The following is a 57671-nucleotide window of genomic DNA, read 5'->3' as shown; positions in this document are numbered from 1 at the left end:
TGGATGTTGGCGAGTTCTGCAACTTCCCCAACGACTTCTGCGCAGAGATTGGAATTTGCAGCGAGAACGGAATCAGAAGGCAACCCAGCATGGCGACGCATGCCAACGCCGTCGCTTGCGATCCGTAGAGCATCGCTACGCCCGCGAGCAGAGGTCCGGCAATGCGTCCGATATTGGCAACTAGCCGGTGTCGCCGGAACGCTTGCAACGTCGCCGATTTGCCAACTGTTTCAGCCGGATAGATTGTCATCAGCGGTTGCACCGCCGCGAATGCGGCCACGGCAATAATGTCATTCACAATCCACCATGACACGTCGCGCGAAAAGCACATCGCAGCCAAGCGTGCAAAACCTGACACGACAATCGTGGCGCAGGCGGCGCGTGTGACCCAACCACGGGCCTTTCCCTCGACCCATGCCGCCGCCACTGGCAAAGCGACGATCGCAGTTGTTGCCAGTGCTATTTCATAGATCACAACGCCCGACGCACCAAATCTTGTAAGAAGCACGAATGGAACCGTTGCGTTCCACATGCCCAGATAGGCGGCCAGCACGAGGTCAAGCAGCAAATACGCGTGGAATGATGTCACGGAGAAGGGGCTTGGCATGCAACGAATTGAGTCGAGACTATAGACGCCACGCGTCACGAGCCGCAGACCGCGTTGCCCGCCTCACCCAAACTGCTTGAAGTCCTTCTCGTCTTCTTTGTCTTCTTTGTAGCGACGTTGGAACTCGTGCAAGCGAGCGTCGATGGTCGACATTTCGTAGAAGTCGGCGTCACCCGCATCGCGGGCGAGTTTCAGTTGGCTGACCGCCGCCATCCATTGACCTTGCAGCGCGTATTGCTCTGCCAACGCTTCGTGCTGCTTCGCGCGCTTGCCACCCGCCGCCCACGCGCCAGCCAACGCCCGCCACCAGATCGGCTCGCTGCGATAGCGCTCGACCTGATCCTTCAGAAACTTCGTTGCTTCCGGAATTCGTTGGCTTGCCACAAGCGCGTCGGCGTACGCCATATCCGACGCCTGCGACAACGGAAACGCTGCACGCGCCTCCGTCGCGATTCGCAACGCTTCCGCCGACTTGCCCTGCATGCGCGCGATATCGGACGCCAGCACGGCCAAGCTCGGTGTGCCCACGCCCGTGCCACCAAACGCCGCGCGCGATTTCTCCAACGCCTCACGCGCCGGTTCCCAGCGACGCTGCTTGTACTCCGCCAACGCCACCGCATACCAAGCCGCCGAAACACTCGGCGCGGTCTGCGTCCGAATCGCCGTGCGTTGCGCTTCTGCAATCAGCGCAAAATCGCTCGCCGATTTCTGCTGTAACACCAGCGAACGCGCGCGCACAAACGCATATTCAGGCGACTGCTCCGGCTGACGATAACCCGCATTGCGCGAACGATTGAGCATGTCGGCAATACGGTCCACCGTCAGCGGGTGAGTGCGCACATATTCCGGCACACCCGCTTCGTTGATGGCATCCGCGCGTTGCAGCCGCTCGAAAAACGTCGGCATCGCATACGTATCGAAGCCAGCCGCTTGCAGCAACTGGAAACCGACGCGATCCGCCTCACGCTCAGCATCGCGCGAGAAGCGCAATTGACGATCGACCGCGAGCCCCTGCCCGCCCATCGCAATGCCCATGCCGAGATCGGAACTACGCGCACCAATCCCCGCGAGCAAACCAAGCAACAAGCCGCCCAGCGCAATCCAAGAGTTCTGCGCCTGCTGGCCGAGCATTCGTGCGATGTGATGTTGCAGGACGTGCCCCGTCTCGTGCCCCACTACCGACGCCAATTCCGACTCGGTGCGCGTCGTCACGATCAGCCCGGTATTGATACCGATGAATCCCCCGGGGAGCGAAAACGCATTGATCGCCGCATCGCGCACCACGAAAAACTCGAAGCTCTGACTCGCGTCGAGTCCAACCTTGCGCGTCGCAGCAACGAGTTTTCCGCCGAGCGTATTGATGTAATCGGAGAGGAGCAGATCGGAGAGATAGTCGGGGTCGGCGCGAATCTCGCGCATGACGCGCTCGCCGAGCTTGCGCTCCATGGCGGGCGATAAGTCGGCAGCCGAACTTTGTCCGAGCGTGGGAAGCGATTGCGCCGCCACGCGCGTGGGCACGATGGCAGCAGAGAAGGTCATCGCTGTCATCACGGGCAGCAGTGTCCAGGCGACAGCGCGCCGCCAGAGAGGACGGAATGAACGTGATGAACGCGTCATGAAAATGGGCGCGGCATGGCGCGGGTCATTCGAGGCTGCTGCTATGATAGCAGCCAAGTGCGTACGTTCCCTGCGTGTTTCCCGACAGGCTCCGCACATCACATTTGGCACCTATCCATGGCAGAACTTACCCATTTCGACACCGCTGGTCAGGCCCATATGGTCGACGTCGGCGGCAAGGACAGCACCCATCGCATTGCCGTAGCACGCGGCACCATCGTGATGAAACCGGAAACGCTGGCGCTCATTCGCACGGGCACAGCCAAGAAGGGGGATGTGCTGGGCATCGCGCGCATCGCCGCCATTCAGGGTGCCAAGCGCACCGCCGATTTGATTCCGCTCTGCCATCCGCTGGCCCTTACGCGCGTCACCGTCGAGTTTCTCGTCGACGATGGCGCGAACGCCGTCCATTGCCGCACGCAAGTTGAAACCATCGGCCGCACCGGCGTGGAGATGGAAGCACTCACCGCCGTGCAAGTCGGCCTGCTGACGATTTACGACATGTGCAAGGCTGTCGATCGCGGCATGACCATCACCGATGTGCGCGTGCTGGAAAAGCACGGCGGCAAGTCGGGCGATTGGGTGGCGGCGTAACACGCACGACGTGCGGAACTGCGGGGGACGTCACTTCCCCCGCGACGCCGTCCACTGCACCGCGAGAATGCTCGCGAACACCATCGCCAGCCCGACGAACGCAAAACCGGTGATCGCCTGACCTAGCAACACCCATCCCAATACCACCGCCGTCAACGGGCTCAACAACCCGAGCGACGACACCGCCACCGGCGCCAAACGCGCAATGCCGCGAAACCACAGTGCATACGCGAGCAATGCGCCCGCCAGCGACAGATATAAATACCCCGCCGTTTGAAGCGCCGTGAGCGACGGTAGCGGCGCATCGACCCACAACGCCAGCGGCGCCAGCATCATCCCGCCCAGCGCCAATTGCCAGCCGGTCAACGCAAGCACGGGCATATCGATACGCCAGCGACGCGTCAGATACGTCCCCGTCGCCATGCTTGCCGCCCCGGCGAGCGCCGCCACAATCCCCACAGGCTCGAAGACCGTCGTCGGCGACAGCAACAAGATCGCCATACCGACCACTCCCGCCACCGCCGCCCACACCGTGGGCGCCAACGGACGCTTGCGCTCCACACCCCACGCCAGTCCCATCACCAACAGCGGCTGAATCGCACCGACGACTGCGGCCAACCCGCCGGGCAACCGATACGCCGCCACAAACAACAACGCTTGAAACGCGCCGATATTGAGCGCTGAGAGCACGAGCAAACGCCCCCAATCGCGCGTGGCTGGCCATCGGCGTGCGTAAATCAACAACAACAGCCCCGATGGCAACACACGGATCAGCGCCGCAATAAACGGCCGATCCGGCGGCAAAAGCTGCGTCGTCACGATATAGGTCGAGCCCCAGATCATCGGCGCGAAAGCAGTTAGCAACGCGTCGATCCAGTTCAACCGTGCGGGTGAAGCGATGGCAGAGGACGTCATGATTATTTATCTTCAATTCAAGATAAATTGCAGTTTGGTATCATTTTGTCTTGATGTCAAGACAAGTGAGGTCACGCATGGTGAGCCGTCAGACGCGCAAGGCCGATGCCAGCGAGGGGATGCAGAAGGAAAACACGGGAGGCGAGAGCGCCACACACGACGCAGGCGATGCCGTCGACGCGATTCTTGCGCAGTGGAATCGGGAGCGTCCCGATCTGGACGTCACGCCGATGGCTGTCATCGGTCGGCTAAAACGCTGCGCGGCGCTGGTTCAGCAGCAACTCGACGCGACATTCGCCGAATTCGACATGAGCGGTTGGGAATTCGACATGCTGGCGACCTTGCGTCGCTCAGGCGCGCCGTATCGGCTAGCACCGACGGCGTTGTTTTCCACCTTGATGGTGACGTCCGGCACGATGACACACCGGCTGCAACGTCTGGAAGCCCGCGGCTGGATTACGCGTGTTGCAAACCCGGAGGATGCACGCAGTACGCTCGTGCAATTGACCGACACCGGCTTCGCGCAGATCGAGCGCGCCGTCGACGCGCACGTGGCCAACGAACATCGCATGCTCGCGCCGCTCTCCAAAGCGGCGCTCGCGCAGATCGACAGCGGCCTGATCGCTTGGCTCAAGGCGCTGGAAGCAGAGCGCTAATCGATGCGCAATGCGACCGGAGCCCAATCTAGCGGGCACCGGTTTTTGTCTCAAGCCGCGACCGGGCGTCCAGCGCGCTGCCGCGCAGGCCAGAAGTACCACACCGCTCCCAGCAATTGCAGCACCACCAGCGCCACCCAGGCGGTGAAGTGCGCATGCGCGCTATGTGCCGGAAACGCGCCGAGCACCGCCCCCACGCCCACCTGACACAGAAAGATCAGCACGAAGATCACGAGCGTGAGCGATGTGTTCACGCGTCCGATCAGCGTGCCGTGGAAATGCTCGGCCAAGACGGCGTACGACAGGATCCCCGTGCCGCCAAAAACGCCGTAGGCCGCCCAGAGCCACACCGGCGGAATCGGTGCACCCGACATCAGCAGCAGTTGCACGGCGACAAAGATCACCATGCCGATGCCCGAGAACGCAAACAAGCTCACCCCACGACGTTCCAACGAACGCGCCGCCGCGCCGAACACCACGCTGCCCGCCATCATCGCGAGACCGACGACCGACACGAGCGACGCGGCTTCTGCTGCCGACAAGCCCTCCACGTCCCGCATGTACGGCGCCATCCACAGCGACTGCATCGCATAGAACACACCCTGCGTGATACCCGAGAGCGACGTCACCTTCCAGAACATCGCGCTGCCGAGCACTTGCTTCACGCCTTGCAGCGCCTCCGACAAGCCACCCTGCGCATGCGCCCCCGGCTTCTCCGGTGCGCCGAACCACAGAGCCACCGACATGAACACCGTCAGTCCAGCCAGCCCGAACGACACCATGCGCCAGTCGGTCATGCCGAGCAGCCAGTTCAGCGGCGAGCCGACGACCACGCCGCCCATGCCGCCCACCGCCATCACCAGCCCGTTGAGCAACGGCAGACGCGCCACCGGAAACCATTGCGCGAGCGCCTTGAACGCGCTGCCCAGACACACCGACACGCCCACACCGATGAGCAGGCGGCCCACCATCAATGTGCCCACGCCTTGCGCGAGACCAAACAGGGCCGCCCCAGCCGCGGCCAGCAGCAACACGAGCGACGCCACGCGGCGCGGCCCGAACTTGTCTAGCAGGACGCCCGCAGGCAACTGCGCACCGGCGAAGCCGAGGAAATACAGACTCGTAAGCAAGCCCAGATCGGCCGACGAGAGCCCAAGTTCGTGCGTCATAAATGGCGCAAACCCAATGTTCACGCCGCGGTAAACGTAAGAAACGAAGTACCCGCAGGCGAACAGCACAAAGACGCGAAGTGCTTTCGACATGAAGCTAAACCTTAGGATCTATTCACATGGATTTCGAGCTCGTGTTGCCCGGCCAAAGGGGCGAGCGCAAGGAATGAGCCGAAGTGAATATCGGGAATATTCGCGAGGGTCATGACGCAGCGATCGCCCCTTTGGGTGGGCAACCCGGAGGGAACGTGCCCTACCGGCCGACTGGCGGCGTTGCCCGCAGCTTGCTTGGGGCCGCCAAGCGGCGCTGCAGGCGCCTTGCCAGCCAGCCGGTAGAACACGTTCACGAGCTCGAAATCCATGTGAATAGATCCTAATGATTGCTTGGGTATGAATTGTCGGTGGTAGCAGGATGTCAGGCCAACGAAACCTTTGCGCTCGCATTGTGAGTAGAATTTGACATCATGTTCCGACACCTCCCTCCCCTCCAATCGCTGCGCGCCCTTGAAGCGGCTGCCCGTCACAGGAGTTTCACGCGGGCTGCCGAGGAATTGAATTTGACGCACAGTGCGGTGAGCCACCACATGCGCTCGCTGGAACAGCAACTCGGCACGCCACTATTCCGCCGCGTCGGCGCCCGCATGGTGCCGACCAGTGTCGGGGCGCGGCTGGCTGAACGCATTCGCATCGGCATGTCCGAACTCGACGAGGCATTCACCGAGGCGCGCGCAGGCACGGCGGCGGGCGCATCGCCCAGCACAGTACGGTTAGAAGTCAGCGTGATGACCGATCTTGCTGCGCAGTGGCTGATCCCCCGGTTGGATCGCTTCAGCGCACAACATCCCGGCATCGATCTGATGATCCGGCTGCACGCCGATATTGCGGCCCCCGATCCCTATTCGGTGGACGTCGGCGTCTGGCATCAGCGCGTGGAAGAAACCGGCTTCGTGACGCGCAAGCTGCTCGACGATTACGTGATCGCCGTTTGCCGTCCCGAGTTGATCGACCGAATTCCGAATTTCACGATTGCCGACGCCGCCAAGCTGCCGATGCTGCGCTTTGCTCATCGGTCGTGGCGTGACTGGTTGGTCGCTGCGGGACTGCCGCCACGCGAACCCACACGCGGACCGATCTTCGACGATGCGGGTTTGCTGTTGCGCGCGTCAGTCGCCGGACAAGGCCTCGCGACCACACGCAGCCTGCTGGTCCGCGACGCCATCGCAGCGGGCGAATTGGTGCAGGTAGGTGACGTGTGTATCGCGCCGAGCCTCGAGTATTACGTGAGCTGGCGCGAGCATCATCCTCGCGAGCGTGCCATCTATGCGTTCTGGCAGTGGATGCAGGACGAGATTGCTGCGACGGTGCCGCTGGCCAAAGGGATTGGGCGCGGCGGCAAACCGGCGCTCCCCGAGGCGCAGAACGACGCCAATTGCGAGCGATGACCCGCGGCATCAGAGCCGTGCAGGCATAAAAAAACGGCAACGAATTCGTAAGAACTCGTTGCCGCTTTTCTTTGGCGCGGACATCGACGGCAAGCCGCGATGTCCAACGACCGGGCAATCGAAGCGCCTCGCGGCGCCCCGGACATGCCGTCTCTTGCGAGACTTACATGCCCATGCCCATGCCGCCCATACCGCCCATGTCGCCCATACCGCCGGCCATCGGAGCATCTTCCTTCGGCAGTTCAGCAACGGCGCAGTCGGTCGTCAGCAGCAGGCCCGACACCGAAGCGGCGTTTTGCAGTGCGGTGCGGGTGACCTTCGTCGGGTCCACAACGCCCATTTCCACCAGGTCGCCGTACTCGCCGGTCGAGGCGTTGTAGCCGTAGTTGCCCTTACCGGCAATCACGTTAGCCACAACAACGCTGGCTTCTTCGCCGCCGTTCGTGACGATCTGGCGCAGCGGTTCTTCCATCGCGCGCAGAACGATCTTGATACCGGCGTCTTGGTCGGCGTTAGCACCCTTGATGTCGGCCACAGCCACGCGAGCGCGCAGCAGAGCAACACCGCCGCCCGGGACGATGCCTTCTTCCACGGCAGCGCGGGTAGCGTGCAGCGCGTCTTCAACGCGTGCCTTCTTTTCCTTCATTTCGACTTCGGTGGCAGCACCGACCTTGATCACGGCAACACCGCCGGCCAGCTTGGCCACGCGTTCTTGCAGCTTTTCACGGTCGTAGTCGCTCGAGGCTTCTTCGATCTGGGCACGGATTTGCTTCACGCGTGCTTCGATGTTCACAGCTTCGCCGGCACCGTCGATGATGATGGTGTTTTCCTTGCCGATTTCGATGCGCTTGGCTTGGCCCAGTTCATTGAGCGTTGCCTTTTCCAGCGTCAGGCCGATTTCTTCAGCGATGACTTGGCCGCCCGTGAGGATGGCGATGTCTTCGAGCATGGCCTTGCGGCGGTCGCCGAAGCCCGGGGCCTTGACGGCGCAGGTCTTCAGGATGCCACGGATGTTGTTGACCACCAGCGTTGCGAGGGCTTCGCCTTCGACGTCTTCGGCGATGATCAGCAGCGGACGGCCAGCCTTGGCGACTTGCTCGAGCACCGGCAGCAGGTCACGGATGTTCGAGACCTTCTTGTCGAACAGCAGGACAAACGGGTTCTCCAGGATCGCGACTTGCTTTTCCGGGGTGTTGATGAAGTACGGCGAGAGGTAGCCGCGGTCGAATTGCATACCTTCGACAACGTCCAGCTCGTCTTGCAGCGACTTGCCGTCTTCGACGGTGATCACGCCTTCCTTGCCGACCTTGTCCATCGCCTTGGCGATGTAGTCACCGATCGAGGTATCGCTGTTGGCCGAGATCGAGCCGACTTGTGCGATTTCCTTGTTCGTCGTGCAGGGCTTGCTGATCTTGCGCAGTTCTTCGATGGCGGCAGCAACGGCCTTGTCGATACCGCGCTTCAGGTCCATCGGGTTCATGCCCGAAGCCACGAACTTCATGCCTTCGCGAACGATCGACTGAGCCAGCACCGTTGCGGTGGTGGTACCGTCGCCGGCGTTATCGCTGGTCTTGGAAGCGACTTCCTTGACCATTTGCGCGCCCATGTTCTGGAGCTTGTCTTTGAGTTCGATTTCCTTGGCGACCGACACACCGTCCTTGGTCACGGTCGGGCCGCCGAAGCTGCGCTCGAGCACCACGTTACGGCCTTTCGGGCCCAGGGTCACCTTGACGGCGTTTGCGAGGATGTTGACGCCCTCGACCATCTTGGCACGAGCGGAATCGCCAAAAACGACTTCTTTAGCTGCCATTGCAATAACTCCTTGAATTCTTTACGAAAGATGTCTGGGGGAGACAGTCTTACTTGACCAGAACGGCCATGATGTCTTCTTCGCGCATGACCAGCAGTTCCTGGCCATCGACCTTCACGCTTTGACCGGCGTACTTGCCGAACAGAACGCGGTCGCCCACTTTGACGTCGAGTTCGATCGACTTGCCTTGATCGTCTTTCTTGCCCGGGCCGACTGCCAGGATCTCGCCCTGATCCGGCTTTTCAGCGGCGGCTTCAGGGATAACGATGCCCGATGCGGTCTTCGTTTCGTTGTCCAGGCGCTTGACAATAACGCGGTCATGCAAGGGACGAAGGTTCATTACAAGCTCCTCTTTTCTCTCAGTGAGATCGTCAAAACGGTATATGCAAAATTTTGCATATTTGGTGAATTCATGACGTTAGCACTCTACGCCAACGAGTGCTAATTATAGGGACGGGGTTTTACGATTTCAAGACGCGGGGTTTTCCCGGAGGTGAATATTCTTTGGCTTGAACCTGATTGGAACCCTAATCTGAACCCTAATCTGAACCCACTCAACCAGTGCTCTGCACCGGCTGACGCCCGCCCAGCAAGGGCCACGCGGGGAGAAACCGAAACAACCCATTCGCATCGACCCACTTGGCATAGGCCACATACACCGGGTCGCGCGACAGATGCCGTTCTTCGGTCCATGCCCGCATCGCATAGAGTCCGTTGACCCCGAGCAATAGCAGGCAGTGCCGTAGTGCCTCACCGGCAGAGCCTTGCGCGATGAACGGGATGAAGATCAGCCACCACGACAGATTCTTCGCCACGTACGCCGGGTGCTTCGTCCAGCGATAGGGACCATTGGTGATGATGCCGCGATGGGTCAAGTTGGAGAAACGCGCGCCGAAGCTGATCGTGGCCCAGACGTAGATCATCGTCAGGGCCAGAATCGCGCAACCCCAGAGAACATACAGCGGCGGCGAGCCCCACAGCCACTGCCCCCACGCGAAGCCGGTCTCGTAGTGCAGGTACTGACGCCCGATCAGCGACCAGAACGGCTCGTAGCAAACCAGCGCCACGGCCCAGCCCAGCATCGTCGGTTCGGTGGAACGCAAGTGCGTATCGGCCACGCGCAGCGTCAGCAGGTAGCCCATCGCCACCAGCCCCACGTCGATGAAATAGCACAGCCCGTACAGCAGGTCGTACCAAGCCTGAAAACCGGTGAGTTGTGTGAAGTCCGCGTTCATGAAGCGGTTGAGGTCATCGCACAGATAACCGAACATCAACGGCAGAAAGAACCCTTTGACCACCCAGCCCAGCAGATGCTGGCCCACGATACGGCCGTCCACACAGCTCCACTGCAATGTCACCACCTGACCGAGGTGCCAATAGCCGTCGAGCGGTTGCGGCATCCGGCGATCGACGAAACGCAGGTACGGCACCGCCAGTAGCACCCACGGCGGCAAAATCCAACTGAGCATCCGGTAATAGCGATCGTAGAAGTCGCCGTGATACTCGGGAAACAGCCAATAGAGCAGCGCGACGAACCCGAGACTGCCCAGCAATCCGGCGAACTTGAACAGCGTGCGCGACCACGACGGCGTGTTGCGCTCGAAGCTCATGCCGGTCGAGGTTCGGCGGTACGGCTTCTGCCAGAGAAAATCGACCACCAGCAGCACCGCCGCAGTCATGCCGATCATGAACAGCGCCGAGGCCACCACATCGTTGCCGAAGGGGCGGTAGAGGCGCAGGAGCGTCAGGGATAAGAGAAAGGCCAGCAAGCCGCTGAGGGCAACCAAGCCGTGCGTCGCCGAGCGCGGAAGCGCTGCCACCGGTCCATTCGGGCCTCCAGGTGCAGTGCCTAATGGGGTGCCTAATGCGGTGCCTAATGCGGTGTCTTTCGCAGCGCCGGTCAAAGCGTCCTTCGTGTCGTCCGCCATATCGTCCGTTCGGTGAGCCTACGGGGATTCGATGTTGCCCGTTCCATCCACCCAAACTTACTAGGGGCTGCTCCCCCTAGGCCTGCTCGACAACTACGAGCGACGCGTGCCCGCCGCCCAGCGCCATCATAGCTTGGCACGGGTGAAATCCGCTACGGCCCTTATCGGCAGCGTCGCACCCGCGCTACTCAAAAGAGGGGATCGTCAAGGCCGGGGCCGCATGCTAACGTCAGCCTCGACTTCGCCGCAGTGCTTCAGGGGCTTCACGGGCTTCAACATGCGGCACTCACGCTTCATGTTCATCCTCACGCTCAGGAGACATTTGCAATGACGTCCTTCCGCCCGACCCGACGGCAAGCCCTGCAACTCGCCGCCGTCTCGCTGGCTCCACCAGCCCTGCTCGCCTCTGCCACCAACGCCACCGCAGCCGGTCGCGCAGATCTCGATGCTGCCGTACGCCGCTTCGGTGCCCTCGCCCCGCAAACGACGGGTTGCCTCGTGCTGGCAGACATTCCCACGGGCGGTTGGAAAGCGGCCTACGAACCCGACCGGGCGCTGTTCGTCGGCAGCGCGGTCAAGACCTACATCCTCGGGCAGTTTCTGCTCGACGTGGAATCAGGCCGCAATCAGCTCAAGGCCACCCAGCTTTGCGACGTGAACGACAGCGTGCGCACGCCGGGCAGTCCCGTACTGATCGGACTGACCGGGCAAACCCAATATCGCACTGCGCTCGAAGCCATGATTTCGCACAGCGATAACCTCGGCACCGATATCTCGCTCGCCGCCGTTGGTCCGGATCGCGTGCGCGAACTGGTCCGCCGCCAAGGGCTGACGACGGCACGCATTCCGGACTCCACGCGCAAACTGTTCTCGTATCTCGCTGGTGCAGAACCGGGCACCGATCTCGGCTGGGCTGGCATGCAGAAGCTCGAACGCAACGAAGACCTCGGCCTGAAACCTCGCACCGATGTCATCAACGACCACGAAACGATGACGAGCTCCGCCACCGATCTCGTGCGCTGGTATCGGCAGGTGCTGCGCGGGAAGTTGTTCAAGCAGCCGTCGTCGCTCGTCGAGTTCAAACGCATTTCGGCCATGGCCGACGCCATATGGATGGCCGTACCCGACGGCCTGCTCGCTTACGGCAAGGGCGGCAGTCTGGATTGGGAGAACTTCCACGCGCTGTGCTTCGCGGGCGAAATGCTCGTCGGCAAGACCCCGGTGACGTTCTGCTTTACCTCCAACTGGCTCGACGGCAAAACGAGCGTGGAACGCACGGGCGAATTCATCACAGCAGCGAGTGACGTTTTGAAGGCCGCTGCGAAAGCCGTCGGCTGATCGCGCAACACACCCGAAACGACAAAGGCCTGCCCCTCGCGACTCGCGAGGGCAGGCCTTTGTCATTGCATCACGTCAGAAGTGCTTGGCAAGCCGCAACGCCGCGCTCTGCACCGTCTGCGAGGGTGCCGTGCGCAAGCTGTACTCGGCACGCATCTCCAACCCCTTGCCGGAAAGTAACTCCACGCCCACGGCAAAATTCCCGTAGGCGCGCGGCTGCGACGACGAGATGACAAACGGCGCACTGGGCAACTGCACCAGCGACACCTCGGTACTCACATCGCCCCGCGACGCGAAGCTCATCCCGAGCGACAGATAGGGCCGCAGCGTCACACCGCGATAATCGAAGCGGCCGCCGACTTCGATCGCAGGACTGAGTACCGCCGTCGTACGTCCCTGACTTTGCACCGCAAGATCGAGCACACCGGCCCCCGTCTCTTGGTACGCGCCGCTACGGTCGTACACGACGTCGAGATCGGCGTACGGTTTCACATACCAGTCGGCGAAATTCAGTTGATACGACAAGCGCGAACGTGCACCGACAAAGAACGCGTCGGGCTGGCTCGTCGCACGTGCATTCGCCTCCGGATAATCGATCGTCCGATTCTGCGTGCCGCTTTCATAACCGCCCAGCACCGCCAACGCGATTTGCCACGGTCCCATTTGATGCTTGAGCGTCATACCGCCGCGAAAGCCGTCGCTCGACACATCGAGCGAGCGATCGGAGGAGCGCGCATGGGTCACGACATAACTGGCCGAGCCACCGAAGAACCAATCAGGGGCGATCTCCTTCTGCACACCGAACTGATACGTCACCTGTTGGCTGCGAAAGCCGACATCGTCGGCCGTATCGAACCGGTCGGCACGCGTGCCGATCACCCGGCCCCAGACGCAACTGCCTTCAGTCAGTCGCGTACCCGTGCCTTCGAACTGCGGGCAACTCATCAGCCGGTTCAGGAAGTCGTAGTTCTCGTGCCCGCGCGATCCGGCGCGCATGAGCGTTGCGGCGCCCGAGAGCACGTCGAGCGCCTTGCGGTATGACGCCGCGTCGGCCACGTTCGCGAACGGCTGAAAGAGCGGCCCGGCGTCCACCCGGCCCATGTCCCAGCCGGTTTGCAGAAAGTTGGCAAACGCCGTCTGGTTCGCGTTGAGTGTCACGCCTTGTGGCCGGAAATTCGCATCGACGGAAATCAGCGGATCTTGCGTGCCGCCGCCGTTGTTTTTCATCTGATAGCTGAAGACGAGTGCGGTGCTCTTGGCGACTGCCACTTCTCCGGTCGGTGCCTGATCGAAGTGACCAATGCCGAGCCAGATGTCCTTCACCGGGTTATGCAGAATCGGCACAACGCTGCCGCCGAACGTCACGGGGCCGGACACATCCAGAAAGTCGCTGTTGTGATGCGTGAAATCGAGATCGGGGGCGTAGACGCCCGTGCCGGTCTGCGAGAACCCGCCGTAGAGATGCGATGCCTGAAACACGCCAGCACCACCGGGGCTGACCGTGCCGTAGTTCTGGAGTTGCCCAGCGGAAAAACTCTGCGCCGTGCGCAACTCGCCTCCGACTTGATTGACGAAGGTGCTGTCCGTCGTCAGCTGCACATTGCCTTGCACGATGCCTGTGTTCGTCACGCTCGCTTTGCCCAGCGATGCAATGGCTGTTGCCGCCGACACGGTACCCGCATTGTCGATGTTCACACCGTCGGTATTGATGGCGAGAATGCCGGTGCCCGAGGTCGCGTTTGCCACAACGGTCGCGCCTTTGCCAACCGTGATGCTGATTGGCTTGCCCTCCATCGTGATGCCGCTGCCTGCACCGTTCCCCGCGCTGATCGCAGCAATCGCAGGAGACCCTGCCCCCATGGCCGCCACGGTCGCACCGGCTTGCACGTTCACATCGATCTCGCCCCCGGCATTCCCGCTCGCGCTCGGCGGGTTCTTCAGCATCACGCCGCCATCCGTGAACACGGCACCACCGCCCAGACTCATCGCGAGAATGGCGGGCGCATTCACACCGTATGTCACGACGCTGCCCGACGCATCGACGCGAACCGTGTTGCCCGCCCCCACCGCGCCGGATACGTTGGCGGCGCGAATCATATCGAGGCCATAGGTCACGGCGGCCGCATCGCCCGCCAGACCACCGCCGCCGCCGACACTTTGTGCGAGCACGCCCGCTGCACCATTGCCCGTAGTACGAACGCTGCCATCCACGGTCACTTCGACGGTGCCGCCGTCGTTAGCCCCCGCGACGCTGAACGTGTTGTTCACCGACGCCAGCGTCACGAGTCCCGGCGCCGTCGTAAGACCGGCGATACCGCCGCCCCCGCCCACGCTTTGCGCAACGATGCCGTGCGCATTCTGTCCCTGCGTTTGCACCGCGACGTTCTTGCCCACTGTCACGGCCACGTCCGACCCGGTGCCCCCGGTATCGTTCTGGGCGCCGAGTGTCAGGTGCGTGATGGGCAGCGCGGACGGTGCACCACCGCTCGTGAGCGCGACATAGCCGCCGCCCCCGCCGACGCTTTGCGCAAGCACACCGAACGACAGCGCGCCCTGCGTGGCAATCACCGTGGGTGAATTGGCCGTCCCTGTGGCGCTAGACAGATCGACTGACACGCTCCCGGCGTTGGCGAGCAGACTGTTAGTCCCCGACTGCGACGCGCCCAATGTGATAGCAGCCCCCGCGAGCAAGGCGCTCATCGACGTATCCGCGCTCAACCCGGCGACACCGCCACCGCCCGAGACGGACTGCGCAAGAATGCCGTGCGAAAGCGCGCCGCTGGTGTAGATGCTGCCCGCGCTGGCCACGTCGACGCTCGCGCCGCGCATCAGCGTGGGCGACATGAAACCGCTCAAGGTGCTGCCTAATGTGATGACCGGTGCGGCAGTTTGCTGACCGTCCGCCAGCCGGGTGCTCGCGTTGCCGTTAAGGCCAACGGACGCGGCGCCGCCACCGCCGATGATCGACTGCGCGACGATGCCGCTCGCGTCGGCCCCCTGCGTAGCGATTACGCCGCCACTTTTCACGATGACGGGATACGGCGCAGTATTCAGGCTCGCCAGATTGCCTGCGTAGGTGGCGCCGAGCGACAACGACAATGCGGGGGCCGATGTGCCAGCAGCCGCACTAAAGGCGCTTGGCCCGAACGTGTAATTGGTAGCACCGGCCATGCCGCCACCGCCTGAAATGCCTTGCGCGAGAATGCCGGGCGAGCTGTCGCCGCTGGTCTGAATATTGCTGGCGGGATCGCTCACATCCACGTTGACCTGACCGGCAACGCCAGCGCTGCCGCCTTGCGACCCAACGCTGACGTTGACGTTGTGTTGTGCGCTCGCGAGATTGGATCCCAGCAGATCGACGATGCGCGTCACTTCGTTGACGATGCCCGGGGCGTCGCTTGGCGACCAATTGGCGAGAAACGCTTCGAGATTCTGTGCAGTCGCGATACCGGCACCGCCGCCACCGCCGACGCTTTGCGCGACGATGGCCGGGGAGGCGAAACCCTTCGTGCTCAGCAAGCCCGAATTGGCAATGCTCACTGGGCCACCATTGCCGCCGCTGCCACCGGATCCACCAACGGCCACATTCGTGCCGACGTTGGGCGACAGATCGAAGTACGAGCCGACCTTTCCCGCCGCAACAGCGAATAAGTTGTCGATGCTGGACATCAGACTCGACACGCTCGTCGAGGCCGCCGAGCCGCCCTGTCCGCCCCCGCCGCCGATGCTCTGCGCGACGATGGCGGCAGCGCCGTCGCCCGCCGTCGTCACCTGCCCTTTGTTGAAGACGCTCGCACCGCCGCCGTCGCCGCCGTTCCCGCCCGAGCCGCCGACACGGACATCGACGCCCACCGTCAGCGAACCGAACGACACCTTGAGTCCCTTGCTGCCGCTCTCCAGCCAATTGGTCAGCGACTTCAAACTACCCAGTGCCGCGCTCGGCCCCCCGAGCGTTGCAGAAAACGACTGTGCCGTTTCCTGCTGCACGATGCCACCGCTTCCCCCGCCTCCGCCGACGCTTTGCGCAACGATGCCCGACGCGTGATCGCCCAGCGTCGCGACGCTGCCGGAGATCTCGTTGGTGACGGTCGCGACACCCCCGTAACCGCCGTCGCCGCCCGAGCCACCGAGCGAGACGCCCACACTGACATTGAACCGGCTGCCTGCGGCGGCTATCGTCTGCGAGCGCAACGCTGCGGCAGCACTGCCGCCCGCGCCACCGCCGCCGCCGATGCTCTGCGCCAGAATGCCGACGCTCTTGTCGCCTTGCGTCCACACGCCGCCCGAGTTGTCGACCTGCGCAAACCCACCGATGCCGCCGTTTCCGCCACTGCCGCCTGCTGTGTAGTGAGGGCTCAAGGTCGCCGTGGGAATTTCCGGCCCGAGATCGGGCGCGATGGTGATGGCCGCCGAACTCGCCATACCGCCATAACCGCCACCGCCGCCGATACTTTGCACCACAGCCCCGTCACTGGCGGCGCCTTGCGTGGTGATACTGCTGCTGTCGTCCAGCGTGAGGCGAGCGAGGCCACCCGCGCCCCCGCCGCCGCCAGCGCCGCCATGGCTCACCGACACGCCCAGCCCAACCCCGACCGTGATCGCGCTCGACGAACCACCCGCGCCACCACCCCCGCCAATGCTTTGCAGGACGACGCCCGCCGAACCTGCGCCAGTCGTCGAAATCGCTCCGCCCACGCCCATCGTGGCATTGCCGCCCGCGCCCCCCTCACCGCCACGCCCACCCGTCGCGATACCCACGATGATGCCGGTGGTGTCGGCATCGCCACCATGGCCGCCGCCGCCACCGATGCTCTGAATCAGCGCCGCCGGGCTCTGGTCGCCCGTGGTGAAGATCGAGCCGTCGCTCTCGGCCTGAATATTGCCGCCCTGCCCGCCGTTGCCGCCCGCCCCGCCACCGATATTCATCAGGCCCTGACTGACGTCGGCCGACCCCGCGCCACCGCCTACGGCATGCGCAAGCATGCCGACCGCATCTTTCCCCGAGGTCATGATCGAGCCGTCGTTGCTGATAGTGACGGCCAAGTTCCCGGTATTGCCCCCACCGCCGCCGTTGCCGCCATGGCCTGACCATGGACCAGCCGCACCGCCGTTGCCGCCCGCGCCACCGACTACGGCCACCAGCATGCCCGCCGATCCGAGCCCCTGTGTGGCGATTGTGCCGGTGTTGGTGACCGATGCCCCACCGGGTGTGCCGCCATCGCCACCGGTAAAACCGCTGCCGGTCACGCCACCGCCGCCATCGCCGCCGTTACCGCCAAGGCTGTAGACGGCGATGCCGGGGGCGTTGCTGCCATCGGTGGTGATCGCCGCGCCGTTGCTAACTGTCACCTGCCCCGAATTGCCGCCGTTCGACCCTTTCACGTCGGTGCTTGCGCCCGCCGGACCATTGCCGCCGACCGAGCGCGCGAGCACGCCCACTTCACCGGTGCCGTGCGCGGTCACGGTACCGTCGGCGATAGCAACCGTGACATTGCCCGAGTTGCCGCCCCAGCCCGAGAGCACATAGCCGCTCTCCGAGTCGTCGACACCGAGCCCGCCCTGTCCACCCAGCGACTCCGCGCGAATCGCAGCGCCGCCGCTGCCGGTGACGGAGATGTTGGCGGCACCGCGCACTACCACGCTGGCGTCGCCCGCGTTTCCGCCCACGCCAGCATTCAAGCCCGGCTGAATACCGGCATACGAGGGAATGGCGCTGCGCTGACCGTTACCGCCGATCGACTGTGCGGACAGGCCGTAGCCGATTGCGCTCACCGAACCGCCCACCAACGTCAGCCGAGCAAAATTCCCATTGCCGCCGTTGCCGTTCCCGTTGGCCCGGTTGCCCCAAAGGCCACCATCGCCACCTTTGGAGAGGACGGAGACGCCAGCGCCATTGCTCGTGACTGTGCTGTTGGTCAGGCCGAAGTCGACGATGCGGCCGAATCCGCCGGTGCCGCCCCAGTGGTCGGTGCCGTTGTTGTCGTCGTTGGAATCGCCATTGCCGCCGTTGCCGCCGCTCACGTCGACAGCGACGCCGGTCGCGCCATGGGTCGATCGGATCGTGAGGTTGGTGAGGGTGCGCTCGACATCGATTTGCCCCGGCGCGCCGTCGAAACCATTCGAATTGTGGCAACAGCCACCGGTAGCGCCGCGATAGTCGAGAAACAGCGGCCCCGACGTTTGCGGGGTCTGTGGGGTCTGGGTCTGTGAAAGCGCCGGGCCAGCGAGCACGACGCCCGCCACGCTGCATAGCGCTTTCATGCGAAGCGGTGCTGCCCCCCGGGATGTTTTACCCTGCACGCTCACTACGCTTTCCCCCGTACGTCGAACCGTATGCCGATTGACAGGTCGCGCCGCTGCGTTGTTATGCGAGTTGTGCGGCGCGGGTATTGTGGGAGAAACGTAGCACTACCGACCGGTCGCGCACCATCCCCCGAATTGAGTAAGTGATGGTGCGCACGTCGCCCATCCCCTGTTTCGGGGATGGCTGCCCGCGACACGGGTGTGCTAGTTTTGCGAAACTTGTTCGTCCGTGTGCTTTCCTGTTCACCCTCTTACTGCGCTCGCCCGCGCCGATAGCGCCACCATGTCTCCCAGCACATCTGCTGTTGCCGAGCCGGTTCTGCCCGGACCGTTGCTGCTCGTCGAAGACGACCCCGCGACGCAAACGCGCATGCGCAGCATCCTCACGTCCCTTGGCTATACGGACGACGCGGTACATGTGGCGGGCAGTCTGGCGCAGGCACGCGCAATTCTTGCCGAGCAGCCGTTCGCGCTCACGCTCATCGATGTCGGGCTGCCCGACGGCAGCGGCATCGAGCTGATCGGCGAGCTGCATGCCCGCGATCCGGCATTACCGATTCTGGTAATCTCCGCGTGGAGTACTGAGCAGATCATTGTGGGCGCGCTGCAAACCGGCGCCACGGGGTATCTGCTCAAGGAGCGCGACGACATGGAGATCGCGCTATCGATTCGCAGCGCGTTGCGCGGGGGCGCGCCGATCGATCCGTTTGTGGCCAGACACATCCTGAGCCTTGTCGGTGCAACGCGACCGGCACAGGCAGCACAGGAACCGGCGACCAGCACCGCCAGTCAGTCCCGGCCGCCTGCGGCCGACACGCCACCGGCATTGAGCCCGCGAGAAATCGAGATTCTCGGGCTCGTCGCCAAAGGCATGACGAACCGCGAGATTGCAGCGTTGCTCTCTATCTCAAGTCTCACGGTCGCATGCCATATCAAGAACATCTACAAGAAGCTGGCCGTCAATTCGCGCACGCAGGCCGTGTTCGAAGCCCGTACGTTTGGCTTGTTGCCCTGACGCTGGCGCAACGGTTCGCGCCTCGCGTCTTGCCCCCCATCCTCCCTTGCTTTGCACGGTTTCGAGTACGGCATCGTCTCGCGCTGCTGGGCGTGCTTGGACTGCTCTGTCTGCTCGTAGGCAACGCCCATGCGCAGCCCGCCGACGTGGGGGCCGCGGTATCCCCCGTGACCTTCGAGCGCATCGAAGCCGTGCGCGCCAACGACGGCTGGCACGCCACGCAACCGCCGGACGTCGGCTGGGAGCGTGTCACGCTGCCCGATGTCTGGCGCCAACGCTGGCCGCATTACGACGGTGTCGTCTGGTATCGGCTGACATGGCAGGAGCCCGCCCCCGTACAGGCGCGCGGGTTGCTGCTTGAGTATCTGAATATGGCGGGGGCCGTGTATCTGAACGGCAGCTTGCTTTCGCGCGACGATTCGTTGGTCGAACCGCTCACCCGCGCGTGGAATACGCCGCGTTACTGGGTCGTCGAAGCCCCGGCCTTACGACCGGGCCTAAACACGCTGCTCGTGCGTGTGTCCGGCTTATCCGCCTACAGCCCAGGACTCGGCCCCGTCGTGGGCGGCGCCCCTGCCGACATTCACGCACGCTACGAGCGCGAGCAATGGGTGCGGCGCGATCTGCAACTCTTTAGTCTGGCGATCACCGTCACGCTAGGCGTCTTCGTCCTCACCCTCTGGTTGTATCGACGCGCGGAAACCGCTTACGGCTGGTTCAGCGCCATGTCGTTCACCTGGTGGCTCTATGCCGTCAATCAGGTCGCGACGCGCCCGTGGCCATTCACGAACAACGATGCGTGGGAGGTGTTCGTCTCGATCGCCTTTCTCGCGTATTGCGGATGCTTCGCGATGTTCGTGCTGCGCTTTTGCGGCCGCCGAATGCCACGCATCGAGACGGCGATGTGGACGACTTTCGGCATCGGTGCGGGGTGGCTCGTCGTCATGCCGCATCAGAGCATCGAGACCACGCGCGCGATTTGGGCCGTCATTCCGGGCGTGACGTATCTCGCCAGTTGTCTGCTGCTCTTCGCGCTCACGTGGCGGGAGCGGCAACTCGAACAACGCGTGGTGTCGCTGTGTGCGCTCACCTTCGTCATCGCCGGCACACACGACTTTCTGGTGTTCTTCGGCGTGCTGGCGTCCAACGTCTACTACACCGCGCAAACGTCGCAGGTGTTGATGATCGGCATGGCGATCGTGCTGGCCCGTCGTTTTGCGGAGAACGCCCGCCGCATCGAGCGATTCAATGATGAATTGCGTGTCGGTATCGATAACGCGCGCGACGAGCTGGCGCTCACGCTCAATCGTCAGCACGAACTGGAAGTGGTGAACGCCCGGCTTGCCGAGCGGCTCGACCTCGCCCACGACCTGCACGACGGCTTGGGCGGCGCACTGGTGTCGAGTATTGCCGCCATCGAACACGCCCCGCATACGCTGCCGCCGGAGCGCTTTCTTGGGTTGCTCAAGGAATTGCGCGACGAGTTGCGCATCGTCATCGATACGGCAGCGACGCAACAAAGCGGCGGGCTCACGCTCGCGGAACAAATTGCGCCGTTGCGACACCGGATCACCGTGCTGTTCGAGAGCCAGAAGATCGAGTGCGACTGGCGGCTCGACGGCATCGACGCGTGCGAGTTGAGTGCCGCGCAATCGCTGGAGTTATTGCGCATTCTTCAGGAAGCGCTCACGAATGTGCTCAAACACAGCCGCGCGAGCCGCGTGCAAATTGACGTGCGCCATCACGCGGACCGTGACGGCAAACGGATCACCTTGCGTGTGGAAGATAACGGTATCGGATTCGACATCGGGCACGAGCACGCGGTGCCGCACCGCGAGGGCGCGGGATTGCACAGCATGCGCCGACGTGCGCAGCGCCTGGGCGGCACGATGACATTGACGCGTGAAAATGCGTGGACGGTGCTACAGGTGTCGGTGGAAATAGCGCGCGCACGCGATGGCGCCGCCGCCAGTGCCTAAACGCTCGCCGCACTATTGCATAGGGTCGACAGCGAGGGCTTTCGCGCCCATCTCATCGGCTTCGCGTTCGAGGTCGGCGTCGTCGTTAATCGGAACCCCGGTTTTCATCTGCATCGTTGGCTGAACTCTGCCCTGTGCCTGCTGCACGACGTGCCAGGCTTCGTGCGGCAGTTGCGCGTCCTGTCCGGGGGCCAGATGGATGTCGCTGCCCTGCGCAAAAGCATGGGCGTTGAGCTGTGCCGGAGCCGACGAGTTGTAGTGAACTTGCACGTGGTCCATCCGCATTCCGGACAGGGACTCGACGCCGGCTTTGAGTGAATCGGGCATGCCGGTCTGATTGATCGGCGCTTGCGCCTGGCGTTGCGCGACCATGCGCGGACTGTTATCGGTCATGGCCCGCAGTTGGCGCAACCCTTCAGCCTCGGGACGATTGTCTTCGAACCCGGGACCCCGCCCGTCGCCGAGCAACTTGCCCTGCACAACACGCGCCGAGTCGTGCGACGCCGCTGGTTTTCTGATCCGCTCGCCCATATTCATCCCCGGGGAAACACCATTTTTTGGTCGAAACGCCTCGGCAATAATACGGGCCAATCGCAACAAAAACAAATACTTAGCGCCCGCACCCGCCGACGCCATCTGGGCGAAGCCGGGAACACGTCACACAGAGCCGGTACAATCGGGGAAAAATTTCTCCGGCAACCTTTCGCGATGACGTCCGCTTTATCTGTCCGACCTGTCCGATCCGTGTTCTCCGCGCGTCCTGCTCTTGGTTCTCTCGCTCTGGCCGTTCTGCTCGCCGGCTGCGCCGCCAGCGCGCCGCGCCCGACGCGCCAAGACGTCCCGCCGGCAGCCTCTGCCAGCGCCCCGGCCACCACGTCTGCTGCCGACAACGCCACCAACGCTGCGGGCGTTCAGCCTGCCCCGCTGCCCTGGTGCGTCCAAACGTCGTTGCGCGAAGAAGACGATCTGATGCGCAACTTCGGCGGCATCCCTGCTGGGGTGCGCCGTATTGAAGAGACCCGTTTTATTGCCAGCTACGACCGTGCCACCGGCAAGGTCGGCCCGCTCGATAACGGCAACCGCTTCGTGATGGACTTCGACCCGCAGGGGCACTTGCTCGCCAGCACCGACCGCGGACGCTACACGTACGCCGCCGATGGCCGGCTGCTGAGCGTCGATGGCGCGTCGGTGGCGTGGCAAGGTGCCGATGAGTGGATCGTGAACGGTGCGACGAAGCGCGGCACGTGGAAGGAACAAGTACGTCAGGACGGCGACCACGTCGAGTGGACCCGCCGCATTCTCGTCGGCGCGAACGGCACTCACCATCGCCGCCAAGGCAGCTTGCAAGCACGCCTGTTCGACGACGAATGCTTTGTCTTGTCGCGCCAGTGGGAAGCGCCGAATGAGGCCCGTCAGATCGTCACTGCCGACGGCAAGGTGCGCACCGCGCCCAAAGTCGTTTCCTATCGCACATTCGCCAACGTGGAGCGCAAACCCGATGGCAGCCGTATCGTGCGCGACACCGGCGCCGCGGCGTATATCGACGGCCAGTGGTTGCCGCTCGCGTGGGATAACGAAGTCTCGGAATACTCGCCGCGTCACGAACTCGTACGCGTCACGCGCACCGACGCGGCCACCGGCGAGCGCCATGTGTCGGAATATCACTATCGCCACGACAAGCGCGGCAACGTGGTGCGCGTGGTGATTACCTCGCCGTCGACGGCAGGCGAGAAGGTCGATCCGTTTGCCAACGTCTTCGTGCGCAAACTGACCTATTTCGATGCCGCACCGACACCAGTCGCAGCAGGCAAACTTACGTCGGCAGAGTAAAGCGGAACGTCGCGCCCCGGCCCGTCTGGCCGGCCGGCGTTTCCACCAGCGTGATACGGCGGCCGTGCAGTTGCAGAATGCGGTGCACGATGCGCAGGCCCAAGCCGCCCTCGCGCCGCGCCCCACCCACGGTGAAGGGCCGCTCGAAGAGCCCTTCGCGCGCACTCTCGGGAATGCCCGGCCCGGTATCGCTCACGCGCACTTCAATCTCCGTCCCCGCAGGCGCTACCGCCACCACAATCTCGCCACCTGACGGCGTATAGCGCAGCGCATTTTCCAGCAAATTGGTAAACACGCGCTCGATCAAGCCCAGATCGGCGCGCGCCGTCGGCACCTGCGGCGCCAGTTGCGCGCGCAGCGCCACGCCTCGCGATTCGGCGCTGAGTTCGAACTTCTGGAACACGTCCTGAATCAAGTCGGTCACCGAGAACGGCTCGGCCTCGGGCTGCACGAAACCGTGCTCCAGACGCGCCAACTCGAACAGCGACTGCGCCAACGCCCCCACCTTGCGGCTTTGGTCGAGTGCAATGCCCAGATAGCGCCGCCGGTCGGCAGGCGCGAGCGTGGCGTCCTTGAGCGACAACGTTTCCAGATAGCCGTGCAACGACGAGAGCGGTGTGCGCAAGTCGTGCGAGATATTCGCAATCAACTCGCGCCGCTCCTGATCTTGGCGCGTGAGCGTGCGCCATTGCTCACCCAGCCGGTCCACCATCTGCCGGAAGGCGCGTTCGAGCACCACGATTTCGTCGTTCGGCCGGGCCTGCTGCGACGCCAGTTCATCGGCCGACACGGCGGGCAATGGCGCGGGCGCCGCGTCGATATCGAACTCACGCACGGTATCGGTCAGACGCCGCAACGGCCGCGTAATCCACGCAAACGCCGCCAGACCGGCGATCAGGCACAGGGCCGCCACCAACCCAATCGACCACAGCGCCGTATTGAGCGCGGCACTCGTTGCGCCGCGCGCTGCGAAGCGATCGTGCGCTTCGCCCAGCAGCACGACATAGATGTAGCCGACCTCCTGCCCATTCACGCGCAGTGGCGCGGCGCTGAAGACTTTGCGCACATCGGTGTTGCGCGGGTCGTCGCCATAAATCGGCAACGCTTCGCCATCGATGAGCCGATGCACCGGCGCGAGATCGATCTGCGTGCGCCGCAGATGCCCTTCCGGCGCGGCATGCCCCGTGATTCGGCCCTGTTCGTCGAGCAGATACACCTCGACGCTGGGGTTCACCACCATGAGTTGTCCGAACAGACGCCGCACAGCGTCCGGCTTCATGCCGTTGGCGTCCATGAGTTGCGCATTGGCGGCGATATGCTCGGCGAGCCCGCGCGAGAGCCCTTGAATCACTTCGGCCTCGTGCATGCGGTTCGCCCGCACCTGCAACCATGCCGACGTGCCGCAGCACACCAGCAGCAGCGCTGCAAAGACGAGCGACAGGCGCTGGGTGAGCGTGAGATTCCATTTGCGCATCATGCCGCCCCTGCGTCGGTCGAATTGCCGTCGGACGACGCATCGCTCGCGAATTTGTAGCCGCGCCCCCAGACCGTCAGAATGCGGGCCGGTTGCGCGGGATCGGCTTCGATCTTCGCGCGCAGGCGATTGATGTGAGTGTTGACGGTGTGCTCGTAGCCCTCGTGCTGATACCCCCAGACGGCATTGAGCAAGTCCATGCGCGAGAACACCTTGCCCGGCTGACGGGCGAAGAAATACAGCAGATCGAATTCGCGCGGCGTGAGGTCGAGCAACTTACCGCCCAGCGTCGCCTCGCGGGCAATCGGGTCGATGAACAACCCCGCCACGGCGAGGCTGCCCGCTTCCATGCGCGCGTTGCGGGCCAGCGCGTCCACGCGGCGCATAAGCGCCTTGACCCGCGCGACGAGTTCCAACACCGAGAACGGCTTGGCCAGATAGTCGTCCGCCCCCAGTTCCAGCCCGAGAATGCGGTGCACTTCGCTCGCACGGGCGCTGGTGATGATGATCGGGGTGTAGCGCGTCATTTCGCGCGCGCGGCGGCAGATTTCGAGGCCATCGACACCGGGCAGCATCAGGTCGAGAATCAGGGCATCCCAACCGCCTTCGGACAGGCGGCGCAGGCCCTCGTCGCCATCGGCGGCGTGCACGACCTCGAAGCGCTCGTCGCGCAGATGCAGCGTGAGCAGGTCGGCAATATGCACGTCGTCTTCGACGAGCAGGACACGGCGCGGCGAATCCATCGTAGGGACAGCTCCGGAAAGTGGGTCTTGGAGACCTCATTGTGCGCAGTTCGGGCCGCGCGAGGTATCACGAATTGTTTAATCTTACGTGAGGACTTAGCCATCACGGACGCACTACCCTTCAGTCATCGATCCACTATCGGGCCACCCACCGGAGGATGCCATGAAGTTGTCCGGCAACAAGCCATCCCAAACGTCTCAGAATGATGCCCCGTCTGCCCCGGCGGCCCATGCGGCCTCCAGCGAGCGCCAGACGACCTCGCGCCGCGTGTTTCTGCTCAGCACGACGGCGGCCGCGGCCGCGGTAGCCGTCGGGCTGGTGCCCCGCCTGGTGCGCCCGGCCCGGGCCGACGACGCGAAGGGTGCCAGCAAGCCAGACCACTTCGAAGTGGCCTATAGCGACGCCGAATGGCGCAAGCGCCTGACGCCCGCCCAGTACGAAATTCTGCGTCAGGAAGGCACCGAGCGGCCTTATTCCAGCCCGCTCAACGACGAACACCGCACCGGCACCTTCTTCTGCGCCGGGTGTGCGTTGCCGGTCTTCTCGTCGCGCACCAAGTTCGACAGCCATACCGGCTGGCCGAGCTTCTGGACGCCGCTCGATAACGCCGTGGGCACCCACACCGACACCAGCTTCGGGATGATTCGCACGGAAGTGCACTGCCGTCGCTGTGGCGGTCATCTGGGCCACGTCTTCGACGACGGGCCGAAGCCGACCGGCCTGCGCTACTGCATGAACGGGCTGGCCATGACATTCCGCCCGCAACCCGCCTGATATCTAACAAGAACACCCCCGGCCCCGCCGGATCTCGCTAAAGGAGCGCTTTCATGACCTTGCTCATCCTCGCCTATCTTGGCGGGATCCTGACCATCGTCAGTCCATGCATCTTGCCGGTCTTGCCGTTCGTCTTCTCGCGCGCGGGCCAGTCGTTCTCGCGCAGCGTGCTGCCGATGCTCGCCGGGATGGTGCTGATGTTCGCGCTCGTGGCCACCCTCGCTGCCGTGGGCGGCAGTTGGGTTGTGCAAGCGAACCAATACGGCCGCCGGCTCGCCCTCGCACTGGTTGCGCTGTTCGGCGCCACGCTGCTGTTCCCGAAACTCGCCGAACGCCTGACCCATCCGCTCGTCTCGCTGGGCGACCGGCTGTCGCAGTCGGCGCAAGGCGACGCCTCGACCGGTGATACCACCGCATCCGGCGCCCGCCCCGGTGGGTCGTTCCTGCTGGGCATTGCCACGGGCTTGCTGTGGGCGCCGTGCGCTGGCCCGATCCTCGGACTGCTGCTCACGGGGGCTGCGTTGCAAGGGGCGAGCATCGGCACGACGCTGTTGCTGTTCGCCTATGCCGCCGGTGCCGCTACGTCGCTCGCGCTGGCATTGCTGGTCGGTGGCCGTGTGTTTTCCGCCATGAAACGCTCGCTTGGCGCAGGCGAGTGGATTCGCCGCGTGCTCGGCGGTCTGATGCTCGCGGGTGTGGCCGCGATTGCCCTCGGGCTCGACACGGGCGCGCTGGCGCAGCTCTCGACCGCCTCGACGGGCGGCATCGAGCAAAAGCTGGTCGATCAGCTCGGCGCGCGCCGCAATGGACCGAACGGTACGGATGGCGCGAATGACGCGAATGGCGCGAATGCCTCGGATGCACCGCAAGCCAACAATACCGGTGGCAACGACGCCAATAGCGGCTCGGCCATGATGGCGGCCAGCAACGCGATGACGCGCACCGCAGCCACCGAACCCGCCCCGCTGCCGGTCGAAGGCCAGTTGCCCTCGCTCGACGGCGCGGTGCAGTGGCTCAACTCGCCGCCGCTCACGGCCGAGGCATTGCGCGGCAAGGTCGTCCTCATCGACTTCTGGACGTATTCCTGTATCAACTGCCTGCGCACGTTGCCGTACGTGAAGGCATGGGCGCAGAAGTATCGCGATCAGGGCCTTGTCGTCATCGGCGTGCACGCGCCGGAGTTTGCCTTCGAGCGCGATATCGGCAACGTCAAGAAAGCGGTGAAAGACCTCGGCGTCGACTATCCGGTCGCCATCGACAACAACTACGCGATCTGGCGCGGCTTCAATAACCAGTACTGGCCCGCGCATTACTTCGTCGATGCGCAAGGACGCGTGCGTTATCACCACTTCGGCGAAGGCAACTATGCCGAATCGGAGCGTGTGATCCAGCAACTGCTGCGCGAAGCCGGTGCCAAGCAAGTCGCGAGCAACATCGCCGACGTGCAAGCCAGCGGCATTCAACAGGCGGCCGATATGCGCGACGTGCGCTCGCCGGAGACCTACGTCGGCTACGAGCGCGCAGAAAACTTCGCCTCGCCGGGCGGTGCCGTACGCAATCAGGCCACCGACTATCGCGCACCATCGATGCCCTCGCTCAACGCATGGGGCCTTGGCGGGTCGTGGATGGTCGGCGCGGAACACGCCACTGCCACTCAAGCCGGTGCCCGCATCGTCTACCGCTTCCATGCCCGTGACCTGCATCTGGTGCTCGGCCCGGACGCCAACGGCAAGCCTGTGCGCTTTCGCGTCACGGTCGACGGTCAGGCGCCGGGCGATGCCCACGGCACCGACGTCGCCGCCGACGGCACGGGCACCGTCACCTCGCAGCGCCTATATCAGCTTGTGCGCCAGTCCGGCGACGTGAGCGATCGCACCTTCAGCATCGAGTTTCTGGATCCGGGCGTGTCGGCCTACGCCTTCACCTTCGGTTGATCGAATCGGGAGTTTTTCACATGAACAAGTCACATTCGCAACGCATCGCCTCCGGACTGCGCCGCACGTTCCTGGCAACCGCCGCCGTCGCCGCCGGCGTCCTCACCTGGCAGGTTGGCGCCTACGCCTTCGGCGCTGAGCCCGCCGTCTCGATCGCCGCGCCGAAGCTCGACGAACCGGCCACTGGCGCACGCACCGAGACGGCCGTCTTTGCAGGCGGCTGCTTCTGGGGGGTACAGGGGGTCTTCCAACATGTGCAGGGCGTGACGAAGGCGGTGTCCGGTTACGCGGGCGGTACGGCAAAAACCGCCGATTACGAGACCGTCAGCTCGGGCAGCACCGGCCATGCCGAATCGGTTGAAGTCACGTTCGATCCGCAGAAGGTGTCGTACGGCAAGCTGCTGCAAATCTACTTCTCGGTCGCACATAATCCGACCGAGCTCAATCGTCAGGGCCCCGACAGCGGCACGCAGTACCGTTCCGCCGTCTTCCCGATGACCGATGCGCAGCGTCAAGTTGCGACGGCTTACATCGCGCAACTCGACGCGTCGCATGCGTTCTCGAAGCCGATTGCCACGAAGGTCGAGAAGTACACGGGCTTCTATGCCGCCGAGGGCTACCATCAGGACTTTTTGACCGAACACCCGACGTATCCGTACATCGTGATCAACGATCTGCCCAAGGTAAAAGACCTCAAGCGACTGTTCCCCACGATGTATCGCGACACGCCGGTGTTGGTGAAGACGGCCTCGGCGTCCTAAGGCCTACTTCGGCTCGTCTGCCAGCTTGTACACGCGCAGACGATGCCCGTCGGGGTCGGACGCGACGAACGTACGCCCGAAGTCCATCGTCGTCGGCGCTTGCAGAATCGCGATACCGCGTGCCGACCAGTCTTCATAGGTGGCGTCCACGTGAGCGTTGGACGCCACCGGCAGCACCACTTCGCTGCCGCCCGGCGGCGCAATCACGGTGGGCACCACCGTGTGCTTCGCCCACAGGCCCAGCTTCAATCCATTCGGGAACACAAAAAGCGCAAAACCCGGCGACGTTTCGACCGGCTCGAGGTCGAACAAATCGGCGTAAAACGCGGCGCTCTCCGGCGGATTCGCGACATACAGAATGACCATATTGGGATGTGGCATGACTAGCTCCTGTCGATTTGGATAACTGACGTATCACACGCTCGCAACACCTCGGCGTGCGTCGTCATTGGCCATATCGTAGAAGTAGATGCTGTCAGTTTTTGTCAGTAGCCGACATGCCAGCCATTCGCGTATTTACTGCCGCCCCGTCGTCTCCCGCCACGCCTTGAGCAACGTGCGCCGCCCACGCGGATAACGCGCCTCGGACACCGTCATCGACTCGATCCGGTCGGCGCGGAAATGGCGGAAGCCATCGCGCAACTCGCACCATGCCACCACCATGCGCACGCGCTCGAAGAAGCCCAATGCGAACGGCCAGATCACGCGCTCCGACGTTTTTCCGGCTTCGTCGCGATACGCCAGATGCAACTTGCGCTCGGTGCGGATCGCTTCGCGAATGACAGTCAGGTCGACCGTCATCGGTGGCAGCGGATCACCCGGGCCGATTAGCAACGTCGACGCTTCGAGCGACGCGCGCAAATCGGCAGGCAGCACCGCGGCAATCTTCGCCAGCGCATTACCTGCGGCATCGGCCAGTGCGCCGTCGGTGCGATTGGCAACCCACCGCGAGCCGAGCACGATCGCTTCGATTTCTTCTTCGGAGAACATCAGCGGCGGCAGCAGGAAACCCGGCTTGAGAACGTAGCCGAGCCCCGGCGCGCCTTCGATATGCGCGCCTTGCGCCTGCAAGGTAGCGATGTCGCGATAGAGCGTGCGCAAGCTCACGCCGAGCGAGTCGGCGAGCGCCGCCCCCGCCACCGGGTACCGGTGACGGCGCAGCAGTTGCATAAGGGAGAAAAGGCGTTGAGTGCGAGACATGGCGCGCATTATGCGCCAGTTCGCATGAAGGCCGGCACTGGGGTGCCGACCTTCATCCGGGGCATTACTTCTGACGCAGTTGCTTGACGATTTCCGAGTTCACATCGCCGGGCTGACCGCCATACGCCACGCGCAGGTAGTTGGTCAGTTCCGAGATCTGCGCATCGGTCAGGCGCTTGTCGAAACCGGGCATGTCCTGCATCGCTTCGAGCCCCGGGAATTTCTGCGGCTCGATCCCATCCAGAATCGCGATGATCAGGTTGCGCGGATCTTTCTGACGCACCGTCGAATTGCCCAGCATCGGCACGGCCACGTGCGGCTTGCCCGTGCCATCGGCGGCGTGACAACCGGCACACACGGCGAGGTACATATTGCGCCCTGCCACGAGCTTGCTCGTGTCGGGGTTCGTCGGCAGCGGCTTCGGTTCCGGCGCCGCATCGCCCAGCAGATAAGTGCTGAGCGAGCGCAGATCGTCCGGCGTGAGGTACTGCGTGCTCAAGTGCACCACCGGATACATCTCGCCGAAGGCCGAGCCTTGCGGCGCGACCCCCGTGCCGAAGAACGTCTGCAAGTCTTTCGCCGTCCAGCCGCGTGCGGCCAGCGCTTCAGGCGTCAGATCCGGCGCAGCGATACGCGCGAGCGCAGCACCACCCAGCGGCTTCGCGCCATCGAGCTGCCCGAACGTGCCGCGCGGCGTATGACATTCGGCACAGTGGCCCAGCGCGTTGGCCAGATAGCGTCCGCGCAGCCAATCCGCCGACTGCCCTTTCGACGCATCAGGCAGCGTGTCCTTGAGGAAGATCCAGTCCCAGAAGCGCATGCCGAAGCGCATGTTGTACGGGAACGAAAGATCGTGCTTCCGATTGGCCACCGCCACCGGCTTGACCGACATCAGATACGCGTAGATCGCATCGCTGTCCGCGCGCGTCATCTGGCGATACGACGTGTACGGCATGGCCGGATACAGGACCTTGTCCGGTGCCTTGCCATCGTGCAGTGCGCGATAGAAATCGTCGGCGGTCCAGTTGCCGATGCCGTTGGCCTTGTCCGGCGTGATGTTCGTGCCGTAGAACGTGCCGAACGGCGACTTGAGCGGCACACCACCGGCGAACGGCGCCCCGTCCGCACTGGTATGGCAAGCCGCGCAATCGGCCGCACGGGCAAGGTACTTACCGCGCGCGATCACGTCGGGCGACGCCGGGCTGCCCTGCGGCATCACGACGGCAGTCGCACCGGAGGCATTGGCCGCTGCGGCGCCAGATGCCGGTGCATCGGCCGCCATCGCGCTCGTGACGAGCGACGGCATCATCGATGTCTTGGGCTGCGGCGGTTGCGACGGGTCTGGCGGCTTGGGCGAATTCGAATCGTTGCATGCGGCAAGCAACAGCGCCGCCGCGACACACACTGCGCTAGCGCTCAGGCGCCCCAAACGACGCAGCGACGATGAGGGAGTGACACGATTCAGGTTCATGGCGTGTCCTCTCACTTCGCGTCGGTCAGGCAGCCGGGCGTCTTCAAAATGACGTCGCGCACGGCCTCGTAGTAGCGCACATACCCTGTACAGCGGCAGATGTGATCGTTGAGCCCTTCCGTAATCGCCGCTTCCAGATCGGCACGTGCCACCGGTTTGCGCTTGAGCTTTTCGATAAGCACCGTCGCCGCATTCACGAAGCCGGGCGTGCAGTAACCGCACTGGAAACTGAAGTGATCGAGAAACGCCTGTTGAATCGGCGCCAGCGTCACTTTGCCGTCGGCATCGTGCGTGGCATGACCTTCCACCGTTCGCACCGTCTTGCCGTCGAAGTAGTTCGCGCCGGTGATGCAGGTGCGCACCGTCTCGCTGGTGCCGTCGGCATGGTCGACGATCACCACGCAGGCGTGGCAAATACCTTGTCCGCAGCCGAGACGCGAGCCAGTCAGCCCCAGCGTCTCGTGGAGGTAATCGATCATCATCAAACCCGCGGGCACATCCGACGGGCCGTGCGAAACACCGTTGACCTTCACCGTCACGGGAATCACGTCCCAAGGGGCTTTGCCATTCGTCGCTGCGGGCGCACTGCTCGCGGCGGCCGGTGCCGACGCCGCACTCATGGCGCCGCTGGCGTCCGACGCTGCGTGCGCGGCGCTAGCGGTTGCCGCGCTGGTGTTGGGTGTTGCGTTTGCTGCGTCCGTCATGCCAGTACCTCCTGGATCTTCTCCGGTGTCACCGGCAAGTCAGTAAAACGATGGCCAATCGCGTGCGCGAGGCCGTTCACAATCGCACCCACCACCGGAATCATCACCACTTCGGCAATGCCCTTGGGCACATCGGTTTCGGAAATCGGCGGCAGCACTTCACCGGTCTGCGTCCACACGGCGACATCGGTCGCGCGCGGCAGGTGATAGCGGTTGAAGTTCCACGTGCCGTTGCCCGGACCGTCTTCATAAAGCGGCAGGTACTCGTGCAGTGCATGGCCGATCCCCATCGCGAGACCGCCCTGCAACTGCCCCGACACCAACTGCGGCGAAATCTGATTGCCGCACTCCATGATCGAGTGATGCGTGAGCAGCTCGACCTTGCCGGTCGCCTCGTGCACCGACAGCTCGACGAGCGTGCCGACGGCGCTGTAGTACGTCACCGCCGCGTTGTTACGCTGCACAGGCGGGTAGTACACGCGCTTGCGATCGATGACGCGATAGCCGGTGGCAGGCGTCGGTGCGACCACTTGCGTGGCAGACGCATTCGACGCGGCTGCGGGCGTACGCGCCGATGCGGCCTTCGCAGGTGCGTTGCCGCTGCGATGCGCCGCTTTGACGGCGGGCGTTTGCACCGGTGCGACGGCGGCGGCGGGCGGATTGGCGCCGCCCTTGCCGTAGCGCAGCGCAATGCCGTCCACGGGCAGGCGCTGCGTCGTGCCGTCGCCGAGATCCCAGTCCGCTTCCGCCCACTGCCAGCGGTTGAACACGTGCACCGTCGCGCCCGTCGCGAAACCCATCTCGTGAGCGGTCTTCGCGAGCATGGCCATCGGCAGCGCTTCCATCCCGGCCGCCGAGAGCTTGCCGTCGACCCAGCGTGCGTCTTCGACGCGCACCACGAGCGGTGCCGCCTGACCGCCGCCAAGACCCCGACGCCAGATCGAAAGCGCAGCAGGCCACAGCCCCTGCATGAACAGCAACCGCGCCGCTTCGCGCGTGCTGTGCGTGAAGTAGAACGCCGAATTCGTCGCACTCGACGGCGAGGCGTAACCCGGCGACCAGCGCGGGTTAGCGGCCAGCTTGTCCTGATCGGCCTGCGACATCAGATACGGATCGCCGCTCGTCACCACCGGCAACTCGGGCCAGTCGGTGATGGCGATATGCACGTCGGTGGCAGGCATACCGAGCCACTTCGCGACGGCCACGGCCTGAGACGTCGACGTCCCCGTGCCGATTTCGGCAGCCGTGTGATGCAGGCTGATCTTGCCCTGATCGTCGAACTCGACGCGCGCGAACGAGGTTTCCGCGCCCGTGCCGAAGTCCTTTTGCACACAAGCGAAACCCACGCCGTAGCGACGGCCCGGATGCGCCGCTTCGTACTCGGCCTTCTTCTTGTCGCGTTGCGTCCAGAGCGGATGCGCTTTCGCCTTGGCCAGCACTTCGTCGACACGCACGGCACCGGCAGGAATCGCGCCCTGCGTGTTCTTCATGCCCGAGCGCAGCGCGTTCTTCATGCGGAAATCGATGGCGTCCAGCCCGAGTTGGGCGGCCATTTCATCGATCATCATTTCGGTCGCGGCCATCGACTGCAACGTGCCGTAACCACGTGCCGAACCCGCGTCGATCGCGCGCGACGCAATCGCCACGCTCGCCAGATCGCTTTGCGGGAAGTAATAGATCGACTGCGCTGCCGTCGCGCCCACCATGGCGACCGACGGCGAGAAGTTCATGCGTCCGCCGCCGTTGCATTCCATGTCGGCCGTGAAGGCCTGCAACATCCCGCTCGCCTTATCGACGCCAATGCGATAACGCATCGTGAACGCGTGACGCTTGAGCGACGTCTGGAATTGCTCGTAACGATCGTTGGCCAAGCGCACCGGCAGGCCGTCGCCGTACATCGCAGCGGCCAGCCCGTAGAACGGCATGTTGTAGTGGTCTTTCGAACCGTAGCCGACCGTGTAGCAGGGGTAGACGATCAGACGCTTGACCGGGAAGTGGCCCTTCGCGACCATCGCCGCCGCGTTCTCGGCCACTTCTGACGGCGACTGCGTCGGCACGACCATGTGCAACGTTTGGGTTGCCGCGTCGTACCAGCAGTTGGCGTTATCTGGCTCGAGCGCCGCCGTGTCGACCGACTGCGTGCGGTACTCGCGCGACATCACCAACCAGTCGCCCGGCGGGTGCTCCAGCGATTCGCCGATCTTGCCCGCGTATGCCATGCCCTGCTCGTCTAGCTTGCCATGGTCGTTACCGTCAGGCCATACCGGCAAGTGCTTGCGCATCATGCTCGGGAAGATCGGCGCGTCTTTCAGGCTCGAATAGATATCGTCGTCGTAGGCCGTCTTGCCGCCCACGCGCACGAAGCGGAACGTGCCCCACGGGTCGCGCTCCAATGGGCCGCTCACGTCGCCGTAACGAATGATTTCGTCATGGAACTTGAGCTTGTCTTTGGCGAAGCGAAAACGTGCGAAGTCGTGATAGATCAGAATCGCCACGGCATGGCCGAGATACGCAGGCGTCTTGCCCGTCGGCAGCAGCATGTCGTCGCCATAGAACTCGGGGAACGCGACACCGTCGCGCGCGAGATCGTCTGCCGTCACCACGCGATCGGGCTTTAGCCCGTCGTCGAGACGCGAGAGATCGAAACCGAGATAAGGGCGATCGGCGAGCGTCGTGCGCAACACGAACGCGTGCGCCTGCTGCTTCGGCCAGCCGGGCATGTCGGCGGCGCGCACGTCACGCGCGAAAATCTTCGCGCCCGTGACTTTGGCGGTGCCGTCGATGCGGAATTTGGCTTGGCCCGTGGCAGCGTCCCACGCCACCGGCGTGAGGTTCTTGTCTTCGAACAGCGCAGCAAAGGCGCGGCTGCCCATCGGGGCGATGTAGACCGAAATACCCGCGATTACCGAGGCTTTGAGAAAGCCCCGGCGCGACATGGCGAAGCCGGATGTCGTGGCAGGGGTGTCGGTCGCTTGGGGGGTATCGGAAGCAGCAGATGTACGAGCGTCATCGCTCGACATTGCCGCTGGCGGACAGTGTTTTCTTGGCAGGCGCGGCATATGCGTTCCGTCCGTCGGCCGGGAGTACGGCCTTATTGTTTGGGGGGACGTATCACCAACACGAAACGGAAAATGGCACGCAAAACAGCACGAATACGATCACGACGCCTGGGGCAAAGTCATGACCCACGATGCTTGTGCGCAGTGCGCGACATTCATCTGCCGTGATGTCGTCGTGAAGTCTTATAGGACCACGCTTCATGAGTGACACCGGACCTCTCAAGGCTACACGCCGCCTATGTGAATGACAAGGTGACGGATGACGCACTGCGTGAGAACTGGCGCGGCTTGGCACGCATTGCGCACCGCGCGGCGGGCGAGAGCGGGCGATATTTCGGGTGCGTGATGTTGCTTATGCCAAATCAGAAATGGCGCTATATCCCGTGGAATATGGCGCCATCTCGATGTCGATCGGTGCTGCAATTTATTTTGTGCAGCGCGCTGATTTTTATCGTTTTTTGCGCGCGCAACGTTTACCGCTACGCTCGGCGTTCAGTCGATACGCAATTCCATGCACGTGAGATCGAGCCAACGGCCGAACTTGGTGCCCACTTCACTGAAAACGCCGACGATGCGAAAACCGAGCTTCTCGTGCAACCGAATCGACGGCGCGTTTTGCGCTTCGATACTCGCAATCATCACGTGAATGTCGGCGGCGCGCGCGCGTTCGATCAGTGCGCGCATCAGCAACTCGCCCACACCGCCGCCGCGCGCATTCTTGTCGATGTAAATCGAATGCTCGACGGTGTGGCGATAGCCGTCGAAGGCGCGCCAGTCGCCATACGAGGCGTAACCGAGCACGTCGTCGCCGCGCTGCGCGACGATTACCGGGAAGCCTTTCGCACGGCGGGCGGCGAGCCACTCGCGGCGGTTGTCCACGTCGACGAGGATCTCGTTCCAGATAGCGGTGGTGTGCTCGACGGCATCGTTATAAATGTCGCGAATGACGGCGAGGTCCGCGTCGGTGGCGTCGCGAACGGTAACGGCAGAGGTCATGATGGGTAGTCCAAGCGGGTTGTGGCAGTCACGTCGATATCGAGTCTACGGCCGGATGCGATGTCGAATATTGGCATCCAGTTTACTAGAAATTAATTTCCAGTAAACTGGACAGCATGGATATCAACGAACGTATCGCCCGCCGGGTTCGCGATTTGCGAAGCGAGCGCGGCTACTCTCTCGACACCTTGGCCGAGCGCAGCGGCGTGAGCCGTTCGAGCATTTCACTCATCGAACGCGCGCAGACGAGTCCGACCGCCAATGTGCTCGACAAGCTGGCCACGGCACTCGACGTTACGCTCGCTTCCCTCTTCGACGAGCGCAGCGGCGACGATGCTCCGCCCTCGCCCATCGCGCGGCGTGCCGATCAGCCCGTGTGGACCGACCCGGCGTCGGGCTATGTCCGGCGCAATCTCTCGCCAACCGAACCCTCGCCGCTGCAATACGTGGAAGTGAAATTCCCGGCCGGTGAGCGTGTGGCGTACGACACCGGCGCACGCGACAACGAAGTCTGGCAACAGATTTGGGTCATCGACGGCACCATCGAAATCACGCTGGGCAACACTACGTGGCGGCTCGATACCGGCGATTGCCTCGCCATGCGGCTCGATCAACCGATCGGCTACTACAACCCGACCTCGGCAACGGCGCACTACCTGGTCGGGCTCGTCACACTACCGTTCGTCGCTGCCCGGAGGGCAACATGACGTCATCGATCACCTTGCAACGCCTGAACGGGGAACAAGCCGTCGCGGCCATCGATTCCCTTGCCGATGTACTCGTCGATTGCGTGGAAGGCGGCGCGTCCGTCAGCTTCATGTTGCCGCTCACACGCGAGCGCGCAACGGCGTTCTGGCGCAAGGTGGCCGATGGGGTCGCGCGCGGCGAGCGGGTGCTGCTGGTCGCGCGTGAGGAAGCTAGCGATACGTCGGACGGCAAAGGCCGCATCATCGGCACCGTGCAGTTGATTCTCGATCTGCCTGAAAACCAGCCGCACCGTGCCGACGTGGCGAAGATGCTCGTGCATCGTGATGCGCGCAGGCAAGGTGTTGCGCAGCTGCTGATGGCCGCCGTCGACGACGTGGCACGCGCCGAGGGCCGCCACGTGCTCGTGCTCGATACCGTCACCGGCGGCGACGCCGAACGCTTATATCAACGCAGCGGCTGGCAACGCGCAGGCGACGTGCCGAAGTTCGCACTCATGCCCGGTGGCGAATTCTGCGCCACGACGTTCTATTACAAGCATCTGGCGTAGCTTTTCTCAACGCAGCGCCGCCAGCCCTTCGAGCAACGCCTTGTGGAATGCCGCTGGGTCCTGCATCTGCGGCGCATGGCCTAGCTCGGGAAACTCCACGAGTGTCGATCCGGGAATGGCCGCGTGCGTGGCCTTCGCCAGCGCCGGGTAGTGACCGATACGCGCTTGCACCTCCGGCGGCGAAAAATCCTTGCCGATCGCGGTAGTGTCCTTGTCGCCGATCAGCAGCAACGTGGGCACACGAATCTGGCCGAACTCGTACACCACGGGCTGCGTGTAGATCATGTCGTAGAGCAACGCCGAATTCCACGCGACGAGCCGCTTGCCCGGTCCGCGATACATCCCCGCGAGCATTTGCACCCACGGTTCGTAACGCTCGTTCCATTGCCCTGCGTAGTACGTCGCCTGTTCATAGCGGCGAATACTCGGTGCACTGGTGCGCAGGTCGCGCTCGAACCATTCGTCGACCGTCTTCGACGGTACGCCCAGCGCCTTCCAATCTTCCAAACCGATCGGGTTGACGAGCACGAGTTGCTGCGTGTCGTCCGGATACATCAGCGCATAGCGCGCGGCGAGCATGCCGCCGGTCGAATGGCCCACGATCGTGGCACGTGTGATCCCTAGCGACGCGAGCAACGCATGCGTGTTGTTCGCCAATTGCTGGAAGCTGTACTGATACTGCGCGGGCTTGCTCGACTTGCAGAATCCGATCTGGTCGGGGGCGATCACGCGATACCCGGCGCCAGTGAGCACGTCGATGGTGTCGCGCCAGGTCGCGGCGCAGAAGTTCTTGCCATGCAGCAGCACGACGGTTCGGCCGTTCGCTTGCGCGGGCTTCACATCCAAATACGCCATATGCAGCGGCGAGCGCTGCGACGTGAAGTCGAAACGGTTCACTGGATACGGATAGTCGAAGCCCTGAAGCTCCGGACCATACGCCGGGCCTGCATTGCTGTCGGCACTATCGGCGGCGTGTGCCAGCGAGGGCGAGAACATCGAAAACGTCGAGAGCGCCGCACATGCGGCGACGCTGGCGACGACGCCAATACGTAGTGCCACTGTGCCGTGTTGCCACCACTGTTGAAGTCGGCGGTACATCGGCGAGGGAAACCGTTGGGATGTTTGCTGCGTGGGGGTCATGAGCGAAGGCGTGCGATGGCACGCGAAGTGGCACAAAGCGGATGCCAGCGATTGTGCCACGCGCTCATTCGTGGGGAGCGCCACGTAAAAAACCCGCCGTCAATACGGCGGGCTTTGGCGGTTGGGGGCTATCGGCCCCCCAATCACAACCTGCTTAACTTAGTTACCGAAGTACGTCGTACCGGCACGTTGCAGACCGCCGACCGAACCCGGCGTGACCGGTGCCGCAGCAGCGGCCGGTTGTGCGCTGGGCACTGCCTTCGGGTACACGGTGTCGTGTTGCACGACCAGACCGTCCTTCTGGGCTTGGATCAGTTCGGCGCGAACTTGCGCGCGAGTCAGCACGCTGGTTTGCGGAACCCACGAGAATTCCGACGGGCCGTCGAAGGCGTCGCTGGCGAAGGCCGAACCGGCCGACACAGCCAACACAGCGGAAATCAGGGCAGAGGTAATAAGGGTGCGCTTCATGGTGTTTCTCCTGTCTATTGAAGGGGGCGATGCGTAACTCATCGTCGACAATCAAAGTCTATTAGTGCGCACTTCGATGATAAAGACGATCAATTACAATCATTTATTTCATATTCAGAAATAATTGAAATAAACGGGGCCATATGCCTAGCGCAGGCCGAGCATTCATAAGGTTTCAACCGATGGGGATGCGAAACGGGACAAAAACCACCGAGCGGCCGGTATAACCCTCAAAGATTTAGGGTTATACCGGCAGGTGGCACCGGCGCAATACTTCATATGTTTATCAACGCCGCGCGTCCATTCCACGACGCATGTTTCGGTACCCGCAACGCCAGCGATGTGGGCGCTCACGCAACAAGTTAGTGAGCGCGAACCCCGCTACGCGAGGGCTTATGGTATTTTTCTCTCGCTTCAAACGCGCGTATAAGCGAGCCCTCGCTTCGGAAACCGAAAGAATTGTGCAAAACCGGACCGCATTGATGTGCCGCGCGCATGGCTGGCACAACTTTGACGCTTTGGGAACGGTTTTGAAGGGTCAGAAAGAAACTCTGTAAAATCCGCTGCGGCATGAGGGTGCGCGCCGGACACAGCCGTGTCCGGGACGCCGCGACTCGCTCGACAACCTCGCCGAAGCACCGGCGTGTGCGCCGCTCAAGGGAAGATAAGCAACAGATGAAAGCGCCCAGCAACCTGATTACTGGTGAAGTGCGGACGAAAATCCGCGGCATGATTCTCGCCTCGGAACTCAAGCCTGGGCAGCGCCTGATTGAAGACGACTTGATTCAGTTGCTCGGCGTTGGCCGCACACCGGTGCGCGAAGCGCTCCTGATCTTGCAAGGCGAAGGCTTCATCGCCCGCAATCGCGGCTGGGAAGTGCAGGGCGTCGAGCACCTTCAGGTACACGCCATTTTCGAGAGCCGCGCCGCCATCGAAGCGGAGACCGCCCGTTTGGCCGCCCGCAAGATCACGCCCGAGGCCTGCGACGCGCTCGCCGCGCTCATCGAGCAGATGGAGCCCAGCTCGCACCTGCCACGTCTCGCACTCAACCGCCTGAACAGCGAATTCCACGATTTGATCGTCAAAGCTGCCGATAACGTCGTGCTGGCGCAGTTTCACGAGCGCATTCAGTTCTATTACTGGGCGCTGCGCGTTCCGGTCATGTTCTCCGACGAGCAACTGCGCGCGACCAACGTGCAACACCGTGAATTGCTCGACGCGCTGCGCGCCCACGATGAAGCCCGCGCGGCCGAGATCGCACGCCATCACGTCGTGACGACCATGGATATCGTCGAACCCGCCCTGCCGCGCTAAGTCACCGGCACGCACCGACGCTCGCCCACGCGCGATCAACCAGGTGGTTACGCCGATTCGCAAGCACCCCGCCTGCATACATTCCACATACAAGCCATTTAGCCCCGCTCGGAGGCTGCCGCCGACATCGGCCAAGGGGTAGCGCTACCCCAGACACGCCAAACGGCCAGCGCGCTTCCCCTCGTTTCCGATCAGCGGACCAAATATCCGGCGACGCGCCAGCGGCCATCCACGCCGTACACCATCGTGACCATTTCTTGGCCGTCGGCCTTGTTCTGGAACGCCGTGTCGTACTGAATCACGACGTACTCGCCCTCAGGCTGACCGGGAATGGTGCGCGTGAACACCGCGTCTTTGACCTTGCGCGATTGCACCTTGCCCAACGGGGCGCGTGCGGCGCTCAGACTCTGGGTCCATGCGTCGGCCGGCAGCGAGCGCTGAAACACGGCGGCGGCTTGCTCCCAGCTTTGCTCGGCGCGGTTGATATCGACCAGACCGAGCCAGAGATTCGCCGCTTCGAGCGCGGGCTTCACATCGCGGTTGATGTCCGTGGCCGGGCTCACGCCGCTGGCCGGCGTCGCAAACAGCGGCGGCTGGGCCGAACGACGCGCCATCGGTTCCTGTGCCTGCGCCTGCGCCGCGCTCAGACCGGCGGCTGTGGCGACGGCAAATATCAGGAAGCGGTGAAGACGGGACATCGACATGACAAAAACTCCTAGAGATAGACGGTAAACCATAACCCGGCCATTCTACTGGCGTGTAACGCGCACAGCGGCGTACATTACAATGCACTACACACGCCCGCCTTCCCCCCGCCGGCCTTCGCCATGTTGACGACGTCTCTGCTCGCGATCACTGCCCTGCTCAGCTTCATGATGTTGCTGATCATCGGCTCGCTGGTACGCTCGCGCGTCGCCGGGGTGCGCGAATGGTGCTGGGCCAACGTGGCCGTCCTCGTCTCGCTGCCCTTATTTGCGCTGCGCGGCCATGTCCCCGACTTCCTTTCGATTCCTGTCGCCAACGTGATGCTGGGCAGCGGCCTGCTGCTCTATTACGCCGGATGTGCGCGCTTTCTCGGCCGCTCGCCGCACTGGCCGGTGCTCGGGGCGTCGCTCGGCGTGCTGACCGGATCCATGCTGTTTTGGTATTACGGCAACGAGAACACGCAAGTGCGGGTGGTGATCGTGTCGACGTATCACGCGGTGGTGCTGCTGGCCACGGCGGTGCTCATCATGCGGCACATTCCCCCCAAGCGGCATCCCTATAACTATTGGCTGACGGCAGGTCTCGCGGTCGCGTTTGCGATTGGCCACATGGTGCGCGGCACCGTGTTCGGCTGGGCACCGGCCCCGGGGCCCGACTTGATGGGCCCGTCGACCTTCAACGCCGTGATGCTCATCATTGGCGCGGTGGTCATGCCGGCCATGACCATGGGGTCGGTCATGATGATTCACGACGCGATGCTCGCCACCGCCGAGGAAGCCGCCAATCGCGACTACCTGACCGGCGCACTCTCGCGCAAGCATTTCGACCTGCTCGCGCGGCAGGAGATGGCACGGGCACTCTCACGCGGCTGGCCGCTGTCGATCGTGGTCATCGATCTCGATCATTTCAAGCAGATCAACGACACGCACGGCCACGCGGGCGGCGACACGGTGCTGCGCGAATTCGTCAGGCTGGTACGCGACGGACTGCGCGAGGGCGATATCTTCGGACGGTTAGGCGGCGAGGAATTTGCCGTGCTGTTACCCGGCACCGATACGCCGGGGGCGATCCGCATCGCCGAGCGTCTGCGCGCGCAGGCCAGTCGGCATCTGGTAGCGGGGCCGTTCGGCGTTTGTCATTACACGCTGAGCGGTGGGGTAGCGACATGGCACGAGCACGAGAGTCTCGAAGCGCTGTGCATGCGTGCCGACCGTGCGTTGTATGCCGCGAAAATTTCCGGGCGCAATCTCGTGCTCTCGGACGTGCTGTCGAGCGACGAGACGGCGCCGGAAGCGGGCTGACCCAACGCGCGTCGAATTCTGGCGGCTGGACCGACTGCGGCTAACGTCAGCCGGCGGCCTCTGGGAAGAACTCCCGATGCATTCGCGCAATATAGTCGGTGAGGTTCGGGTGCTTCTCGATCTCATCGCGCAGCGGGTGCTTGAACTGAGGTGCCATTGCGCTCGCCATGAAGGCAAATGCCGTGGCATCCGCACCGCACGGCGAACTCCCGAAAAAGTACGGCTTGTCGCCCAGCATCTGGGCCGCTGCCTGCGCGCCCCGGGCGAGCAATTGCTGTTGCTCTTCGGGTGAATAGCGCAGGGTGCCCTGGCCTTGGAGTGTGCCGCGGATCTTGCGGCGAATAAACGCTTCCGCCACCGGACGCACCGGCCACGGAATCGACTTGAAGAACGACGCCGGTCCCTTGGCGAAATTCTCGTCGTCGCACCAGCGCGCCTGCACCACGTGCCAATAGAAGTGGTCCTCCAGCGCCTTCTCGAACATCCACGCCGCGCCGCGTTGTTCCGGCGCGAGGCTGGCATCGAAGTCGAACCCGTACTTGCGCTCGATATGCAGGCGAATCAGTGTCGAGTCCGGCACGATCTGCCCGTCGTCGTCGATGAACGGCAACTTGCCTTTCGGCGCGCGCCGAAAGCCGCCGCGATCCGTTTGATAGGTCAGCCCGGCGAGCTTGAGCAGCATATGGGCTTTGATGACGAACGGGCTGGCATCGGGCAGTCCGAACGCCGGACCGAAGGTGTACAGGGTCAACATCGTGGCCAAACTCCTGCGCAAATGAGGGCGTGTAGTGGGTTGAAAGCGGGTTGAAGGCGGGTCGAAAAGCTTTGGCGCAGAGTATTACATGAGTGCGCGTGCGCGCGGTCGATGTCGCGTTCACGTCACTCGCGCACTGTGCTTTTATACAGTATTATGTCACCCAATCGAGGGACCTTTTCATGGAAACAATCGACTGGGATCAATTGGCGCTAAGCGCCGCCGAGCGGGATCTTGCGGGCGTCGTTCGCGAGATTGCCGCGCGCTTTGCACAGCACGGCCACCAAGCATCTGGCGCAGCCGCGCGGCTCGACTGGCGCACGCTCGTGGCTATCGCCGACGAAGCCGAAGCGGATATCGGGCTGCATGCACGCCATGAGGCGTGGGTGCTCGCGCATGTGCTGCGTTTGCCGGGCGACGAAGCTTTGCGCCGCGAGGGCGAATTGCCGCCGCTCGACGCGAGTGTCGATCTGAGCTGGCCCGACGCCCCGACACCGGCCGTGTTTCGCGCCATCGTGGCCGCGTTCGCCGGAGAAGACGCATTGGCGGAAGACATGACGGCCTACGCAGCAACCAAGTCCAGCAACGCGACGCCGCGTGCGGCGTCGCCCCACGCCGGTGGATCGGCATACTCGGCTTGAATCAAGACGCTCAAGACGAAAGCGTGGCAGACGCAACGCCCATCGATCCGGACGCCCTCGCCCGCTCCTTGCCCGCCCCCATGGTCTTCGTCGATTTGGAGACCACCGGCGGCAATGCGCTGGCTGACCGCATCACGGAAATTGGCGTGGTCGAGGTCGGGCCGCATGGTATCGAACAATGGAGTACGTTGCTCGATCCGGCAGAGTCGATCCCGCCGTTCATCCAGCAACTGACCGGCATCACTAACGAGATGGTGCGCGGGCAACCGTCGTTCGAGACCTTGGCGCAGGGTCTCGCGGAGCGTCTGCAAGGCAAGTTGTTCGTGGCCCACAACGCCCGATTCGACTATGGCTTTCTCAAGAATGAATTCCGTCGTGCGGGCATTTCGTTTCAAGCGGACGTTCTGTGTACCGTCAGGCTCTCGCGACTGTTATTCCCGGCGGCGGCTCGCCATGGCCTCGACGCACTGATCGCCCGTTTTGGTCTCGAACCGCTGGGCCGTCACCGCGCGCTCGCCGACGCCGACCTGCTCTGGCAGTTCTGGCAAAAAATCCACACGATTTACCAGCCCGAGCTGATCGAGCAAGCGGTGCAACGGGTTACCAAGCGCGCCAGCCAGCCGCCGCAGTTGCCTGACGAAGCGATCGACGCGTTGCCTGCCGCGCCTGGTGTTTATCTGTTTTACGGTGAAGGCGATACGTTGCTCTACGTCGGCAAGAGCGTCGACATTCGTGCGCGGGTGCGCTCGCACTTCTCCAGCGACCATCAGGTCGCCAAAGACCTGCGGATCTCGCAGGAAATTCGGCGCGTAGAAGCACGGCGTACGGCGGGCGAACTCGGCGCGTTGTTGCTCGAATCGCAATTGGTCAAGCAATTGCAGCCGATTCATAACCGGATGTTGCGGCGTGCATCGAGCCTCTACAGCTGGCAAATCGACGCGCAAAGCGACACGCCGCAACTGGTGAACGCCCGCACAGTCGACTTCGCCAGCGCAGGCGCGCTCTACGGCACGTTCTCGTCGCGCAACCGTGCGGAGATGGCGCTGCGCACGCTCGCCGACGAGCATCGGCTTTGCTGCGCACAACTCGGACTGGAGAAACGCGAGGCCGGACGCCCGTGTTTCGGCTATCAGGTCAAGCGATGCGACGGCGTGTGTATCGGCGAAGCGCCGCTCGCGCCGCACACGACGCGCCTGCGTGAAGCGCTGGCGACATTGCAATTGCAGACATGGCCTTACGACGGGCCGATCGCGATTGAAGAGCGTGCCGCGCCGGTCGCTGGCCATGCGAAAGTCGATGCACACGACGACGCAGATACCGATGCCCCCGACGTGGAATACCACCTGATCGACCGTTGGCAATACCTCGGCAGCGTACGTACGCGCGAGGCGCTGGACGACCTGCTCGACAACATGCCGCCCGTCACGGGCTTCGATCCCGATATTTACCGGTTGCTCGGACGACGCTTGGCGGCCTCGGCACCGGCAACCCCGTTAGTGATCGTTCACCTCACACGCCCCGCCTTCCGCTTAAGTCCCGTCGAGCCGCCGCAGGAAACCGCACCGAAGCAGCCGCGTGTGGCGTTGTTGCGTCGTCGCGCCCCGCGCCCGGAAGACCCGGCGCAATATCGTTTGCCGTTCGACGCAAAATAAACGCACGATAAATCTCTTTCCGCGCATCCCATCTCCGCCCCCTCGCAACACCCCCGGTCACCCACTGGCCGGGCGTCACCTCGGCTCGCGCCGTCGTCAGAAGCCCTCGCAGCGCCCCCTCACAGCAGCCCACACCTCCCCATCCATTTATTTCCCCGCCGCCGTCACCTAGGCAAAACCCTCCTTTGCACCGTACGGCATGAGCATATAAATATTAAGTATTTGCAAGACGCATGCTGATGGCCGAAGAATACGCAATCCGAATACAACAAGAATTGCCACTTCTGCGGCCGCGGCAACGTCGATGACCGGACGGCGCGCAAGGGACTTTTGCCCTCTCGCGCCCCGCCATTTGCCGTTCCACCCCACCGAGCACGATGGAATTACGCCAACTCGAAGCCTTCGCGGCGGTCATGTCGACCGGCAGTATTACTGCGGCCGGACGCCTGCTCGGACGCTCGCAGCCCGCGATCACCCGGATGATTCAGGAGCTCGAAGCCGAAATCGGCTACGCGCTGTTCACCCGCAGCGGCCCGCGTGTCACGCCGACCGAACAAGGCTTTCTGCTCTTCGAAGACGTGGAGCACGTGCTCGCCGGGTTGCAGCAGATTCGCGCCCGCGCCGACGAAATTGCTCGCGGCCAGACCCGGCCCCTGCATATCGCGGCCACGTCGGCGTTGGCCGCCGGCCTCGTGCCTGCCGCCCTCGCCTTGCCGGGCCTCGCACGCGACAGCATCCAGATTCAGATGCGCAGCACCTCGCCCGAGCAAGTCGTGCATGCCGTGCTCACCGGTGCCGCCGACATTGGCGTGACCAGCCTGCCGCTCGAACATCGCGGCATCGTCGTGCACTGGATCGGCGAATCGGCCTGTGTCGCCGCCGTGCGCAGCGACGATCCGCTAGCCGCCTACGATCGCCTGCCACTGGCCGAGTGCGTCGGCCGCCGCATCATCACGATGCAGAACCCCTACCGCCTGCGCCGCCGCCTCGATCAGGCATTCAGTCAGGCAGGCGTCGCACCGGTCGGTCTGATTGAAACCAACGCGTCGATCAACGCCATGACAGCCGTGCGTGCCGGTCTGGGCGTTGCCGTGCTCGAACCTGTCACGGCCTACGGCTTGCCGCTGGCCGATGTGGCCGTGCGCCCGATCGACGCCGACATCCCGTTCTTCTTCGGCGTCATCACGCGTGACGCCCGCGCACCGTCACCGGCCGCCCTCGCGTTTGTCGACGCGCTGGCCGAAGCCGCCCGCACGCTACTGCCCGATTTCGCGCAGCGCGCCGCTACCGAACACGCCCAAGTTTTGCAGTCGCTGTACGGCGATCTGCCCGCCCCCAAGGAAGCCCTGTCGTCATGACTCAGTCCCCGACATCCGCCATCGGCCTGCCTGCGCTCGAAACGCGCCTGCGTCAGGACCTCGCCTGGCTCGAACTCCCTGCCAAGCGCTGGGTGCCTGCCCGCACGCACGACGGCCAGCCCGTGCTCGACGTCGCCATCATCGGCGGCGGCATGGCCGGTTTGGCCGCTGCCACCTCGCTCACGCATCTGGGTGTGGGCGCAGTGATCTTCGATCAGTCGCCGCGCGGCTTCGAGGGCCCGTGGGCCACCACCGCACGCATGGAAACGCTGCGCTCGCCCAAGCAATTGACCGGCCCCGCACTCGGCCTGCCCGCACTGACCTTCCGCGCATGGTTCGAAGCCCAGTTCGGTCTCGACGCGTGGGATGCGCTCGACAAGATTCCGCGTCTGCAATGGATGGACTACCTGCGCTGGTATCGCGACGTGCTCGCCATCGACGTGCGTAACGAGCACCGCATCACCGCCATCACGCCGCGTGACGACGGTCTGGTCGCGTTGTCCGTCACGTCTGCCGAAGGCGACACCATCGTCTATGCCCGCCACGTTGTGCTGGCCACCGGCCGCGACGGCCTGGGCGGTGCGACGGTGCCCGCGTTCGCACGCGATCTGCCGCGCCGCTTCTGGGCGCACTCGTCCGACGAGATGGATTACGCAACGCTGCGCGGCAAACGCGTGGGCGTGATCGGCGCAGGCGCCTCGGCCATGGACAGCGCCGCCACCGCGCTCGAAGCCGGTGCCGCGAGCGTCGATCTACTCATTCGCCGCGCCGATATTCCGCGCATCAACAAAGGCAAAGGCGCAGGCAACCCGGGGCTCACCCACGGCCACCTGAACTTGCCCGACGAATGGAAGTGGCGCATTCGCCATTACGTGAATGCCCAGCAAGTGCCGCCGCCGCGTGGCAGCACGCTGCGAGTGTCGCGTCACGAGAACGCTCGCTTCAATCTGGGAGCACCGATTCTCGACGTCACGCCGGTGGGCGACGAAATTCACGTGCGCACCGCCAAGGGCACGTTCGTGCTCGACTTCCTCGTGTTCGCCACGGGTTTTCGCATCGATATCGCAAGCCGTCCGGAATTCGCACCGTTCGCGCAGTACGTCCGCAAGTGGAGCGATCGCTATGCGCCGGCTGCGGGCGACGAAGATGCCGAACTCTCCGACTCGCCCGACCTCGGACCGACGTTCGAATTCCTGGAAAAGACGCCGGGCACGTGCCCGGGTCTCGAGCGCATTCATTGCTTCTGCGCACCCGCCACGCTCACGCACGGCGCGGTCTCCGGCGATATCCCCGCCGTGAGCGAAGGGGCAAAGCGTCTCGCACAAGGGCTGGCCGGTACGTTCTATCGCGAAGACGTCGCCCACCATTACGCCAACATGGAAGCGTACGAGGAGCCGGAAGTCTACGGCGACGAATGGACACCCGCCCCGCCGCCGCCAGCACTTGACGGCAACGACAGCCGTGGTGGCGACAGCGCGGCTCGCGAGGAGCGCATCGCATGAGTGCCTGGATTCTGCGCCGCGTACTCCAAGCGGTGTTCGTTGTGTGGCTGATGACGCTCATCGTGTTCGTCGGCCTGCATGCCATTGGCAACCCCGTCGACATCCTGATCGGTCAGGACGTCGATCAGGTCGACCGCGCGCGCATCATCGCGCAGCTCGGGCTCGACCAGCCGTTGTGGCGTCAGTACCTGTCGTTCCTCGGTGGTGCCTTGCATGGTGAGTTGGGCAACAGCTTCGTCTATAACGTGCCCGCGATTCAGCTGATTCTGCAACGCCTGCCGGCCACGCTCGAACTGGCGGTCTCCGCGCTGATTCTTGCGGTGTTCATCGGCATTCCGCTCGGCTTGTTCGCGGGGCTGTATCCGCGCAACCCGATCTCGAAAGTGTTGATGACCGGCAGCATCGTCGGCTTCTCGCTGCCCACGTTCTGGGTCGGCCTGATGCTGATCATGTTCTTCTCCGTGCATCTGGGCGTGCTGCCCGCGAGCGGGCGCGGCGCGACGGTGAGCGTGTTCGGCGTGGAATGGTCGTTCCTGACGGTCGACGGCTTGCGTCACTTGATTTTGCCTGCGCTCAATCTGGCGCTGTTCAAGATCTCGCTCGTGCTGCGTCTCACCCGCGCGGGTGTCGCTGAAGTGCTGCCGCAAGACTTCGTGAAGTTCGCGCGTGCCAAGGGGCTCTCGCCGCTGCGCATCGTCGTTGTGCACGTGCTGCGCAACACGTTGATTCCGCTAGTGACCGTGCTCGGTATCGAGTTCGGCTCGACCATTGCCTTCGCTGTGGTCACCGAAACCGTGTTCTCGTGGCCCGGCGCGGGCAAGCTCATTCTCGACAGCATCAACTCACTGGACCGTCCGGTGATCGTGGCGTATCTCATCGTTGTGGTGTGCCTGTTCGTGTCGCTCAATCTGATCGTGGACGTGCTCTATAAGTGGCTCGATCCGCGTGTGCGCGTGGAGGCCGCTGCCTGATGTCACTCAATCTTTCTCCTAACGGCGCGCCGCCTTCGCCGGTCGTTGCAGAGCCAGTGCCGATGCGCCGCGAATCGCCTTGGCAGCAAGGCTTGCACGAGTTCCTTCGCTCGAAGAGTGCGGTGCTTGGTCTGATCGTGTTTATCGTGCTGATCGCCGCAGCCCTCGCCGCGCCGTGGATCACGCCGCAAAATCCGTACGACCTGATGCAGCTCGACGTCATGGACGCGCGCCTGCCGCCGGGCACCGCTAACGGCGCCGCCACGTTCACGTACTGGCTCGGCACGGACGGTCAAGGCCGCGACCTGCTCTCGGGCATCATCTACGGCCTGCGTATCAGTTTGGGCGTGGGTGTCGGCTCGGCACTGATCGCGGGCATTCTCGGCACGATTCTCGGGCTGGTGGCCGCTTACGCAGGCGGTCGCGTCGACGCGCTCATCATGCGACTGGTCGACCTGCTGTTGTCGTTCCCGTCAATTCTCGTCGCGCTGATGATCCTCGCCTACGTGGGCAAAGGCATCGGCAACGTGGTGCTCACGCTTGTGGTGCTGGAATGGGCTTACTTCGCGCGCACCGCACGCGGGCAGGCGCTCGTCGAATCGCGACGCGAGTATGTGGAAGCGGCACGCTGCCAGGCGATTCCGAACTGGCGCATCGTGCTCGGCCATATCTTGCCGAACTGCCTGCCGCCGCTCATCGTCGTGGGTTCGTTGCAAGTCGCGCGTGCCATCACGCTCGAAGCGACGCTATCGTTTCTCGGCCTTGGCGTGCCGATTACCGAGCCGTCGCTCGGCCTGCTCATCGCCAACGGCTATCAGACCATGCTCTCCGGTGAATACTGGATCAGCGTGTATCCCGGCCTCGCCCTGCTCGTCACGGTCGTCGCCATCAATCTCGTAGGCGATCGCCTGCGCGATGTGTTCAATCCGAGGTTGCAGAAATGAGCGGCGCGCCGTCTTCTCCCCCCGCTACGCCACTCACGCTGGAAGTTCGCAACCTGCGCACGCAATTCTTCACGCGAGCAGGCACACTGCCCGCAGTCGACGACGTGTCGTTCTCGCTGCCGGCGGGTCACATCATGGGGCTCGTGGGCGAGTCGGGCTCGGGCAAGTCGGTCACCGGCTTTTCCATCATGGGGCTGGTCGATGAACCGGGTCGCATCGTCGGTGGCGAAGTGCTGTTTCAGGGGCGTGACCTCACGCGCCTGAAACCGGCCGAGTTGCGGCACTTGCAAGGCAATCGCATCGCGATGATCTTTCAAGATCCGATGATGACGCTCAACCCGGTGCTGCGCATCGACGTGCAGATGATCGAAGCCGTGCGGGCGCACCAGAACGTGTCGAAAGCGCAGGCGCGCGAACTGGCACGCGACACGCTCGGCATGATGGGCATTCCCAGCCCCGACGAGCGTCTGCGCGCGTATCCGCATCAGCTCTCGGGCGGCATGCGTCAGCGCGTGGCCATTGCAATTGCCATGCTGCACCGCCCCGATCTGATCATCGCCGACGAGCCGACCACCGCGCTCGATGTCACCATTCAGGCGCAGATTCTCTCGGAAGTGCAGAAGCTCGCGCGCCAGCACGGCACAGCGCTGATCTGGATTACGCACGATCTATCGGTGGTGGCCGGGTTGGCCGACACCGTGGCCGTGATGTACGCGGGCCGCATCGTCGAACAAGGGGCGGTCGATGCGGTGCTCGACGCGCCGCAACACCCGTACACGGCAGGGCTGATCGGTAGCCTGCCCAGTTTGAACAAGCGCGGTCAGCGTCTGCGTCAGATTCCCGGCATGGCGCCGAATCTGCTCACGATGCCCGCCGGTTGCGCGTTCTCGACGCGCTGCGCGTATGCCACGGCGGCGTGCAACGTGCGCCCCGAGATGACGCAAACGTCGCCGGGCCGTCTGGTGCGTTGCTTCCACCCGGGCGCTGCGCTGCAAAAGGAGATGGTATGACCACCGCACAACCCAACAGCCCGCAGGGTCATCACGGCGCTGGCGGCACGCGTGCGGCGGCGGCACCTGCCACGTTGCCCGCGCCGATCGTCGCGCTGCGCGGCGTGAGCAAGCGCTTTGGCGAGCGGCACGTCGGCGCTGCCGGGCGTCTGCTCGAACGCGTTGGCCTCTCGCATCCGCCCGCCGTCGTGCGCGCGGTCGATAACGTCGATCTGGTCGTCAAGCCGGGCGAAGTCGTTGGCCTCGTGGGCGAGTCGGGCTGCGGCAAGTCCACGCTCGGGCGCATGCTCGCGGGCCTGCTCAAGCCGACGTCGGGCGAAGTCCAGATTCATGGCCGTCCCGCCAATGCGCTGAGCGACGAAGAGAAACGTGACGCGCGGCTGAAGATTCAGATGATCTTTCAAGACCCGTACGCGAGTCTGAACCCGCGTCTGCGCATCGACCGCATCGTCGGTGAAGGCGCGCTGGTGCATGGGCTGACGGACCGCGCCGGGTTCGACGATTATGTGAGTGCGCAATTGCAACGTGCGGGGCTCGACCCGGCGCTGCGTCATCGCTATCCGCACCAGTTCAGCGGCGGGCAGCGTCAGCGTATCGGTATCGCGCGCGCGTTGGCCGTGCAGCCCGATCTGCTCGTGTGCGATGAGGCGGTGGCTGCGCTCGACGTGTCAATTCAGGCGCAGATTCTCAATCTGTTCATGGATCTGCGCGAGCAGCTCAAGCTCACGTACGTGTTCATCAGCCATGACCTTGGCGTGGTCGAGCATTTGTCGGATCGTGTGGTGATTATGTATCTCGGCCGTGTGGTCGAGAGTGCGCCGGTCGAGGAAGTGTTCCGCCGCCCGAACCATCCGTACACGCAGGCACTGCTCGCCGAGATTCCGCGCATCGACGTGCGTCACAAGACGTTCTCCGCCATTCGCGGCGAAATTCCGAGCCCGATTGCGCCGCCGAGCGGTTGTCACTTCCATCCGCGCTGTCCGCATGCGATGCCGCGTTGCCGCACGGAAGTGCCGACGCTGCGTGGCGTGGCGATCAATCACGTGAGCGCATGTCACTTGAACGACGCTTGAGTTATTTCACGGCGTGAGCTGACTTCGGTTGGCGTCACGTCAGACCTTCTTTCATTCATCAACGACCAGGATTGCCGATAATGAAACGCTTCTTGTTGTCCTCGTTAGCCGCTGCGTTGCTCGTCACGAGCGCTGCGGCCTCTGCACAAAACGCCCAAAGCTCGACCTTGCGTATCGCGTTTGCCGATCCGCTCTCCTCGCTCGATCCGCAGTTGAACAACCACGCGGGCGACCGCTCGGTCGATCTGCACTTCTGGGATCTGCTCGTCGAGAACAAGTGGAACAAGCTGCAACCGGGCCTCGCCGTGTCGTGGAAGGCGCTCGACGCCAAGACGTGGGAATTCAAGCTGCGCCCGAACGTGAAGTGGCACGATGGCCAGCCGTTCACCGCCGCCGACGTGATCTATTCGTACACGCGCGCACGTAACGTGCCGGGCAGCGTGGCTACGTTCGCGGGCTATCTGCGCACGATCGAGACGATGAGCGCGCCCGATCCGCTCACGCTCGTCGTGAAGACCAAGATTCCGAATCCGGACCTGCCGCTGAACCTTGCGTCGGTGCATATCGTGAGCAAGCACGTCGGCGAGAAGTCGAACACCGACGACTACAACGCCGGGCGCGCGATGGTCGGTACCGGTCCGTTCAAGTACGTGTCGTACACGCCGGGTGACCGCGTGGAGATGGTGCGTAACGACAGCTACTGGGCCGGTAAGTCGGAGTGGGAGAAGGTCGACTATCGCTACATCAACAACGGTGCGGCACGTACCGCTGCGTTGCTCGCTGGCGACGTCGATGTGATCGACAAGGTGTCGGCGTCGGACATTCCGCGCCTGAAGAAGTCGCCGAATGTGACGGTGTATCCGTACCCGGGTCTGCGTGTGATGCTGTTGCAACCGACGTTCCGCGACGGTCCGAACGATTTCATCACCGACAACAACGGCAAGCCGCTCGCCAAGAACCCGCTGCTCGATGTGCGCGTTCGCCGTGCGCTGTCGCTCGCCATCAACCGTGACGCGATTGTGTCGCGCATCATGCAAGGCACGGCTAGCGAGGCCAATCAGTGGATGCCGAAAGATACGTTCGGCTACAACCCTGACGTGAAGAACATTCCGTTCGACGCCGCGCAAGCGAAGAAACTGCTTGCTGACGCCGGCTTCCCGCAAGGCTTCAAGCTCACGATGCACGTGCCGAACGACCGTTATCCGCAAGGTCCGGAAACGGCACAGGCGGTGGCGCAATTCTGGACGCGCATCGGTGTGAAGACGCAAGTGGAAGTGGTGCCTTGGGCCGTGTACTCGGGCCGCGCGAACAAGAACGACTACGCCATGACGATGCTCGCATGGGGCAACGGTACGGGTGAAGCGAGCTACGCGCTCGTGAACGTGCTGGCGACCGTGGATGCGAAGAAGGGGCTGGGCGCGTCGAACTGGGGTCACTACAGCAACCCGGCAGTGGACAAGGCACTCGATGCGTCGACGGCCGAGTTCGACGAAGCCAAGCGCGAAGCGATTCTGCGTCAGTCGGTGAAGGTGGTGTCGGACGACGTGGGCGTGATTCCGCTGTATCACTACCAGAACATCTGGGCAGCCCGTAAGGGTCTGAAGGTCACGCCGTTCACGAGCGATCGTACGGTGGCGATGCAAGTGACCAAGGCCGCGAAGTAAGCGGACGCCACGAGACTTATCGCCTTATGACGTCATCGCTCATTCTCACGGCAACACCCGCCGATGCGCTGATCGACGTACCGCGCCACCTGATGGTGCGCGGTGCGGCGCCCGGGGCACGCGTCACACTGACCGCCCACACCGCGCGTGCGGGTGGCGTGGTGTGGCACGCGGAAGCCACGTTCGTGGCCGACGCCGAGGGCTGTGTCGACGTGGCGCGCGATGCGCCCGTCGCTGGCAGCTATCAAGGCGTGTCGGCCATGGGACTCATCTGGTCGCAAGTGCCTGAAGACGGCAAGAGCCGCGACGTGTTCCCTGCGCCGGTGACCGCGCCGTTGGTGACGACGGTTGTGGCGCAGGCGGATGCTGGTTCAGCTTCCGTCTCCTTCACGCAGCGTCTGGCCGCCGAAGGCGTCACCCGTCGCGAAGTGCGCGAGGATGGACTCGTCGGCACGTTGTACCTGCCGCCGGGCGACGGTCCGCATCCTGCCGTCATGATCCTCAACGGCTCGGGCGGCGGGATCAACGAGCCGCGCGCGGCGCTCTATGCTTCGCACGGTTACGCTGCCTTCGCACTGGGGTATTTCAAGACGCCGGGTTTGTCGGACTACATCTCCAACACGCCGCTGGAGTACTTCGCCAAGGGCATGGACTGGCTGCGCCGTACGGTGAAACCTGCGCATGACTTCGTGGCGCTGTCGGGCCAGTCGCGCGGCGGCGAACTCGTGCTGCTACTCGGTGCGACGTTCCCGGAGGCCGTGTCGGCCGTCGTCGGCTATGTGCCGAGCGCGTTGATTCACAGTGCGCAGAACGCCTGCGATCCGGCATTGGGCCGCGAAGGCCCGACGTGGTTGCTGGATGGCAAGCCGCTGCCGCACATCTGGGAAAACAATCGCACGGCATCGTGGGCACCGTTTGACGAAGGGCCGCCGCCGCATCGTCATAACAAGGCGATGCTCACGGCGCTCGACGACGCGGATGCTGTGGCACGCGCCACGATTCCCGTCGAGAAGATTCGCGGGCCGGTGATGTTGCTGTCTGCCGAGGACGATGGCTCATGGCCGTCGAGCCGATATTCGCGCATGGTGACAGACCGGCTGGCTGCGCATAACCATCCGTATCCGGTCGAGCATCTCGACTTCGCACGCGCCGGACACGCCATCGTGTTTCCGTTTGTGCCGACGACGCAACTCGTCTACGCGCATCCCGTTTCGGGCAAGATCAGCACCGGCGGCGGTGAGCCGGATGCCAATGCACTCGCCGATCAACGTTCGTGGAGCGCCGTTCAGGCGTTCCTCGCAAGAGCGGTGGCCGAGCGCGCCCAATCTCAAGGACAATCATGACCGCCAACACTCAATACGACATCGCTAGCGATCTCGTCGACCGCGTGGCCGGGCTCGAAGCCGGGTCGGCAACGCATACGCTGCGACATGCGCGCGACAAAGTCGCCGTGGCAACGCAAGGCAGCTACGAGGGGTTGTTCGATCCCGCGTTGGAGGGTATTTCGCTGGTGGAGCGCCTGCTGGTCGCGCTGTATGCCAGCCGTCTGACGCCCTCGCCGTCGCTCGCTGCGCACTATCGTGCGGAGTTGGGCAAACATTCGGTGGATGCGGTGCAGCTCGCCGCTGCGCAGACGGGCAAGCCGGAAGACTTGGCAGATGGGCGTCTGCGCGCGATGTTGATTTTCACGCGCACGCTGATCGAAAACCCGGTGGCTGGTGACAAGGCTGCCTTGCAGCAACTGCCGGCGGCAGGGTTGACCACGCCCGCCGTGGTGGCGCTCGCACAACTGATTGCGTTCCTGTCGTATCAGACGCGTCTGGTGGCAGGTCTGCAAGCTCTCAAACAATTGGCTCCCCGGGAGACGACAGCATGAGCGAGATCATCCGTTCGCACGGTTTTACCAACGAGTCGCTCGACTGGGATGCGTGGCTCGACGTAGTGTCGCTAGATCAGGCTTCGCCTGAGCAAGTTGCGGTGCTCGAGGAAAGCCATCCGAAGGCGAAGACATCGGATTACTACCTCTTCCTGGTGCATCAGCCGGAAGTGCTGCGTCAGCGCTCGGCGGCGTTCAACGCGATCATGTATGCGCCGGGCGGCATGCCGCGCGCTGAGCGTGAGTTGTCGACAACGGTGGTATCGCGCATCAACGGCTGCGTGTATTGCGCGTCGGTGCATGCACAGCGTTTCGAGCAACTGGCGAAGCGCAATGACGTGATTCGTGAAGTGTTCGATGAACCGCGTACTGCGGGTACGACCGAGCGCGAGAAGGCGATTGCGCAGTTCTCGATCGCGCTGACGGAAACGCCAGGAGATGTGCGTCCTGCGCAGTTGGAGGCGCTGCGGGATGTGGGCCTAACCGATGCGGAGATCCTCGACCTGATCCACTCGATCGCCATCTTCGCGTGGGCCAATCGCCTAATGCTGAATCTCGGCGAACCGGTGTTTCCGGAAGAGACGGCTGCGGCGTGAGGCTGAGATAAGGTTCGTCTCCAACAAAAAAACGCGCTGTCCTCGTTGAGGCAGCGCGTTTTGTTTTGCTCGAAGATCGATCGCTAATCCCATCGATTGGTGTCGAACAAACGGCGGCGCCAACCGTCCATGTGACGATTCAAACTGTCTTTGCCCATGTGATATTCACGACGCAGCTTTTCGGGGAGCGAACGCTGGGCTTTCTGGCGGCCGGTAATGGTCGTGTCGACGATCTGCTCGCAGTGAGAAACCACGGCGGGCGAGGTTGAGACCATGCGGATACCGTGCTCCCAGTTGCGATTCAACATATCGTCGACCGGATGCACCATACGCTTGCCGTAGGCTAGGAGCGTGAGTGCGGCGTCCCGGCGAATGAGATAGGCCTGTGTCCCACCGGGTTGTTTTCGGTGATCGTGGACGATGGCACCATCGGCGAGTCGTCCGACGGGCCAGCGACCGGCATCTCCACCTTCGTTCAGACGCATCACACCCCAAGGCGTTGATGTGTGAAATGCGTGGGCTAGGCGAGAGGCAAATCCGGGAGCCAGCCGAACATCGTCTTCGAGCACGCACCAGATATCGTCATTCGAGCGAGCGAGTTCTTGCCAGATTCGGTAGTGGCTGTCGTAACAACCAATTTCACCGAGCGTCAGATGATTGGCATAGGTCCGAAGCCGTGTTTGCGCGTCATAAGCAGGCGGATACTCGCGCGGACGTTCAGCGTCGAAGAACTTGAACGGGACGTTGGCGCGTTGAAGTTGTTCGGTAATGTGAGCTCGGCGGGTGTGGCTATCGGTCAAGGAAATGACGATAACGGGCGGGAGCTTCATCCCGGAGTTTGAAAGTTGGATCATCGGGTCTTTCGCGCAGCCTCAGGTAGCGAACTACGCATGAGCACTGCTCATATCGGCCTATAAAACAACCGACACGATAGACACCGAATGTGTCATCTCTCGCATCTTCCAAATAATTACCGAAAGCGAGATTTGACCGTTCAGATTTCACACGCCCAAAAGCAAAAACCCCTTGCTACTTTGGTAGCAAGGGGTTTTTAGGGGAGCCTGACGATTACCTACTTTCACACGGGTATCCGCACTATCATCGGCGTGGAGTCGTTTCACGGTCCT

Annotated in this window: 49 protein-coding genes (1 of these 49 running past the window's edge); 26 read left to right on the top strand and 23 right to left on the bottom strand. The window is 63.5% G+C overall.

The window, feature by feature from the left end; translation table 11 throughout:
- Positions 1–607 carry the start of a hypothetical protein gene (locus tag ACPWR9_RS20340; protein WP_426300049.1) on the bottom strand. 704 nt of this gene lie to the left of the window's left edge, so the window shows 607 of its 1311 coding nt (coding positions 1–607); the start codon lies at positions 605–607; its stop codon lies beyond the left edge, outside the window.
- A gap of 63 nt (positions 608–670) precedes the next feature.
- Positions 671–2146 carry a M48 family metalloprotease gene (locus ACPWR9_RS20335; protein ID WP_426312888.1) on the bottom strand — a complete coding sequence of 492 codons (1476 nt, stop codon included), beginning with the start codon at positions 2144–2146 and terminating at the stop codon, positions 671–673.
- Between the two features lie 195 nt (positions 2147–2341).
- Between ACPWR9_RS20335 and moaC the strand changes: the two genes are divergently transcribed.
- Positions 2342–2818 (top strand): cyclic pyranopterin monophosphate synthase MoaC, encoded by a 477-nt coding sequence (gene moaC / locus ACPWR9_RS20330; protein WP_426300045.1) that lies wholly within the window; start codon positions 2342–2344, stop codon positions 2816–2818.
- Positions 2819–2848: 30 nt separating this feature from the next.
- Here moaC and ACPWR9_RS20325 read toward each other — a convergent pair whose 3' ends face one another.
- Positions 2849–3733 carry an EamA family transporter gene (locus ACPWR9_RS20325; protein ID WP_426300043.1) on the bottom strand — a complete coding sequence of 295 codons (885 nt, stop codon included), beginning with the start codon at positions 3731–3733 and terminating at the stop codon, positions 2849–2851.
- A 119-nt stretch (positions 3734–3852) separates the two neighbouring features.
- Between ACPWR9_RS20325 and ACPWR9_RS20320 the strand changes: the two genes are divergently transcribed.
- Positions 3853–4389, top strand: coding sequence for a MarR family winged helix-turn-helix transcriptional regulator (locus ACPWR9_RS20320; protein ID WP_426300628.1), 537 nt, complete (start codon positions 3853–3855; stop codon positions 4387–4389).
- Positions 4390–4439: 50 nt separating this feature from the next.
- Here ACPWR9_RS20320 and ACPWR9_RS20315 read toward each other — a convergent pair whose 3' ends face one another.
- Both ACPWR9_RS20315 and ACPWR9_RS20310 read right to left on the bottom strand, forming a co-directional pair.
- Entirely contained in the window at positions 4440–5651 is a 1212-nt protein-coding gene (locus ACPWR9_RS20315; RefSeq protein ID WP_426300041.1) for an MFS transporter, read from the bottom strand.
- Between the two features lie 11 nt (positions 5652–5662).
- The gene (locus tag ACPWR9_RS20310; RefSeq protein ID WP_426300039.1) at positions 5663–5920 is read right to left on the bottom strand and encodes a hypothetical protein; all 258 of its coding nucleotides are present in this window, start codon (positions 5918–5920) and stop codon (positions 5663–5665) included.
- Positions 5921–6022: 102 nt separating this feature from the next.
- Here ACPWR9_RS20310 and ACPWR9_RS20305 point away from each other — a divergent pair, with 102 nt between their 5' ends.
- Entirely contained in the window at positions 6023–7000 is a 978-nt protein-coding gene (locus tag ACPWR9_RS20305) for a LysR substrate-binding domain-containing protein (protein ID WP_426300037.1), read from the top strand.
- Positions 7001–7163: 163 nt separating this feature from the next.
- Here ACPWR9_RS20305 and groL read toward each other — a convergent pair whose 3' ends face one another.
- From groL to ACPWR9_RS20290, 3 genes are all read right to left on the bottom strand, one after another.
- Complete coding sequence (gene groL, locus ACPWR9_RS20300; RefSeq protein ID WP_426300035.1) at positions 7164–8810, bottom strand: chaperonin GroEL; 1647 nt, start codon at positions 8808–8810, stop codon at positions 7164–7166.
- A gap of 49 nt (positions 8811–8859) precedes the next feature.
- Complete coding sequence (locus ACPWR9_RS20295; protein WP_426300033.1) at positions 8860–9150, bottom strand: co-chaperone GroES; 291 nt, start codon at positions 9148–9150, stop codon at positions 8860–8862.
- A 214-nt stretch (positions 9151–9364) separates the two neighbouring features.
- A complete protein-coding gene (locus tag ACPWR9_RS20290; RefSeq protein WP_426300031.1) occupies positions 9365–10630 on the bottom strand; it encodes an isoprenylcysteine carboxylmethyltransferase family protein in 1266 nt (421 codons plus the stop codon).
- 435 nt (positions 10631–11065) lie between these two features.
- Here ACPWR9_RS20290 and ACPWR9_RS20285 point away from each other — a divergent pair, with 435 nt between their 5' ends.
- Positions 11066–12076: a serine hydrolase gene (locus tag ACPWR9_RS20285; protein ID WP_426300029.1), complete on the top strand. Its 1011-nt coding sequence runs from the start codon at positions 11066–11068 to the stop codon at positions 12074–12076.
- A 75-nt stretch (positions 12077–12151) separates the two neighbouring features.
- Here the strand turns inward: ACPWR9_RS20285 and ACPWR9_RS20280 are convergent, their stop codons facing one another.
- Positions 12152–18337 (bottom strand): autotransporter outer membrane beta-barrel domain-containing protein, encoded by a 6186-nt coding sequence (locus tag ACPWR9_RS20280; RefSeq protein ID WP_426300027.1) that lies wholly within the window; start codon positions 18335–18337, stop codon positions 12152–12154.
- Between the two features lie 325 nt (positions 18338–18662).
- Here ACPWR9_RS20280 and ACPWR9_RS20275 point away from each other — a divergent pair, with 325 nt between their 5' ends.
- Together ACPWR9_RS20275 and ACPWR9_RS20270 are read left to right on the top strand one after the other, a co-directional pair.
- On the top strand, positions 18663–19394 hold the full coding sequence (locus tag ACPWR9_RS20275) for a response regulator transcription factor (protein WP_426300025.1): 732 nt from the start codon (positions 18663–18665) through the stop codon (positions 19392–19394).
- A 92-nt stretch (positions 19395–19486) separates the two neighbouring features.
- Positions 19487–21373 (top strand): 7TM diverse intracellular signaling domain-containing protein, encoded by a 1887-nt coding sequence (locus ACPWR9_RS20270; protein ID WP_426300023.1) that lies wholly within the window; start codon positions 19487–19489, stop codon positions 21371–21373.
- 12 nt (positions 21374–21385) lie between these two features.
- Here ACPWR9_RS20270 and ACPWR9_RS20265 read toward each other — a convergent pair whose 3' ends face one another.
- A complete protein-coding gene (locus ACPWR9_RS20265; protein WP_426300021.1) occupies positions 21386–22009 on the bottom strand; it encodes a DUF4157 domain-containing protein in 624 nt (207 codons plus the stop codon).
- Positions 22010–22117: 108 nt separating this feature from the next.
- On the opposite strand from ACPWR9_RS20265, the gene ACPWR9_RS20260 reads away from it, so the two are divergent.
- On the top strand, positions 22118–23203 hold the full coding sequence (locus ACPWR9_RS20260) for a hypothetical protein (protein WP_426300019.1): 1086 nt from the start codon (positions 22118–22120) through the stop codon (positions 23201–23203).
- On the opposite strand, the gene ACPWR9_RS20255 is transcribed toward ACPWR9_RS20260, so the two are convergent.
- Both ACPWR9_RS20255 and ACPWR9_RS20250 read right to left on the bottom strand, forming a co-directional pair.
- A complete protein-coding gene (locus tag ACPWR9_RS20255; RefSeq protein WP_426300017.1) occupies positions 23187–24680 on the bottom strand; it encodes an ATP-binding protein in 1494 nt (497 codons plus the stop codon). The genes ACPWR9_RS20260 and ACPWR9_RS20255 overlap by 17 nt on opposite strands.
- A complete protein-coding gene (locus ACPWR9_RS20250; protein WP_150681683.1) occupies positions 24677–25420 on the bottom strand; it encodes a response regulator transcription factor in 744 nt (247 codons plus the stop codon). The genes ACPWR9_RS20255 and ACPWR9_RS20250 overlap by 4 nt, the downstream gene beginning before the upstream one ends.
- Before the next feature lie 163 nt (positions 25421–25583).
- On the opposite strand from ACPWR9_RS20250, the gene msrB reads away from it, so the two are divergent.
- The 3 genes from msrB to msrA are packed head-to-tail and all read left to right on the top strand — an operon-like array spanning position 25584 to position 28890.
- Positions 25584–26195 (top strand): peptide-methionine (R)-S-oxide reductase MsrB, encoded by a 612-nt coding sequence (msrB, locus tag ACPWR9_RS20245; RefSeq protein WP_426300015.1) that lies wholly within the window; start codon positions 25584–25586, stop codon positions 26193–26195.
- A gap of 53 nt (positions 26196–26248) precedes the next feature.
- Positions 26249–28129: a cytochrome c biogenesis protein DipZ gene (locus ACPWR9_RS20240; RefSeq protein WP_426300013.1), complete on the top strand. Its 1881-nt coding sequence runs from the start codon at positions 26249–26251 to the stop codon at positions 28127–28129.
- A 20-nt stretch (positions 28130–28149) separates the two neighbouring features.
- Entirely contained in the window at positions 28150–28890 is a 741-nt protein-coding gene (gene msrA, locus ACPWR9_RS20235; RefSeq protein ID WP_426300011.1) for a peptide-methionine (S)-S-oxide reductase MsrA, read from the top strand.
- A 3-nt stretch (positions 28891–28893) separates the two neighbouring features.
- Here msrA and ACPWR9_RS20230 read toward each other — a convergent pair whose 3' ends face one another.
- The 6 genes from ACPWR9_RS20230 to ACPWR9_RS20205 all read right to left on the bottom strand — a co-directional run bounded on the left by ACPWR9_RS20230 (position 28894) and on the right by ACPWR9_RS20205 (position 36320).
- A complete protein-coding gene (locus ACPWR9_RS20230) occupies positions 28894–29271 on the bottom strand; it encodes a VOC family protein (protein ID WP_426300009.1) in 378 nt (125 codons plus the stop codon).
- A gap of 135 nt (positions 29272–29406) precedes the next feature.
- Complete coding sequence (locus ACPWR9_RS20225; protein WP_150681687.1) at positions 29407–30090, bottom strand: helix-turn-helix transcriptional regulator; 684 nt, start codon at positions 30088–30090, stop codon at positions 29407–29409.
- A 64-nt stretch (positions 30091–30154) separates the two neighbouring features.
- The gene (locus ACPWR9_RS20220) at positions 30155–31396 is read right to left on the bottom strand and encodes a cytochrome c (protein ID WP_426300626.1); all 1242 of its coding nucleotides are present in this window, start codon (positions 31394–31396) and stop codon (positions 30155–30157) included.
- Positions 31397–31572: 176 nt separating this feature from the next.
- Positions 31573–32265 carry a (2Fe-2S)-binding protein gene (locus ACPWR9_RS20215; protein WP_426300007.1) on the bottom strand — a complete coding sequence of 231 codons (693 nt, stop codon included), beginning with the start codon at positions 32263–32265 and terminating at the stop codon, positions 31573–31575.
- On the bottom strand, positions 32262–35201 hold the full coding sequence (locus ACPWR9_RS20210; protein ID WP_426300624.1) for a xanthine dehydrogenase family protein molybdopterin-binding subunit: 2940 nt from the start codon (positions 35199–35201) through the stop codon (positions 32262–32264). Before ACPWR9_RS20210 ends, ACPWR9_RS20215 begins: the two co-directional genes overlap by 4 nt.
- A 615-nt stretch (positions 35202–35816) precedes the next feature.
- Positions 35817–36320 (bottom strand): GNAT family N-acetyltransferase, encoded by a 504-nt coding sequence (locus tag ACPWR9_RS20205; RefSeq protein ID WP_426300005.1) that lies wholly within the window; start codon positions 36318–36320, stop codon positions 35817–35819.
- 116 nt (positions 36321–36436) lie between these two features.
- On the opposite strand from ACPWR9_RS20205, the gene ACPWR9_RS20200 reads away from it, so the two are divergent.
- Both ACPWR9_RS20200 and ACPWR9_RS20195 read left to right on the top strand, forming a co-directional pair.
- Positions 36437–37027, top strand: a complete 591-nt coding sequence (locus ACPWR9_RS20200; RefSeq protein ID WP_426300003.1) for a helix-turn-helix domain-containing protein — start codon at positions 36437–36439, stop codon at positions 37025–37027.
- Positions 37024–37575 carry a GNAT family N-acetyltransferase gene (locus tag ACPWR9_RS20195; protein WP_426300001.1) on the top strand — a complete coding sequence of 184 codons (552 nt, stop codon included), beginning with the start codon at positions 37024–37026 and terminating at the stop codon, positions 37573–37575. Before ACPWR9_RS20200 ends, ACPWR9_RS20195 begins: the two co-directional genes overlap by 4 nt.
- A gap of 6 nt (positions 37576–37581) precedes the next feature.
- Here the strand turns inward: ACPWR9_RS20195 and ACPWR9_RS20190 are convergent, their stop codons facing one another.
- Both ACPWR9_RS20190 and ACPWR9_RS20185 read right to left on the bottom strand, forming a co-directional pair.
- Positions 37582–38571 carry an alpha/beta fold hydrolase gene (locus ACPWR9_RS20190; protein WP_426300622.1) on the bottom strand — a complete coding sequence of 330 codons (990 nt, stop codon included), beginning with the start codon at positions 38569–38571 and terminating at the stop codon, positions 37582–37584.
- A 303-nt stretch (positions 38572–38874) separates the two neighbouring features.
- On the bottom strand, positions 38875–39183 hold the full coding sequence (locus ACPWR9_RS20185) for a DUF4148 domain-containing protein (RefSeq protein ID WP_150681694.1): 309 nt from the start codon (positions 39181–39183) through the stop codon (positions 38875–38877).
- 675 nt (positions 39184–39858) lie between these two features.
- On the opposite strand from ACPWR9_RS20185, the gene ACPWR9_RS20180 reads away from it, so the two are divergent.
- The gene (locus tag ACPWR9_RS20180) at positions 39859–40497 is read left to right on the top strand and encodes a GntR family transcriptional regulator (protein WP_426299999.1); all 639 of its coding nucleotides are present in this window, start codon (positions 39859–39861) and stop codon (positions 40495–40497) included.
- 191 nt (positions 40498–40688) lie between these two features.
- Here ACPWR9_RS20180 and ACPWR9_RS20175 read toward each other — a convergent pair whose 3' ends face one another.
- The gene (locus tag ACPWR9_RS20175) at positions 40689–41201 is read right to left on the bottom strand and encodes a DUF4019 domain-containing protein (RefSeq protein WP_426299997.1); all 513 of its coding nucleotides are present in this window, start codon (positions 41199–41201) and stop codon (positions 40689–40691) included.
- A 123-nt stretch (positions 41202–41324) separates the two neighbouring features.
- Between ACPWR9_RS20175 and ACPWR9_RS20170 the strand changes: the two genes are divergently transcribed.
- A complete protein-coding gene (locus tag ACPWR9_RS20170; RefSeq protein ID WP_426299995.1) occupies positions 41325–42503 on the top strand; it encodes a GGDEF domain-containing protein in 1179 nt (392 codons plus the stop codon).
- Positions 42504–42549: 46 nt separating this feature from the next.
- Here the strand turns inward: ACPWR9_RS20170 and ACPWR9_RS20165 are convergent, their stop codons facing one another.
- Positions 42550–43257 carry a glutathione S-transferase C-terminal domain-containing protein gene (locus tag ACPWR9_RS20165; RefSeq protein ID WP_426299993.1) on the bottom strand — a complete coding sequence of 236 codons (708 nt, stop codon included), beginning with the start codon at positions 43255–43257 and terminating at the stop codon, positions 42550–42552.
- Between the two features lie 182 nt (positions 43258–43439).
- Between ACPWR9_RS20165 and ACPWR9_RS20160 the strand changes: the two genes are divergently transcribed.
- The 12 genes from ACPWR9_RS20160 to ACPWR9_RS20105 all read left to right on the top strand — a co-directional run bounded on the left by ACPWR9_RS20160 (position 43440) and on the right by ACPWR9_RS20105 (position 56544).
- Positions 43440–43898, top strand: coding sequence for a DUF2471 family protein (locus tag ACPWR9_RS20160; RefSeq protein ID WP_426299991.1), 459 nt, complete (start codon positions 43440–43442; stop codon positions 43896–43898).
- Complete coding sequence (locus ACPWR9_RS20155; protein ID WP_426299989.1) at positions 43895–45550, top strand: exonuclease domain-containing protein; 1656 nt, start codon at positions 43895–43897, stop codon at positions 45548–45550. Before ACPWR9_RS20160 ends, ACPWR9_RS20155 begins: the two co-directional genes overlap by 4 nt.
- A 377-nt stretch (positions 45551–45927) precedes the next feature.
- Positions 45928–46908: a LysR substrate-binding domain-containing protein gene (locus ACPWR9_RS20150; RefSeq protein WP_426299987.1), complete on the top strand. Its 981-nt coding sequence runs from the start codon at positions 45928–45930 to the stop codon at positions 46906–46908.
- Positions 46905–48410: an NAD(P)-binding domain-containing protein gene (locus tag ACPWR9_RS20145; RefSeq protein ID WP_426299985.1), complete on the top strand. Its 1506-nt coding sequence runs from the start codon at positions 46905–46907 to the stop codon at positions 48408–48410. The genes ACPWR9_RS20150 and ACPWR9_RS20145 overlap by 4 nt, the downstream gene beginning before the upstream one ends.
- On the top strand, positions 48407–49381 hold the full coding sequence (locus ACPWR9_RS20140) for an ABC transporter permease (RefSeq protein WP_426299983.1): 975 nt from the start codon (positions 48407–48409) through the stop codon (positions 49379–49381). Before ACPWR9_RS20145 ends, ACPWR9_RS20140 begins: the two co-directional genes overlap by 4 nt.
- Positions 49381–50325, top strand: a complete 945-nt coding sequence (locus tag ACPWR9_RS20135) for an ABC transporter permease (RefSeq protein ID WP_426299981.1) — start codon at positions 49381–49383, stop codon at positions 50323–50325. The genes ACPWR9_RS20140 and ACPWR9_RS20135 overlap by 1 nt, the downstream gene beginning before the upstream one ends.
- Positions 50322–51335 carry an ABC transporter ATP-binding protein gene (locus ACPWR9_RS20130; protein WP_426299979.1) on the top strand — a complete coding sequence of 338 codons (1014 nt, stop codon included), beginning with the start codon at positions 50322–50324 and terminating at the stop codon, positions 51333–51335. Before ACPWR9_RS20135 ends, ACPWR9_RS20130 begins: the two co-directional genes overlap by 4 nt.
- Positions 51336–51409: 74 nt before the next feature.
- Positions 51410–52408, top strand: coding sequence for an ABC transporter ATP-binding protein (locus tag ACPWR9_RS20125; protein ID WP_426300620.1), 999 nt, complete (start codon positions 51410–51412; stop codon positions 52406–52408).
- Between the two features lie 80 nt (positions 52409–52488).
- Positions 52489–54072, top strand: a complete 1584-nt coding sequence (locus ACPWR9_RS20120; RefSeq protein WP_150681706.1) for an ABC transporter substrate-binding protein — start codon at positions 52489–52491, stop codon at positions 54070–54072.
- Between the two features lie 26 nt (positions 54073–54098).
- Positions 54099–55415, top strand: coding sequence for an acyl-CoA thioester hydrolase/BAAT C-terminal domain-containing protein (locus ACPWR9_RS20115; RefSeq protein WP_426299977.1), 1317 nt, complete (start codon positions 54099–54101; stop codon positions 55413–55415).
- Entirely contained in the window at positions 55412–55948 is a 537-nt protein-coding gene (locus ACPWR9_RS20110) for a CMD domain-containing protein (RefSeq protein WP_426299975.1), read from the top strand. Before ACPWR9_RS20115 ends, ACPWR9_RS20110 begins: the two co-directional genes overlap by 4 nt.
- Positions 55945–56544 (top strand): peroxidase-related enzyme, encoded by a 600-nt coding sequence (locus ACPWR9_RS20105; protein ID WP_426299973.1) that lies wholly within the window; start codon positions 55945–55947, stop codon positions 56542–56544. The genes ACPWR9_RS20110 and ACPWR9_RS20105 overlap by 4 nt, the downstream gene beginning before the upstream one ends.
- An 83-nt stretch (positions 56545–56627) precedes the next feature.
- Here the strand turns inward: ACPWR9_RS20105 and ACPWR9_RS20100 are convergent, their stop codons facing one another.
- Positions 56628–57398, bottom strand: a complete 771-nt coding sequence (locus ACPWR9_RS20100; protein WP_426299971.1) for a glycosyltransferase family 25 protein — start codon at positions 57396–57398, stop codon at positions 56628–56630.
- Positions 57399–57671 lie beyond the last annotated feature (273 nt).

The sequence above is a fragment of the Pandoraea pneumonica genome, from assembly GCF_049918595.1.
Taxonomy (GTDB): domain Bacteria; phylum Pseudomonadota; class Gammaproteobacteria; order Burkholderiales; family Burkholderiaceae; genus Pandoraea; species Pandoraea pneumonica_A.
The sequence above is the reverse complement of the archived record's forward strand: the minus strand, read 5'-3'. Positions and strand labels throughout refer to the sequence as shown.

Bases quoted from the DNA above. Each gene is read 5' to 3' on its own strand.
- ACPWR9_RS20335 (WP_426312888.1), bottom strand. From the start codon at position 2,146: ATGACCTTCTCTGCTGCCATCGTGCCCACGCGCGTGGCGGCGCAATCG.
- moaC (WP_426300045.1), top strand. From the start codon at position 2,342: ATGGCAGAACTTACCCATTTCGACACCGCTGGTCAGGCCCATATGGTC.
- ACPWR9_RS20325 (WP_426300043.1), bottom strand. From the start codon at position 3,733: ATGACGTCCTCTGCCATCGCTTCACCCGCACGGTTGAACTGGATCGAC.
- ACPWR9_RS20320 (WP_426300628.1), top strand. From the start codon at position 3,853: ATGCAGAAGGAAAACACGGGAGGCGAGAGCGCCACACACGACGCAGGC.
- ACPWR9_RS20315 (WP_426300041.1), bottom strand. From the start codon at position 5,651: ATGTCGAAAGCACTTCGCGTCTTTGTGCTGTTCGCCTGCGGGTACTTC.
- ACPWR9_RS20310 (WP_426300039.1), bottom strand. From the start codon at position 5,920: ATGGATTTCGAGCTCGTGAACGTGTTCTACCGGCTGGCTGGCAAGGCG.
- ACPWR9_RS20305 (WP_426300037.1), top strand. From the start codon at position 6,023: ATGTTCCGACACCTCCCTCCCCTCCAATCGCTGCGCGCCCTTGAAGCG.
- groL (WP_426300035.1), bottom strand. From the start codon at position 8,810: ATGGCAGCTAAAGAAGTCGTTTTTGGCGATTCCGCTCGTGCCAAGATG.
- ACPWR9_RS20295 (WP_426300033.1), bottom strand. From the start codon at position 9,150: ATGAACCTTCGTCCCTTGCATGACCGCGTTATTGTCAAGCGCCTGGAC.
- ACPWR9_RS20285 (WP_426300029.1), top strand. From the start codon at position 11,066: ATGACGTCCTTCCGCCCGACCCGACGGCAAGCCCTGCAACTCGCCGCC.
- ACPWR9_RS20280 (WP_426300027.1), bottom strand. From the start codon at position 18,337: ATGAAAGCGCTATGCAGCGTGGCGGGCGTCGTGCTCGCTGGCCCGGCG.
- ACPWR9_RS20275 (WP_426300025.1), top strand. From the start codon at position 18,663: ATGTCTCCCAGCACATCTGCTGTTGCCGAGCCGGTTCTGCCCGGACCG.
- ACPWR9_RS20265 (WP_426300021.1), bottom strand. From the start codon at position 22,009: ATGGCGTCGGCGGGTGCGGGCGCTAAGTATTTGTTTTTGTTGCGATTG.
- ACPWR9_RS20255 (WP_426300017.1), bottom strand. From the start codon at position 24,680: ATGATGCGCAAATGGAATCTCACGCTCACCCAGCGCCTGTCGCTCGTC.
- ACPWR9_RS20250 (WP_150681683.1), bottom strand. From the start codon at position 25,420: ATGGATTCGCCGCGCCGTGTCCTGCTCGTCGAAGACGACGTGCATATT.
- msrB (WP_426300015.1), top strand. From the start codon at position 25,584: ATGAAGTTGTCCGGCAACAAGCCATCCCAAACGTCTCAGAATGATGCC.
- ACPWR9_RS20240 (WP_426300013.1), top strand. From the start codon at position 26,249: ATGACCTTGCTCATCCTCGCCTATCTTGGCGGGATCCTGACCATCGTC.
- msrA (WP_426300011.1), top strand. From the start codon at position 28,150: ATGAACAAGTCACATTCGCAACGCATCGCCTCCGGACTGCGCCGCACG.
- ACPWR9_RS20230 (WP_426300009.1), bottom strand. From the start codon at position 29,271: ATGCCACATCCCAATATGGTCATTCTGTATGTCGCGAATCCGCCGGAG.
- ACPWR9_RS20225 (WP_150681687.1), bottom strand. From the start codon at position 30,090: ATGTCTCGCACTCAACGCCTTTTCTCCCTTATGCAACTGCTGCGCCGT.
- ACPWR9_RS20220 (WP_426300626.1), bottom strand. From the start codon at position 31,396: ATGCCGTCGCTCGTCACGAGCGCGATGGCGGCCGATGCACCGGCATCT.
- ACPWR9_RS20215 (WP_426300007.1), bottom strand. From the start codon at position 32,265: ATGACGGACGCAGCAAACGCAACACCCAACACCAGCGCGGCAACCGCT.
- ACPWR9_RS20210 (WP_426300624.1), bottom strand. From the start codon at position 35,201: ATGTCGCGCCGGGGCTTTCTCAAAGCCTCGGTAATCGCGGGTATTTCG.
- ACPWR9_RS20205 (WP_426300005.1), bottom strand. From the start codon at position 36,320: ATGACCTCTGCCGTTACCGTTCGCGACGCCACCGACGCGGACCTCGCC.
- ACPWR9_RS20200 (WP_426300003.1), top strand. From the start codon at position 36,437: ATGGATATCAACGAACGTATCGCCCGCCGGGTTCGCGATTTGCGAAGC.
- ACPWR9_RS20195 (WP_426300001.1), top strand. From the start codon at position 37,024: ATGACGTCATCGATCACCTTGCAACGCCTGAACGGGGAACAAGCCGTC.
- ACPWR9_RS20190 (WP_426300622.1), bottom strand. From the start codon at position 38,571: ATGTTCTCGCCCTCGCTGGCACACGCCGCCGATAGTGCCGACAGCAAT.
- ACPWR9_RS20185 (WP_150681694.1), bottom strand. From the start codon at position 39,183: ATGAAGCGCACCCTTATTACCTCTGCCCTGATTTCCGCTGTGTTGGCT.
- ACPWR9_RS20180 (WP_426299999.1), top strand. From the start codon at position 39,859: ATGAAAGCGCCCAGCAACCTGATTACTGGTGAAGTGCGGACGAAAATC.
- ACPWR9_RS20175 (WP_426299997.1), bottom strand. From the start codon at position 41,201: ATGTCGATGTCCCGTCTTCACCGCTTCCTGATATTTGCCGTCGCCACA.
- ACPWR9_RS20170 (WP_426299995.1), top strand. From the start codon at position 41,325: ATGTTGACGACGTCTCTGCTCGCGATCACTGCCCTGCTCAGCTTCATG.
- ACPWR9_RS20165 (WP_426299993.1), bottom strand. From the start codon at position 43,257: ATGTTGACCCTGTACACCTTCGGTCCGGCGTTCGGACTGCCCGATGCC.
- ACPWR9_RS20160 (WP_426299991.1), top strand. From the start codon at position 43,440: ATGGAAACAATCGACTGGGATCAATTGGCGCTAAGCGCCGCCGAGCGG.
- ACPWR9_RS20150 (WP_426299987.1), top strand. From the start codon at position 45,928: ATGGAATTACGCCAACTCGAAGCCTTCGCGGCGGTCATGTCGACCGGC.
- ACPWR9_RS20145 (WP_426299985.1), top strand. From the start codon at position 46,905: ATGACTCAGTCCCCGACATCCGCCATCGGCCTGCCTGCGCTCGAAACG.
- ACPWR9_RS20140 (WP_426299983.1), top strand. From the start codon at position 48,407: ATGAGTGCCTGGATTCTGCGCCGCGTACTCCAAGCGGTGTTCGTTGTG.
- ACPWR9_RS20135 (WP_426299981.1), top strand. From the start codon at position 49,381: ATGTCACTCAATCTTTCTCCTAACGGCGCGCCGCCTTCGCCGGTCGTT.
- ACPWR9_RS20130 (WP_426299979.1), top strand. From the start codon at position 50,322: ATGAGCGGCGCGCCGTCTTCTCCCCCCGCTACGCCACTCACGCTGGAA.
- ACPWR9_RS20120 (WP_150681706.1), top strand. From the start codon at position 52,489: ATGAAACGCTTCTTGTTGTCCTCGTTAGCCGCTGCGTTGCTCGTCACG.
- ACPWR9_RS20115 (WP_426299977.1), top strand. From the start codon at position 54,099: ATGACGTCATCGCTCATTCTCACGGCAACACCCGCCGATGCGCTGATC.
- ACPWR9_RS20110 (WP_426299975.1), top strand. From the start codon at position 55,412: ATGACCGCCAACACTCAATACGACATCGCTAGCGATCTCGTCGACCGC.
- ACPWR9_RS20105 (WP_426299973.1), top strand. From the start codon at position 55,945: ATGAGCGAGATCATCCGTTCGCACGGTTTTACCAACGAGTCGCTCGAC.
- ACPWR9_RS20100 (WP_426299971.1), bottom strand. From the start codon at position 57,398: ATGATCCAACTTTCAAACTCCGGGATGAAGCTCCCGCCCGTTATCGTC.